35 protein-coding genes and 1 pseudogene (2 of these 36 cut by a window edge) are annotated in these 57671 nt (G+C 57.2%); 6 read left to right on the top strand and 30 right to left on the bottom strand.

What is annotated here, in order from left to right; translation table 11 throughout:
- A protein-coding gene (locus LIX91_RS05600; protein ID WP_226488104.1) for a LysR family transcriptional regulator crosses the window boundary here: on the bottom strand, positions 1-494 show its 5' portion. Its footprint begins 415 nt before the window's first position; 494 of the gene's 909 nt are visible here — the first part of the coding sequence; the start codon lies at positions 492-494; its stop codon lies beyond the left edge, outside the window.
- A gap of 112 nt (positions 495-606) precedes the next feature.
- Between LIX91_RS05600 and LIX91_RS05595 the strand changes: the two genes are divergently transcribed.
- Positions 607-1443 carry a pirin family protein gene (locus LIX91_RS05595; protein ID WP_226488103.1) on the top strand — a complete coding sequence of 279 codons (837 nt, stop codon included), beginning with the start codon at positions 607-609 and terminating at the stop codon, positions 1441-1443.
- Positions 1444-1463: 20 nt separating this feature from the next.
- On the opposite strand, the gene LIX91_RS05590 is transcribed toward LIX91_RS05595, so the two are convergent.
- Positions 1464-2327, bottom strand: coding sequence for an aldo/keto reductase family oxidoreductase (locus LIX91_RS05590; protein ID WP_003417432.1), 864 nt, complete (start codon positions 2325-2327; stop codon positions 1464-1466).
- Positions 2328-2455: 128 nt separating this feature from the next.
- Here LIX91_RS05590 and LIX91_RS05585 point away from each other — a divergent pair, with 128 nt between their 5' ends.
- On the top strand, positions 2456-3364 hold the full coding sequence (locus tag LIX91_RS05585; protein ID WP_226488102.1) for a LysR family transcriptional regulator: 909 nt from the start codon (positions 2456-2458) through the stop codon (positions 3362-3364).
- Here the strand turns inward: LIX91_RS05585 and LIX91_RS05580 are convergent.
- The 8 genes from LIX91_RS05580 to LIX91_RS05545 form a co-directional block, all read right to left on the bottom strand.
- Positions 3354-4883, bottom strand: a complete 1530-nt coding sequence (locus LIX91_RS05580) for a sodium:solute symporter (RefSeq protein ID WP_226488101.1) — start codon at positions 4881-4883, stop codon at positions 3354-3356. The two genes, LIX91_RS05585 and LIX91_RS05580, sit on opposite strands and share 11 nt — an antisense overlap.
- Entirely contained in the window at positions 4880-5140 is a 261-nt protein-coding gene (locus LIX91_RS05575) for a hypothetical protein (protein ID WP_003315392.1), read from the bottom strand. The genes LIX91_RS05580 and LIX91_RS05575 overlap by 4 nt, the downstream gene beginning before the upstream one ends.
- A gap of 146 nt (positions 5141-5286) precedes the next feature.
- Positions 5287-6222, bottom strand: a complete 936-nt coding sequence (locus tag LIX91_RS05570; protein ID WP_003411386.1) for a choline kinase family protein — start codon at positions 6220-6222, stop codon at positions 5287-5289.
- Positions 6219-7172 (bottom strand): aminoglycoside phosphotransferase family protein, encoded by a 954-nt coding sequence (locus tag LIX91_RS05565; RefSeq protein ID WP_226488100.1) that lies wholly within the window; start codon positions 7170-7172, stop codon positions 6219-6221. The genes LIX91_RS05570 and LIX91_RS05565 overlap by 4 nt, the downstream gene beginning before the upstream one ends.
- A 10-nt stretch (positions 7173-7182) precedes the next feature.
- Entirely contained in the window at positions 7183-8463 is a 1281-nt protein-coding gene (locus tag LIX91_RS05560) for a Zn-dependent hydrolase (RefSeq protein WP_003417441.1), read from the bottom strand.
- On the bottom strand, positions 8441-9199 hold the full coding sequence (locus tag LIX91_RS05555) for a DeoR/GlpR family DNA-binding transcription regulator (RefSeq protein WP_003417444.1): 759 nt from the start codon (positions 9197-9199) through the stop codon (positions 8441-8443). Before LIX91_RS05555 ends, LIX91_RS05560 begins: the two co-directional genes overlap by 23 nt.
- Before the next feature lie 80 nt (positions 9200-9279).
- Positions 9280-10683, bottom strand: a complete 1404-nt coding sequence (locus LIX91_RS05550) for an amidase (RefSeq protein WP_103695603.1) — start codon at positions 10681-10683, stop codon at positions 9280-9282.
- 311 nt (positions 10684-10994) lie between these two features.
- Entirely contained in the window at positions 10995-12602 is a 1608-nt protein-coding gene (locus tag LIX91_RS05545; RefSeq protein WP_226488099.1) for a M10 family metallopeptidase, read from the bottom strand.
- Positions 12603-13066: 464 nt separating this feature from the next.
- Between LIX91_RS05545 and LIX91_RS05540 the strand changes: the two genes are divergently transcribed.
- Entirely contained in the window at positions 13067-14395 is a 1329-nt protein-coding gene (locus LIX91_RS05540; protein ID WP_003411400.1) for a sensor histidine kinase, read from the top strand.
- A gap of 129 nt (positions 14396-14524) precedes the next feature.
- Here LIX91_RS05540 and LIX91_RS05535 read toward each other — a convergent pair whose 3' ends face one another.
- Entirely contained in the window at positions 14525-15151 is a 627-nt protein-coding gene (locus LIX91_RS05535) for a glutathione S-transferase (RefSeq protein WP_226488098.1), read from the bottom strand.
- A gap of 42 nt (positions 15152-15193) precedes the next feature.
- Complete coding sequence (locus LIX91_RS05530; protein ID WP_226488097.1) at positions 15194-16090, bottom strand: LysR family transcriptional regulator; 897 nt, start codon at positions 16088-16090, stop codon at positions 15194-15196.
- A gap of 157 nt (positions 16091-16247) precedes the next feature.
- Here LIX91_RS05530 and LIX91_RS05525 point away from each other — a divergent pair, with 157 nt between their 5' ends.
- From LIX91_RS05525 to LIX91_RS05515, 3 genes are all read left to right on the top strand, one after another.
- Entirely contained in the window at positions 16248-17813 is a 1566-nt protein-coding gene (locus LIX91_RS05525) for an MFS transporter (RefSeq protein ID WP_226488096.1), read from the top strand.
- The gene (locus tag LIX91_RS05520) at positions 17810-18787 is read left to right on the top strand and encodes an LLM class oxidoreductase (protein ID WP_003422992.1); all 978 of its coding nucleotides are present in this window, start codon (positions 17810-17812) and stop codon (positions 18785-18787) included. Before LIX91_RS05525 ends, LIX91_RS05520 begins: the two co-directional genes overlap by 4 nt.
- 82 nt (positions 18788-18869) lie before the next feature.
- Positions 18870-20048, top strand: coding sequence for an LLM class flavin-dependent oxidoreductase (locus tag LIX91_RS05515; protein WP_024650416.1), 1179 nt, complete (start codon positions 18870-18872; stop codon positions 20046-20048).
- A gap of 50 nt (positions 20049-20098) precedes the next feature.
- On the opposite strand, the gene LIX91_RS05510 is transcribed toward LIX91_RS05515, so the two are convergent.
- The 18 genes and pseudogenes from LIX91_RS05510 to LIX91_RS05425 form a co-directional block, all read right to left on the bottom strand.
- Positions 20099-20956 carry a DUF6282 family protein gene (locus tag LIX91_RS05510; protein WP_226488095.1) on the bottom strand — a complete coding sequence of 286 codons (858 nt, stop codon included), beginning with the start codon at positions 20954-20956 and terminating at the stop codon, positions 20099-20101.
- On the bottom strand, positions 20953-21732 hold the full coding sequence (locus LIX91_RS05505; protein WP_226488094.1) for a hypothetical protein: 780 nt from the start codon (positions 21730-21732) through the stop codon (positions 20953-20955). Before LIX91_RS05505 ends, LIX91_RS05510 begins: the two co-directional genes overlap by 4 nt.
- 86 nt (positions 21733-21818) lie before the next feature.
- Positions 21819-22790, bottom strand: coding sequence for an NAD(P)H-dependent flavin oxidoreductase (locus LIX91_RS05500; protein ID WP_226488093.1), 972 nt, complete (start codon positions 22788-22790; stop codon positions 21819-21821).
- A gap of 76 nt (positions 22791-22866) precedes the next feature.
- Positions 22867-23229: an antibiotic biosynthesis monooxygenase gene (locus LIX91_RS05495; RefSeq protein WP_226488092.1), complete on the bottom strand. Its 363-nt coding sequence runs from the start codon at positions 23227-23229 to the stop codon at positions 22867-22869.
- 34 nt (positions 23230-23263) lie between these two features.
- Positions 23264-23983 (bottom strand): RraA family protein, encoded by a 720-nt coding sequence (locus LIX91_RS05490; RefSeq protein ID WP_003417467.1) that lies wholly within the window; start codon positions 23981-23983, stop codon positions 23264-23266.
- Positions 23967-25157 carry an isocitrate/isopropylmalate dehydrogenase family protein gene (locus tag LIX91_RS05485; protein ID WP_226488091.1) on the bottom strand — a complete coding sequence of 397 codons (1191 nt, stop codon included), beginning with the start codon at positions 25155-25157 and terminating at the stop codon, positions 23967-23969. The genes LIX91_RS05490 and LIX91_RS05485 overlap by 17 nt, the downstream gene beginning before the upstream one ends.
- Positions 25154-26176 carry a nucleoid-structuring protein H-NS gene (locus LIX91_RS05480; protein WP_003411427.1) on the bottom strand — a complete coding sequence of 341 codons (1023 nt, stop codon included), beginning with the start codon at positions 26174-26176 and terminating at the stop codon, positions 25154-25156. The genes LIX91_RS05485 and LIX91_RS05480 overlap by 4 nt, the downstream gene beginning before the upstream one ends.
- Before the next feature lie 278 nt (positions 26177-26454).
- Positions 26455-27366, bottom strand: a complete 912-nt coding sequence (locus tag LIX91_RS05475; protein WP_226488090.1) for a LysR family transcriptional regulator — start codon at positions 27364-27366, stop codon at positions 26455-26457.
- Positions 27367-30198: 2832 nt separating this feature from the next.
- On the bottom strand, positions 30199-30603 hold the full coding sequence (locus LIX91_RS05470) for a DUF6911 family protein (RefSeq protein WP_226488089.1): 405 nt from the start codon (positions 30601-30603) through the stop codon (positions 30199-30201).
- A complete protein-coding gene (locus tag LIX91_RS05465; protein ID WP_226488199.1) occupies positions 30600-33686 on the bottom strand; it encodes a DUF637 domain-containing protein in 3087 nt (1028 codons plus the stop codon). Before LIX91_RS05465 ends, LIX91_RS05470 begins: the two co-directional genes overlap by 4 nt.
- 835 nt (positions 33687-34521) lie before the next feature.
- The gene (locus tag LIX91_RS05460; RefSeq protein WP_226488088.1) at positions 34522-34806 is read right to left on the bottom strand and encodes a hypothetical protein; all 285 of its coding nucleotides are present in this window, start codon (positions 34804-34806) and stop codon (positions 34522-34524) included.
- Positions 34806-35006 carry a hypothetical protein gene (locus LIX91_RS05455; RefSeq protein ID WP_024647991.1) on the bottom strand — a complete coding sequence of 67 codons (201 nt, stop codon included), beginning with the start codon at positions 35004-35006 and terminating at the stop codon, positions 34806-34808. The genes LIX91_RS05460 and LIX91_RS05455 overlap by 1 nt, the downstream gene beginning before the upstream one ends.
- 239 nt (positions 35007-35245) lie before the next feature.
- On the bottom strand, positions 35246-35452 hold the full coding sequence (locus LIX91_RS05450; protein WP_183131395.1) for a hypothetical protein: 207 nt from the start codon (positions 35450-35452) through the stop codon (positions 35246-35248).
- Between the two features lie 23 nt (positions 35453-35475).
- Positions 35476-36774 (bottom strand): annotated as a pseudogene (locus LIX91_RS05445) (hypothetical protein); the annotation flags it as partial.
- Position 36775: 1 nt separating this feature from the next.
- Entirely contained in the window at positions 36776-37873 is a 1098-nt protein-coding gene (gene xerC, locus LIX91_RS05440; RefSeq protein ID WP_226488086.1) for a site-specific tyrosine recombinase XerC, read from the bottom strand.
- Between the two features lie 12 nt (positions 37874-37885).
- Positions 37886-39079 (bottom strand): hypothetical protein, encoded by a 1194-nt coding sequence (locus LIX91_RS05435; protein WP_226488085.1) that lies wholly within the window; start codon positions 39077-39079, stop codon positions 37886-37888.
- Between the two features lie 551 nt (positions 39080-39630).
- Positions 39631-40107, bottom strand: a complete 477-nt coding sequence (locus LIX91_RS05430) for a lytic transglycosylase (RefSeq protein WP_226488084.1) — start codon at positions 40105-40107, stop codon at positions 39631-39633.
- Positions 40107-57671, bottom strand: the 3' portion of a protein-coding gene (locus LIX91_RS05425; RefSeq protein ID WP_226488083.1) for a hemagglutinin repeat-containing protein. Its footprint extends 816 nt past the window's final position; the window shows 17565 of its 18381 coding nt (coding positions 817-18381); the start codon falls outside the window, past its right edge; it ends in the stop codon at positions 40107-40109. Before LIX91_RS05425 ends, LIX91_RS05430 begins: the two co-directional genes overlap by 1 nt.

Raw genomic sequence — 57671 nt, 5'->3', positions numbered from 1 at the left:
TCATGGCCTTCATCAATCAGTTGCCGCCCTACGTACCCAGAGTCCTGCAAAGGACCACCCCGAAAGGCGATGTCCAGCCGGTCAGCGATCAGGTCGGCGTGATCATCACTGAGCACGAACTCCAGTTGAACACGCGGGTAACGGGCAAGAAAACCGGCCACCCAGTCCATCGAGAAAAAGTCGAAGAAATCAGCCATCGCTGCGATACGCACCAGGGCACTTGGCTCATCGCGCCCAGATGCAAGCTGCTCTGCGGCTTCCATTACCCCGTCGACCGCGCCCACGCATCGGTCGTAGAACTCCTCTCCAGCCTGAGTGAGCACCAGCTTGCGCGTCGATCGCTGCAACAGTCGCGTGTCCAGTTGCATTTCCAGTTGCTGAACCCTGCGGCTGATCGTATTGGACGGCATGCCCAAATGCCTTGCTGCCTGGGCAAAACTGCCGCTGCGCACCACCTGCACGAACAGCGCAACATCGTTGAGATCGAACGCCACGCCATGATTCCTCTTATTTATGGATCAGTCCAAGCCAACTATACCGGCTAATCAAGCAATGTATTGACGCTTATTCTTTGCGCTCAGGCATCAAGGCCCAGAGGAGAACGCCATGAACAGCATCGTCAGCATTCGGCCACGCGCCATCGTCCATCGCACTACCGGCAGAACCCGCGGGCCGATCACCCGACTGGTGAGCCCGGGCGATCTGGGTCAATTGTTGAAGCCTTTCGTGTTTCTCGATCGAATCGGCTTCACGTCCGAGCCGGAAAAAACGGGATTCGGCATGCACCCGCATTCGGGTATCGCGACGCTGACCTACATGATCGAAGGCGAACTCACCTATGAAGACACCACCGGCAAATCCGGAGTACTGCTCAGCGGCGGTGTGGAATGGATGAGCGCCGGCAATGGCGTCTGGCATGACGCCCAGCCAGTAAACGGTTCGGCTGTGAGGGGCTTTCAGCTATGGGTCGCACTGCCCGCCGCGCAGGAAAATGGCCCGGCACAAAGTGTGTACCTGTCGGCAGCGCAGGTTGCGCAACAAGGCCCGGCAAACGTGCTGCTGGGACGCTATGGCAGCGCAAAAAGCAGCCTGCCAGCACCGGAAGGCATGAATTATCTCGCAGTACAGCTCAAGGATGGCGAGCACTGGCGCTACACACCACCCGCAGGCCATAGCGTGGGCTGGCTGGCAGTCAACACCGGACAGCTCGACGCGGGCGGCCCGGTCGGCGCGGGTGAGCTGGTGATTTTCGAGGAATCGGATCGCCCCATCGACATCGTCGCCAAGGGTGATACCCACTTCGTGCTGGGATCGGCAGTCAAGCACCCGCACGACCTGGTCACAGGCTACTACTCGGTACACACCAGCAAGGCAGCGCTCATTCAGGGCGAGCTGGAGATAGAGCGAATCGGCGCATTGCTGCGCGAACAAGGCAGGCTCTGACTGCACAGCACGGCATTGCGCTACGCCACGCTATCAAGCTCGGCAAGCAGCTCAGGCGCGATGACCAGTTCACTGGCATTAAGGTTTTCGCGCAGATGAGCCAGCGAGGACGTACCGGGAATGAGCAGAATATTCGCTGCGCGCTGCAGCAACCACGCCAGGGCGACACACAGTGGCGAAGCATTCAGGCGACCAGCCACTCGGGTCAGGATTTGCGATTGCAGGGGTGAAAATCCGCCCATCGGGAAGAACGGTACATAGGCAATGCCCTGCTCGCCCAGCTCTGCAATCAGCGCTTCGTCAGTGCGGTGGGAAAGGTTGTAATGATTCTGTACACAAACAATGTCAGCGATTTCCTGCGCCTGTCTGACTTGTCTTGCAGTGACGTTACTCACCCCAAGGTGCCGGATCAAACCCTGGCGCTGCAAGTCGGCCAGCACGGTCAAGGGTTCTTCGATGGATCCTTCTGCCGGCGAGTGCTGGTCTCCCCATGCCCGAAAGTTGACGACATCAAGCACATCGAGGCCGAGGTTGTTCAGATTGTCATGCACCGCCCCGGTCAACTGCGCCGGGCTGAACGCAGGATTCCATGAAGCATCCGGGCCACGTACCGCGCCAACCTTGGTGACGATCAGCAGGTCCTGTGCATAAGGATGCAGTGCCTCACGAATCAGCTTATTGGTGACATGCGGGCCGTAGAAGTCTGCCGTATCGATATGGTTAACCCCCAGCGCGAGGGCTTCACGCAATACCGCAACGGCTGCCTGGGGGTCTTTCGCAGGGCCGAACACGCCAGGCCCTGCCAGTTGCATCGCCCCATAGCCCATGCGATTGACGCGATGGCTGCCCAACAGAAATGTACCCGCCTTGCTTGCATGACTCATTGTGTGCCCCTTGATCCCGATATGTGAACCTCACTATAGGCATTGAGCACTGCGCTGATAATCAGGTGTAATCGGCACAACCTGTACGGCTCACAGAACACTGAACAGGACGGAATGGGGAAGGAAGAATGACTACCGATATTCAGGACCTGCTGGCATTCGTCGCAGTGGTCAATGCCGGAGGGTTTCGCGAGGCAGCGCGGACCAGCGGCAAATCTGCATCGAGCCTGAGCGACGCCATACGCCGAATGGAGGCGCGGCTTGGGGTGAGGCTACTCAACCGCACCACCCGCAGCGTGGCCCCGACCGAGGCTGGTGCCAAGCTCATGGAGCGCATCGTGCCCGCGCTTGGCGCGGTGGAGTCGGCCCTGGATGTGGTCAACGACTTTCGTGATCGCCCGTCAGGAACGTTGAGATTGAACGTCCCCGTCAGCGCCGCCAGGCTGGTGCTGCCGTCGATCATCACGCCATTCCTGCAAACCTACCCCGACATTCGCCTGGAGGTGGTCACCGAGGAAAGCTTTGTCGATATGCTCGCCGCCTGCTGTGATGCGGGCATCCGCTACGATGAACGACTGGAGCAGGACATGATTGCCGTCCCCATCGGCCCGAGATTCCAGCGCTTTGCCACGGCCGCGTCACCCGCGTACCTGAACGCCAGAGGACGTCCTGTGCACCCGAAAGACTTGCTGGAGCACGCCTGCCTGCGAGGCAAATTCCCCAGCGGGGTAATACCGCTGTGGGAATACGAGCGCGGTGGTGAAACCGTCAAGGTCGACCCGGCAGGCCCGTTGACCGTCAGAATAGGCGGAGCCTTTGATCTGACGGTGCAGGCCGCCATCGACGGGCTGGGTGTTGTCCACCTGTTCGAGGACTGGTTACAGCCTCATCTGGACAGCGGCGCACTGGAACCGATACTTGAGCCCTGGTGGCAGCGCTTCACCGGGCCGTATCTGTACTATCCAGGACGCCGCTACCTGCCCTCGCCACTCAGGGCCTTCATCGACTTTATCAATGCCCGCGACATCAGCCCATAGCCGCAATCGGGCCTACGCCATGACGCGCCGGTGCTGCCATGGCGAACAACTCATCAACCCGTCTGGCCTCCTCCGCACTTGGCTTGATTGCAATGGCGCACGCGACAAAAATGCCCGCATTGAAGATCAGGCCGATGATGCCGCTGGTCAAAGAACCCAGAGCCGGAATGTCATCGGGGTAGATGGTGGTCAGCACAATCGCGATCACAATGCCCACCAGCATGCCGGCAATCGCGCCTTGCTTGTTGCCACGACGGCTGAAGACCCCGAAGAACAGCGGCACGGCCAGCTGGATGATGCCCTGATAGGAAATCTGCGCCAGCAATTGCAGGCGGGCGTAGTCGAAGGTCAGGTAGGCCAGCAATGAGGCCGCCGCAATGAACACCACCATGCCGACCTTGGCGAGAATGGTCTTCTCGCGATCACTGCGTGGCTTGCTCCAAGTCGCCAGGTCATTGGCAAACTGCGTACCGCACACCTGCACGCAGCCGTCGACATGGCCGATACTGGCCGCCAGTACGATCATGATTGCCACGCCAAGCAGCCATGGCCCGCCGATATCGAACAACGACAGGAACCAGCCGTGTTGCGGATGAGCCGCGACATTCGGGTCCTGGCTGATTGCTGCGGCGAAGAGCATCAGAATGCCGTAGAAGCCGCCGACCAGCAGGATGGTCAGCAGCGTGCCCTTCTTCACCGAGCGCACGCCGCTGGCGGTATAGATGCGTTGAAAGCTCATCGGCCAGCACATCGAGCCGATCACGCCGGTAAAGATCAGGCTGAACATGTACATCGGGCCATAGGTACTGCCTGCTCCGCCGGGGATTACCAGCATGCTGGCGGGCAGCTGCGACAGGTTGCTGAACGAGGCCTGCACGCCGAACAGCAGGAAGATGCACAGCGCAGCGCACAGTACATAGGCGATCAGCCCCTGATACATGTCGGTCATGATCAGGCCGCGCATGCCCATGCTCACCGTCCAGTACTGACGAATCAGGATCACCGCCACGCCGACCAACAGGCAGGTGGTCACGCCCCAACGACCGAAGCTGGCGAACTGGAAAAGCGTCGCGAGGGCCTGAATCCCCATCACCACCCAGGGGAATACCGAGATGATGCCGATGATCGAAGCAATGCGTTTGACCACGGGACTGTTGAAGCGCATGCCCAGCAAATCCGGTTGGGTGGTCAGGTTGAAGCGCTTGCCCCAGGTCCAGGCACGATTGGCCATCAGGTACATCGCGGTCACGCCCAGCGTGGCGTAAACCATGCCGTAAAAGCCCAGCGCGCCACCGACCGACAAGGCGAAAAACGCCGTGAACGTTGCGCCCGGCCACCAGGAGTTGGTGTAGCACATGGCGATGAACCACGGCCCGTAAGAGCGACCGCCCACCGCGTAATCGGAAAAGCTCTCGCTCTTGCGGTTCGTCGCGTACAGCACCGCAATCATGCCCGCCAGAAATACACCGATCAGGCCGAAGGTGATGTAAAGATCCGAAACCATAGTCGTACTGATCATTGCCCGTCCCCCTCTTGTGGAATTTCACCCAGCAGCGACTCGACCACGTAGAGCATCCACAGGCCCAGCCCCATGAGCACCGCGATCAGAATCCAGTAGAAGATCGGCAGCGGAATGCCCAGCACCAGCACGGCGCTGCCGCTGACCTTGAGGTAAAACGGCGGAAACAGCGCCATCATCAACAGCGCGAAGAAGTACAGGCCAAACACCAGATTCTTCAGGCGGCCGGGGGTAGAAAGGGACGGAACGTTACTCATGGAGTGCTCCTTGAATTTCAGGATCTGGCTATGGATAAGTGATCGGATAAAACTCAAGCAGTGAAAGAAACACGCGGTTACCCGCTACTTTTTTATTATTGAAGTACTTGTTTTACGTGTTCGAAGGCTCACAGGACGAGATCGACTCAGACCTGCCGCAGCCAGGTTTCCCATTGCGAATCATTGATGATGCTGCGCGCCCGCATGTGCTTCCAGGTGCCGTACTTGTAAAAGTCGAAGTCCAGTTGCGACACCGCGTGCTGCACCATCGCCCAGGTCGACCATTTGATGTCGGCCAAGGCTTTGTTGAGCTTGATCCGCGCGACCGTTTGCGCGCTGACCTGGCCGAAGTAATCCTCGATCAGCGCCAGCTCCATGTCGTCGCTGAAAAACATCTCGCCGAACCACAGCGCCAATTCATAATGGCGATCGTTGTTGGAGGCGTACTCGAAATCCACCAGACGAATCTGGCGATCCGCGTTGAGCATGAAGTTGCCTGCCAGCGTGTCGTTCATGCACGGCGCAAGATCGATCCCGGAAGCTTGCAGCGCAGCTTTTGCGCGCTGGTATTGCAGGCACAACCAATCGTCATCCTGAGGCTTGATGCCCTTCAGTTCCGCCACCTGGCTCTGATGCTCGGCGATCATGTCGAACACGGTCTTGGTCTGTTGCAGCAACGGTTGATCGTTGAATGCCTTGAGCCCGTGCAGGGCACTGTGGCGTATGTCGCGCTGCAGAAAGTCATGGTTGGACGACGCCCGCCAGCCCTCCATGAACTCGAACACCTCGACACCAAAGGCTTCGAGGAAGGCGAAAACCGGTGCGCCATAACCGGTTTGCGCAGCCTTCACACTGGCCTCGTGGGCGGTGTGACGGTCGATGAACATCTCTGTACCGACGCCTGGCACCTTGAAGAAGTACGCCGTGTCGGCGCCCTCGACCTCGACCCGCCAGTTGGTGTTGGAGATGCCGCCACTGACAGGCTCGTAGTCAACACGGCGCCCCTGCCAGCTGTCGATGCTGCGCACGGCGGCTTCCAGTTGTCGCTCCTGGGTACTGACCGACTGCCCTAACGTTTTCATGCTCTACCCTCCTGAACCTGACGCATCCAGCCTTCCAGCCGCGGGTCCTGAACGCATTGTCGGCAACGCAACAGCGTCCATTGCCCGACCTTGGAGAACTCCAGTGGCCGTGAGGACGTGGTGCCGGCCCAAAGCCCCCACAATGTCCAGTACCAGTCGTTGATCAACGCATACAGACGGCACACGGCGTAGTCGATTTCCAGGCATTGCCCGGCCCACGCGCTGATCCCTTCGCGCCACTGGCGCTCGAACGAATAAAGCTCATTGAGGGTCATCGCCACGTCGTACCACGGGTCCATGCAGCCACCGTAGTCAAAATCCACCAGACGCAACTGGCCTTCGCTGGACACCATGACGTTGCTCGACACACCGTCGCCGTGCAGCGGAGCCGCTTGCACGGAGCGGCTCTGCAGCGCCTGCCAGGCCATGTCGACGCAACGGTCGATCCATTGATGCTCGGCAGGCAGCGCAACGTTATCGTGCTCGCACAGTGTGTGCAGGCGCTGGATATCCGCCATCGGTGAACGCACCACATCAGGCACAGGTCCGGCATGCACCTGCCGCTTGAGTGCCCACAGCGCTTGAAGCCGGCCGGGTGCGAGCAGATCGTCGAGCCGCGCAGCTCGCCAGTCGACACCCAAGTCCTCGAAGATCAGCACGCCATTGGCCTGGTCTGCGCCAAGGAGCCGCGGTGCAGCAGCGCTACGGCCGGCACATTCGCTGGCCTGGGCTACGTTATCGAAATCGATCAGTGGCGCCATGTCGGCATGCAGAACCTTGACGTAGCAAGCGCCCTGCGCGCTGTTGACCCGAAAGCCGGCCCACTCGGTCGACAATCTCGAGGGCGAAGCCACGCCCTGGGTAACGTTCTCGATCTCGGCGTCTGCCGCGAACCCGCAGGATGTCAATGCGCTGCGCAGGCGTGTGGTCAAGTCGTCGGCATATGACATGGTCAGGCCCTCAACCAAATGACGCAGATGAGGTGCAAGCCCGATGCAACAGACCGGTCAGCATGCGCAAACCGTTGTGCATGTCCTGATCGCTGGTGTACTCGGCCTCGTTATGGGAAACGCCATTGCTGCTGGGGATGAACAGCAGGCACACGGGATAGCGCCTGTTCAGACTGATCGCATCATGACCGGCCACGGTCATGCTGTCGGTGGTCGACAAACCCAGCTCGGCGCCTACGTCATGCGCCAGTCCAGCGAACCCGTCATGCAGCCTGGCAGGTGAGCGCAACACGCTGCTTTCCACTTCAAACGATGTCATGGTCTTGTCAGCGATCGCGCTCAGCGTTGCATCCAGGCGTTCCGAGGCAGCGCTCAGCAGATCGACATCGCGGGAGCGGTACTCGATCAGCAGCGACACCCGCGAAGGCACCACGTTGGGCGAATTGGGGTAGACCTCGATACGCCCTACCGAACTGTGCATCTGCACGCCGTGCTGCAAGGCTTCGTCATGCACCGCAGTGATGGTGTGTGCGGCGGCCAGCAACGCATCCCGGCGCGCGGCCATGGGCGTGGGGCCGGTGTGATTCTGTTCGCCGTCGAAACGTACCCGCCTTTTCAGGGCAGCCCAGGTCTCGCGCACAACGCCGATGGCGGTCTGGCTGCTTTCCAGGCCAGCGCCCTGCTCGACATGAATTTCAACATACCCGGCAATGTTCAAATCAACCCGGTCGTTGCCCAGATAACCGATGGCCTGCAGGGCGTCCTTGAGCCGGATGCCGTCGCCATCGCGGCTTTCCCAGGCGTTATCCAGCGTCAAGGCACCGGTGAACACACCGCTGCCGATCAGGCTCGGCTGAAAGCGCGCGCCCTCCTCGTTGGTCCAGTTGACGACCGCCAGATTGCAGCGCGGGACATTGCCACGTTCACGCAATTGCCGCGCCAGACTGGACACCGCCACGGCACCGGCAAGCACGCCGTATACGCCATCGAAACGCCCGGCACTCGGCTGGCTGTCCAGGTGTGAACCGCAGAGCAGATAAGGCGCATCGGGATCAAAGGTCATGAGGCCGAACAGGTTGCCCACCGCATCGATGCGAACTTCGAAGCCGTGCTCTCCGAGCCAGCCCCGAAACAGGTCACGTACCTGACCGTCCTCAGCCGAGGCCGCCAGCCGATGCAGGCCACCGGCCGGTGTCGCACCGATGGCCGAGCTTTGCCGAAACAAGGCTTCGAACGCTGCCAGATCAGTTGCGCTCGGCTCGATCAGCTCAGGAATAGAGGGTGTCGACATGATCTTTCTCCAGGCGTGTCGCAAACTCGTCGGAAAGCGCGCGATTGGTGACCAGGGTCGTGATCGCGGCAAATGGCAGGGTGTTGATAAAGGTGCGATGACCGAACTTGCCATCGTCGGCCAGCACCACACTTCGCGTGCAATGCCTGACCAGCGTCCTGCGCAACATGGCTTCCGGCTCCTGGTAATCCATAAGGCCGAAGTCCAGGTCAATGCCACCGATGCCCATGAAGGCAATGTCGTAGTGAAACTGCCGGGCGAACTCCAGTGTATGGGGGCCTATCAAGGCGTTGTCGGTGCGCCGCACATCGCCGGGCGCAACCAGAACCTGATTGTCGCTCTGGTGCGATATCAGCTGAGCGATGTCAAGCGAGTTGGTGATGATCTTCAACTGACTGAACCGGGTCAGTTGCTGGGCCAGCGCCAGCGTCGAGGTACCGGTGTCGAGAAAGATCGCCATGCCTTCACTGACCAGCTGCGCAGCACGCACGGCGATGCTCGCCTTGGCGCGAGGCTTGAGCCTGCTGCGCTCCTGCAACGGCAATTCTTCGCTGGACCTGGGCAGAATGGCACCGCCGTGAATTCGCCTTAACCTGCCCTCCTCCTCCAGATGCTTGAAGTCGCGGCGGATGGTCTCTTCGGAGACGAACAGCAATTGTGCAAGGTCCGACGCCTTGACCCGCTGTTGTTGAACGAGCAGGCGCATGATTTCGTCCAGACGCGGCTGATTGAGCATGGGGGTGACATTCCGTTGCAAAGTGATGACTCCAGTGTCCGGGCCCTTGGGCCGCTGATCTGCGTGCAAGAGCGACATGTCTATTGCCCCGAAACCGGTGGCAGGTGCTGATCCCAGGGCGCAATGGCCTCTACCGCAGCACAGAACTGCAGCACCTGAGCATCGGCAAAGCGTGGGCCGACGACCTGCAGACCGATCGGCAGTCCTGCGCTGCTCCGCCCACAAGGCAGATTGGCCGCAGGGTTGCCGGTGATGTTGAAAGGGTAAGTGAACGGCGTCCAGCGCGCCCACGGCACAGCGCCGTCCTGCCCGGCATAGCCGACGGGCGCTACATCGTCTGCGGCAAACGGCAGGATCGGCAGGGTGGGCATGAGCAGCAGATCGTAATCGTCAAACAGCGCGTGCACCTGATTGGCGAAGGCCGCTCGCTGTTGCAGGGCCTGCAGATAATCACTCAGGCTGTACTGGGCAGAGCGCTTGATCAGATCGGCAAAGCCCGGATCGAGCTGCTCCAGTTTCTGCGCAAGCGCCTTGCCATAGGCAATACCGCGCCCGGCGACCCACAGGGTTTCGAAGGTTGCCAACGGGTCCTGCCAATCCGGCTTGAGCGTGCTGACTGTAACGGGCAGCGACCTGGCGATATTGCCCACGGCGGCGTCAACCGCTGCGGCGACTTGCGCATCGACCGGCGTGTCGAACAGCGTCGGGCAGAAACCGATGCGCAAGGGTTTCAGCGGCTGGTCGCACCGGGCCAGAAAGGATTCGTCGGGGGCTGGCAGCGCCTGATGATCGAGTGGATCGGGGCCTGACAGAATGTCGAACAGCAACGCGCTGTCGCGCACGCTTCGGGTGATCGGCCCGGCATGACTGAGCATTTCGGTGGCCGACCAGGGCCAGGTGGGAATACGCCCCAATGTGCCCTTGAGGGCAAATGCGCCACAGAACGAGCCCGGTATGCGTACCGAGCCGCCGCCGTCCGAGCCCAGGGCCGCAGGAACCATGCGCGCCGCCACGGCAATGGCCGAACCGGAGCTGGAGCCGCCGCTGGTGAGGCTCGGGTCCCAGGGGTTGCGCCCATTGCCGAACACCCGCGACGTACTGGCGCCCGTCCAGCCGAACTCGGTGGTCGCGGTCTTGCCGAGAATAATCGCGCCAGCGTTTTTGAGACGACGGATGATGGGTGCGTCCTGAACCGGCACCGACTCCAGCGCAGTCAACGACCCCCGCGTGGTGCGCAGCCCGGCAGTGGAAAAGAGATCCTTGATGCCGAAGGGTATGCCGTGCAGCGGCCCGCGTATCTCACCGCGCTGCAGTTCGGCTGTCATCCCTGCGGCCTGTTCAAGCGCCGCCTCGGCATATACATCACCGAATGCATTCAGTGTGGAATTGTGGGTTTCAATCGCTGCCAGGCACAACTCGGTCAAACGTATCGGCGTCAGGCCCCCTTCGCGAACAAGCTTGGCAGCTTCAATCACGTTAGGCATGGAAGATGGCTTGGACTCAATCAAAGCAGATACCTCTCAGACACTTATGCGCAATGCACGGCACCAACGACTGTTGGGGCATTACATTCAGCAGCCCCTGATGAGTCAAGTGGGCTTTGTTGGATATATTGAATTTGTGGTTTTAAATTTTGTAACAGCACCGTCACGGTGCCAAAAAACGCGCAAAAAGACGCGTCGCACAATTGCGGTGCGCGATTAAAACCAGAAAAGAAAGGGGGAAGTCGGCGAGAAAAGACTGCGCCTGTCAGCGGCGCAGTCCTGTCATTGTGATCGGTCTTTCAGGTCAGCGATCAGACCGCCAGATCGTGGGCATGAAACTCGCTGACGCCGACCAGCTGGATTTCAAAGTCCGCATGCAGGTCGCCATTGACGTTGCCGGACAGCACATGGTCAGCGAAACGCAGCTGGCCAGCGCCGGTGAACTCGCCGCTACCGATGAAGCTGAAAGCATCGAGGGCCTTGGTGTCCACGTTGGCATCCATCTTCAGGAAGCTCAGTTTGTCGCCTTGCTGGCTATTGAAGTCGGTAATCACGTCGCTGTTGTGGCCTTTGCCCATTTCCGACAGGTCGTTGAACACGAAACGGTCAGCGCCGCTACCGCCAGTCATGATATCGGCGCCCTGACCGCCCACCAGTTTGTCATTGCCGGCGCCGCCGAAAAGAACGTTGTCCGCGTCATTGCCGGTCAGGGTGTTGTTGCGATCATTGCCCAGCACGGTGAACGCACCCTCACCTTTGAGGTGGACATTCTCGAAGTTCGCCAACGTCCCGGCATTGAGGTTGATGACCTGGGCAATGGGCGAGGTATTGTCGTAGGTGATCTTCAGCGTATCGATGCCCTGATCGGCCTTTTCCTGAACCAGGTCCAGTTCGCCTGCCTGATCGATGACGTAGGTATCGTTGCCCAGCCCGCCGATCATGGTATCCAGACCGCCGCGGCCATTGAGCACGTTATCCAGTTCGTTGCCGATCAGCGTGTCATTGAAAGCGGAACCTATGGCGTTTTCGATGTGCGCCCCGTAGGCGATCGCCAGACCGGAATTCATCGACGTCGGTGCATCAGGGTTCGCGTTGTAATCGAGAAACGCCTTGCCGATGGTGCTGAACTCACCCTCGTTGAGGTTGACTTTCACCGATGCTTCCTGATTGCTGGCATCAATGGTGTCTTTGCCGCCAGCGTCCCAGATGGTCTCGAATACCGACTGCCCAGGTGCCCATTTATAGACGTCGTCGCCGGTATGATAGTGGGTGTTGGCACCGTATATAAACTGCATGGCCGCGATATCGAGCAACATCGGCGTGGTGGGCTTGAAGCTGTAATTGTTGGTGTAGCTCATGATGGTGTAACGCGCATCTTCGAATTTGGCATCCAGCAGAACATCGTTGTACTGCGAGGCTTCGAACGAATGCTTCAAGCCCAGTGCATGACCGGTTTCATGCATGAACGTGAGGTAATCATCCGTGCCCTTGGCAGGATCGGCCGCGTTGACGTTCGGCCCGATCCAGACATCGCCGGAGCGACCCAGCGTACCCGGCGCATAAGCCTGGCCAAACTCGGTGCCTTGCAGGCCCTTGAAGCCGCCGAACCGGATGTCTCCGACATTATCGGGGGTGTCCTGCACTTCGGTGAACTTGATATCCGCCACCGCACTCCAGGCATCCAGTGCGCTTTTTGCGGCTGCCGCCTGGGCGTCGGTCAGCGAATAGGCATCGCCCGGTTCCTGAGAGCGACTGTAGTCAGTGGCATAGACAGAGTCAGCCTTATGAAAACTGTAAGTCAAATGGGTGCCGGACGAATCCCCGAGCCAGAATGGCCCCCATAGCAGACTGGTGACTCGATCGTCGGGAGCTCCCTCGGGCAGAAGTTCGGCAGGACTTGATTCATTTGGGCCGGGCATTGGCGTTGCTCCAGAAGAATACGGACGTTATTAATGGGCTCACGATCTTTGCCAAGGCAAAAACCGGACGGCAGTTTATTACACAGCACGTACAATATGGACATAATAAGTTACAAATGCCGCATTCAGAAAGGTCAGCTCGTTACTCTCGACACCTGCAAACTTCTTATGACGAGCGAACTTTAATTTTTATTACGAGTGCCATTTAATATCACCTCGATATATAGGATTGAAAGAGTCGGCGCCAACAGTAAGAAGTGACTGTTGCGAGGGTATTCGAGCCCGATCATGACGCCCTGAGAACTGCGCCCGATTGCCTCACTTTATGCCGACCGAGTAGCCCGAATAAGGGGGACACCGCTCAAACCTGCGCACGCCGAGCTGATTTATGCGGTGTATACCTTGCTGCGCTCTATGGATCATAGGCATCATAAGACCTATTTCATCCGATCGCGGTGCGCCCCATGACCCACCACCCTGCGCCACTTCCCGCCAGCGAGGAAGAACGTGTCCTGTCCCTTGAGCATCTCAAGATACTGGACAGTGCTCCCGAGCAAGACTTCGACGACATTGTGCTGCTCGCCACAACACTGTGCGACGCGCCCATTGCGCTGGTCTCGCTGGTTGACCGAGAACGCCAGTGGTTCAAGGCCTGCATCGGCCTGGACGTGCAGGAGACGCATCGCGACCTGGCATTCTGCGCCCACGCCATCCTGCAGCCTTCCGATGTGCTGGTGGTTGAAGACGCGACCACCGATCCTCGCTTCAGAGAGAGCCCGCTGGTGCTCGGGCCTCCCTACATCCGCTTTTATGCGGGTGCGCCGATTCGTACCGAGGCCGGCCATGCACTGGGCACCGTCTGCGTGATCGATATCTGGCCGCGCGTACTGAGCGACCAGCAACGTCGTGCCCTGCTGGCACTGGCGCGACAAACCGCAGCCCTGATGCAATACCGCCTGGTTTCGGAGCAGCGTGACCAGCACGCCGCCGAACTGGCGCTGGGGCTCGAAAGCTCACAGAGCCAAAGCCTGGCGCTGGAGCGCAACCTGCGCCAGTCGCAACGGGTGTCGTCGCTGGGCATGCTCACCGCTAGCATCGCTCATGACTTCAACAACCTGCTCCAGGCACTGAGCGCCAGCCTGCAACTGATTCGCATGCGCTCACGCCGCCCGACCGACGTCGAGACGCTCAGCGATACCGGACTGCGAGCGGTGGATCACGGTCGCCAACTGGTGACTCGCCTGCTCAACAGCGTTCGCCAGGACGGTTCCGAACTGATCTGCATCGATGTCAGCGAACGGATCGATGCCGCGCGTGATCTTCTGTTGCGTTCGGCGGGCGACACGCTGGAGCTGTCATTCGACCTATCCGCCCGAGGCTGGGGCGTGTTGTGCGCCGAAGCGCAATTGCATACCACCTTGTTGAATCTGCTGAGCAATGCGCGTGATGCAATTTCAGGCCCCGGCAAGGTGCATATCTCGACCCGGCTGGAGTCCGTCAAGGACGACCCGCAATTCCCGGAAGGCGATTATCTGGTACTCAGCGTGAAAGATAACGGTCCTGGCATGACCGCCGAGCTCAAGGAGCAGATGTTCGAACCCTTCTTCACAACCCGAAGTTCGGACCCGGGTGCCGGGCTTGGCCTTGTTCAGGTGCAGGAGTTTGCGGTAAATGCCGGCGGAGGCGCACGCGTCGAAACAGCACTTGGAAGCGGCACTACCGTGCATCTCTACTTGAGAATACTGGGCCCGATCAGTGCAACGAACGCACCGGCTCATATAACCGAACAATAACAACGGCTCATCGCCAGCGAGGCGTGGTTACTTCAGATACCCGTTAAATACCCGTTAAATAGAAATGGCCGAACATTCACTGTTCGGCTTTTTTATTTTCTAACCTGCTTCATCCTGTCGCCGGGTGCCTCAAGGCCAATGGCGTCGTATGACCGCGTTGACCACTGGCTCAGCGTCAACCTTTAGCAACAGCGCATGAAAATCCGCCCGGGTGTTACGCAGGTGCTCGCGCGCGCCACTCCATCGCGTCACGACAGAGGCCAGAATCTCCACTGCGCCGGGCGCATCGCAACGCCAGATCCCGGCATCACCAAACAGGTCGGCAAACGTCTCCCAGTGTTCATGCAACCGCGTCCGGGCGCCCGCTTCGAGCAGCCTCTCCAGACCATCGTCGGAACTTGCCAGCCAGCGCTGCGGGTAATCAATGATCCCGATGGCGGCGTAGCAATTGGCTGCAATGTAAACCAGCGCGCGTAGCGCTTGAGCACGCTGCGCGGACTTGCCAGGCAGAAGTCCGGAGTCGGGGTGCTCCAGGCCCAGATGAATCAGGATCGCAGCACTTTCAGTGAGTACCGTGCCATCGGCCAGCAACAGCGTGGGGACCTGCATCAACGGGTTGACCCGCCTCAACGCCTCCTTGCCAGGCCCCTCTTCCCACCCACAGGCTTCGCTCAGGGTAAAAGGCACCGAGCAACGCCGAAGCGCTATCTCGATCGCAGCCGAACCCGAACCTTGCGTGCCGAAAAGCGTGTACATAGCAGTGCTCCTTGCCAGGTGCTGCAGGCTCGCTCCGCACAGTCATACTGACGGAGGAGCGAACAAATGGGCGTGCATGAAATCAATGAAGACTCGCAGGCGCAGCGAAAGATGCTTGCTGGACGGCCAGAGCAATCTGAACGTTCCGGTATGCACCGTGTAGTCATCCAGGACAGGTATCAGCTCGCCGTTGCGAATGGCCGATAAAATCATGAAGTCCGGCAGACAGGCAATTCCCAACCCGGCCCGCGTGACGTCCACCAGAATCTCGGTGGTATTACACACCATGGCCTGGGGTAACTCGAGATCGTCGACGCCTGCCTCACGGCGCAGCGGCCAGTGTTCAAACCTTCCAGTGGAAGGAAACTTGTGCAACAGGCACGCGTGCTGACTCAGGTCCCCAGGATGCCGGGGTATACCGTGCCGGGCAAAATAGTCCGGAGCGCCGACAACGCGCAATTGGAAACTGCCCATCCGCTTCGACATCAGCCCCGAGTCACCGGGATCGCCGGTGCGTAACACGATATCGAAGCCCTCCTCGATGATATCGACCATGCGGTCGGAGAAATCGATGTCCAGTTCGATATCGGGATAGGTACGCATGAAGTCGATGATCACCGGCATCACCAGTCCGCTGACCAATGGCAAACTGATCCGCAACCTGCCCTTGGGCAAGCCTCTGGCATTGCTCAACTCCATTTCCGCCGCTTCCAGCTCCGACAGAATCCGCCGGCAACGCTCCAGGAATATCGAGCCTTCCAGCGTCAGGGCGATACTGCGCGTACTGCGATGAAAAAGGCGGACGCCGAGGCTCTCCTCCAGACGGCCAATACTCTTGCCGATCCCCGACGAAGAGATGCCCAGGCGTTTTCCGGCCTGGGTAAAACTCCGCGTTTCAGCAACCAGAACGAACACGGCGATGCTTCCGAGCGATTCCAATACCCACTCCTATTCAGGACAACTCTGTCCTATACGTTCGGAACATAAGCCTGTTTTTGTTTGCGGGCGCAACCCCTAATCTCGCGGCAGGGCGATCGCTCTTGGATAAGCGCGTGCACCACGGCAAAACCGGGCACGCTTCACAGGGACATTGCACATGACCACAGCACGCCAGATTCCAACACAGCCCACTGCAGGACGATGGGGGCAACTGCTCGCCGCTTGCCTGACCGGCATTCTGATCCCGTTATGCTTCACGGGCCCTGCCGTGGTTCTGCCTTCGATAAACCAGGCACTGGGCGGATCAGCCGTCGAGCTGACCTGGGTCATCAACGCCTACATCCTGACCTACGGCAGCGCGATGATGGCCGCCGGGAGCCTGACGGATATCTACGGCAGAAAACGCGTCTGGCTGATCGGGCTGGCGATATTCGTGCTCTCCACCTTCGCCATTCCGGCAGCCTCCTCCGTCGTCCAGATCGACCTGCTCAGACTGGTTCAAGGCCTGGGCGGTGCAGCAGCGTTCGCCGGGGCGATGTCGTCGCTTGCCCAGACCTTTCATGGCGCCGAGCGCACCCGAGTCTTCAGCCTGCTGGGCACCACCTTCGGTATAGGTCTGGCCTTCGGCCCTCTCGCAGCCGGCTCGCTGGTGGATTCGGCAGGCTGGAAATGGTCATTCCATGCGACTGCACTCATCGGCGTCGCGGGGTTCCTGCTGGTGCTGTTCAGCGCCACCGAGTCGAAGGATCCCGACGCAACAGGTATGGACTGGCTGGGCGCAATCAGTTTTACCGCAGCATTGACCCTGTTCACTTATGCCATTCTGCTCGCCCCTGAAGAGGGTTGGACCGATCCATTGGTGATGGGTGGCATCATCGGCTCACTGCTGCTGTTCTGGGTATTCATTGCGGTGGAGCGGCGCGTCGCCCGTCCCATGCTGGATCTCTCGTTGTTCAAGAGCGCGCGCTTTGTCGGCGTGCAGATTCTTGCAGCCACTCCCGCATTTTTCTTCGTCGTGCTGATCATCATGCTGCCAGCGCGCTTCATTGGCATCGACGGCCTCAGCGCCCTGGAAACCGGGCAGATGATGACTGCGCTGGCCGCGCCCCTGCTGATCGTGCCCCTGCTTGCCGCGCAGCTGGCACGTCGTTTCACGTCAGGACTGCTGTCCGGCGTCGGGCTGCTGCTGGTGGCGGCCGGCCTGTTATGGCTGGCGCTGGCACTGGACAGTGGCGCGATCAGGACAGCGTTGCTGCCGATGGCCTTGATCGGTATCGGTATCGGCCTGCCCTGGGGGCTGATGGATGGCATGGCGATCAGTGTCGTCGAAAAGGAACGCGCCGGTATGGCCACCGGCATCTTCAATGCGGTACGCGTTTCGGCAGACGGGATCGCTATCGCAATCGCCGGCGCCCTGCTTGCAACGTTCATTCAATGGGGACTTTTCGACGCACTCAAGGGTGTCTCACCTGAGGTGGTCACCGAAGCGGCCAACCGCGCCGCCCTGGGCGACTTGCACAATGCGACCAGCCTGCTGTCCGGCCAGGCAGCGTTGCTGCATCAAGAGTACGTCAGTGCCTTCCGCAACCTGCTGTTCATTCTCAGCGCCGCCACCGTGCTGACGGCCGTGGTGGTCTTTGCGCTGCTTGGTCGCGTACGCGCTCATGAAGAACCACCCGTAGAGCCCTCCAACACGCTTGAACTGGCGGGCGAAACCAAGTGAGTCCCTATGAAATACCAGGCGCAAAGCGGCATCCCGCCTTTGCAAAGGTGTTCGCGCCGGGTCATCTCACGTTCGGGCTGATTGCGCCACTGGAGGGCTACCCCGACTCCGCAGCACCGACCATGAAAGACCATCTGGCCCTCGCCATTCAGGCCGACAAGGCCGGTTTCGCCGCGCTGTGGCTGCGCGACGTACCGCTTCTCGATCCGGGGTTCGGCGACGCCGGTCAAGTGTTCGACCCTTTTGTCTACGCCGCGCTGCTGTCTGCCGTCACCCGGCAAATCTGCATCGGCACGGCAGGTATCATATTGACGTTGCGCAATCCGCTGATGGTGGCCAAACAGGCGTGCAGCGTGGACGTGTTGCTTGAGGGACGCTTCCTGCTGGGTTTGTCTACAGGGGACAGGCCCGGTGAATATCCCGCGTTCGGCGAGCATTTCGACACCCGCGCGGAACGCTTCAGGGACGGCGTCGAACTGCTGCACGCGGTGACCGAGCAGTCTTTTCCAGTGTTCAGATCGCGCCATTACGGGCAACTCAATGGCGCGCTGGACCTACTGCCGAAACCGCTTTTCGGGCGGCTGCCGATGCTTGCCATCGGCCGCTGTCAGCAGGACATCAAATGGCTGGCCAATCACATGGATGGCTGGATATGGCATCAGAGCGGCTTCGACACCTTGCCTGAAGTGATCAATCATTGGCGCAGTGCCAATGAGCAAAGGCACTTCAAGCCCTACGGCTATGCGACGTTCTTCGATCTGGACGAGAACAAGGACGCGCCGATGAAAGTCGGCCGCGGAATCAGTACCGGGCGCAACGCCCTCATCGCCCTGTGGCAGCGTCAGCGGGAACAGGGGGTTTCGCATGTGGCGCTGAACCTCAAGCCCCTGAGGCGTCCGGCCACAGAAGTGTTGCAAGAGCTGGAAGAGTATGTGCTGCCGTACTTCCCGACCCGCCGGGGTGATCATGCCTGACCGGATACTTCATCGGCACGGCCACCGCAGGTTCAGGATGTAGCAAGGACGAACGATTCAACTACCGACCTGGGAGGTCACGATGCGCGCTGAAAAATCCTATCCGATAAAAACCAACCCGATGCGCAGCAGCCCGAACAAGATACAGCTGGGTGTTTTCTCCACCAATACCGAGGGTGGCTGCACCGTCACCAATGCGCCTGAACGCCTGCGGGGAGATGATTGGGCTGGCAACCTGGAAATCGCCCGGATTGCCGACGATGCGGGGTTTGAAGCCTTCATACCGGTAGGCCGCTGGAAAGGTTTCGGCGGTACCAACAATACTGGCGGTGTCTGTTTCGAAACCTATACCTGGGCTGCCGGGATTGCAGCCCTGACCAGTCAGATCGCGGTCTTCACCACCTCGCACTTGCCCACCGTACACCCGCTGTTCGCGGCCAAACAGGCGGTGACCATCGACCACATCAGCGGCGGGCGCTTCGGGCTGAATATCCTTTGCGGCTGGTATGGCGCGGAAATGCGCATGTTCAGCGGCCATATGATGGAGCACGACAAACGCTACGACTACGCGGAAGAGTGGCTGCACATTGCAAAAAATGCCTGGGAGCAGCAGACCCCGTTCGACTTCAAAGGCGAGTATTTCAACATCTGCGGCGCAATCTCGCAGCCACAGCCCCTGAATAAACCCTACCTGATCAACGCAGGAGGGTCGCCACGCGGCAAACTGTTCTGTGCAGAACATTGCGATGCCGCGTTCCTGATCGTCAAACATCTGGACGGCGAACAGGCCGTGCGTGAGCAGATTGCGTCCTACAAGGACCTGGCGAAACAGAAGTTCGGCCGTGACATAAAGATATGGTGTTATGGCTATGTGGTGCAGAAGGACACGCAAGAGGAAGCAGACGCTTACCTGGACTATTACGCCAATCAGGTGGGTGACGATGAGGGCTGCGACATCATCACCGGCGAGCTGGGTATCCAGACCGGCATTTTCACCCCCGAAGACGCCGTGCGTTTCCGTTTCCACTTCAAGGCCGGATTCGCCGGGGTACCACTGGTGGGCACACCCGAGAAGATCGTGGAGCTGTTCAGGAAATATTCTGACTGGGGAATCGACGGCATTGCCCTGACGTGGCTCGATTACCACGAGGGTATAAAGGACTTCGTGAGAGAAACACTGCCACTGATGGAAGACGCGGGCCTGCGTGAATCCAGAGGTGTGGAGGCGATTGCTTCGAAGGTGTCCGCAGAAGTAGCCTGATGGCCAGGCCGCCCTGGCAGTGCTGGCCAGGGCGGCTTTATCCGGACAGCTTAAAGGGCCAACATGCGCTGCGGATTCAACGGAGTCACCTCGATGCGGCGCTCGCCGCTCAAGCCGAACGCGTCGAACCACTGCCCGCTCAGCGACAGCCACTGGTGGACATCGATCTGACTGGTCTGCCCCAGGTCCGAGCTGTAGACCACATTGCCGACATGACTCAACACATCGCTGAAATCCTGCCGGTCCTGATAGCCCAGCAGGTACGTCAGTGCGGTCTGCTCGATGTAGACCGATGGCTCTGTGCCGATCAGCGCAAGCTCGGCCGCGTCTAGACCGGTCAACGGATTGGCAGGCTGATTAAGCATCAATCTCGGCACACCGATCCGCAGCGCTTCGTCGATCAGCGTCCTGACTTCATCGGCATCGGCATGCCCGGTCGAGATCACCAGCGGATAGTCGCGCGCCATTCTCAGAATATCCAGCGCCTGTGGTGTCAGGCGGCCGTTCTCCGATGTCACTCTGGCAGGCTTGATGGGCTTGTCCCGCAACAGCGGATGACTCAGGTTGCGGGCCAGCGTGCTGGCATGCGTCCTGCCGGTCACGGTTGGCAAGTGAACCAGGAAACGCCCGGGCTCATCGCCACGCAAACAGAGGCTGCGCTCGACCACACGGTAGTCGATGCCGCCGGCAATCTCGTTCAGCACCACCGAGCCGCTGACCGGAAAACCCTGATCGCGCGCTTCCCACGCCTGGGCTGCCGTACACCCCAGATGATTCTTCAGCACCACCCTGCCCTGTGCCCGCGCGTAGCACCTGCCCGCCTCGATCGCACCATGACGACGAATGAACGCGTCAGGATTGGCGTGGTAATGCACATCAATGAAGTTCAGCGCGTCGACCTGGCTCATTGCACACACTCCTGGCGGGTCATCAGGAACGTGTCGATGCTGTCCAGCACTTGCTGCAAGTCATCCGCCAGCGGACGCATCCCGCCACCCTCTACGCACAACGAGCGTTGCCTCTGGCCACTGGTACGCAGTACATGGCGTGCACCCACCAATTGCGACTTTTCGCCGAACACGCTCAACACGCGCCCCTGGTAATCGAGCAGGCATTCACTGACATCTACACCAGCCAGCAACCGAAAACCCACTTTCAGGCGCTGCCCCTGTATCGAAAGCGTCGCGTGACTCTCGTGGCCGGCCGGGTCCGTTCGTTCATGGGCCTGCCCGTCAGGCAGTACCAGATTGTCCAGCAGATGCCTGGCTTGCTCGACATGCCCCTGTTCGGCCAGGTCCGCCATATGTCCCAGCCTGGAATCGAGTAACCCGTCGGCCTTGGCCGGGGAAGACAGCAGCAGCAAGGCAGGTGTCGACTGCAGAAATGAAGTGCCTGCCAGTGCCTGCACCAATGCACCACCCAGGGCAACGCCGACCAGTACATCCGGCACACCCCACGGCTCGAGCGCGCGGGCCCAGCGCTCGGCAAATGCGCCAAAACCCTCACCCGGCACGACGGGCAGCGACAGGGAATCAAACACCGTGACCTGAAAACCGGCCGCGGTGAAATGCTCGATCAGCGGTTGGGCAAAACCACCCTCGTCCCAGACCGGCATCACCGGTGACAAAATAAAGACGCGCGAATGACCGACACCAAAGGTCCGACAGGTCATGCAATGACTCATGGTTTTTGCTCCTGCAAAAAGGACAAGACCCGCCTTGTCGAGCGGGTCCGGTCGTTGCTCCATCGTGAGGGCTCAATCGTGAAGGCTCAGCGGGGCGTGCGAAGGCGTTCGACACTGGCGGCATACCCGCGCAAGGTCGACTCGATGATCAGTTGCGCAGGCAGCACCTCCTTGATCAGGTCCGCGACTTCGCCTGCCCAGATGGCCCGGATACTGACATCGTCGGCTGCCAGCGCGGCTTCATAGTCCAGACGCAGTTGATCGGCTGAGGCAGCGAAAGCCTGCTCCTCACCCACCCAGCTAGCGGAAAAGTCATTGCCGATCACACGTCCGCTGTAGCCCTCGGGCCAATCGATGCCGCGTACCTGATCGAAGATCCGGGTTCGCACCGTATCGCTCGCGACCGCCTGCAGCAGTCGTTGTTTTACCCGTTCGGAAGGCAGTGCCTCCTGCGAAGCCAGAAAGCGCGTGCCCATCATCACGCCGTCCATGCCCAGCGCCAGCGCAGCAGCCATGCCACGCCCATCGGCGATCCCGCCAGCACCGATCAGCACGACATGCTCACCCACCGCGTCGCGGACCGCCGGGAACAGCGGCAATGAAGCGCGGCGCAAACTGTGACCACCCGCCTCGGCACCTTGCACGATCAGCGCATCGGCACCGGCGTCCAGCGCTTCAAGCGCCTGGTCGACGTCATGCACCTGAACGATGACTTTGGCATTGGCCTGATGGATGGGCCTGACGAAAGGACGTACATCACCAAACGACAGGGCAACCACCGCCGGACGATACTCCAGCGCCAGAAGAAGCAATTCGAACTGTTTGGCCACGGTAAACATGACCAGGCCGACGCCCCAGGGTTGCTGCACCTCTCGCATCATCTCCAGTTCACGCGCCATCCATTGCGGGTCGCCGTAACTGGCACCCACCAGGCCAAGGCCACCGGCACGGGAAACCGCAGCCGCCAGACGCCCGCCGGAAGCGCCGCCCATGGGCGCCAGAATCAGCGGGTGGTCAATGCCCAGAAGTGAGGTCAGTGCTGTATTGATCGTGGTCATCGCATAATCCCTGTGCAATCCGAGTGAATATCAGACGAAGGCGGCCTGTGCGCCGCCCTCTTCTGCCGGTCGTGGCTCAGCCAGCCTTTTGTAAGGCAATTTCAGGGGTGATGTACTCGGCCACGTTGTACAGGTGATATTCCCAAGTGCCGGTTTCTTTCAACCGGGAGTAGCGCGACAGAAACTCTGCGTCGGTAAACAGCGACTCGAACTGGCTGCGATCGCTCCATTGCGCCTGATTGATGACGGTCCTGCCGTCGATGCTTTTCATCAATCGGCTCCATTTGAAGGCACTGTAAGTGCGTGCCACATAACTGACCGTCTCTTCAAGAATCTGAATGGCCAGATCCTGAGCCCCCTCATTTACCTGTACGACATTGATCAGATAAACCGCGTGGTCATCGGTGACGGATTGAGCGTCGAACAATTCCATTTTCATCATCATTTCCATTCAAGTGGGAAGGCAGATCGGTTCACGCCTGCGAAGGCATCGCGACGCTGATTTTTTCAGCGTCAGTCAGCCAGGGCTGGTCGTAGCGATAGGTGCTGCGGGCTTTTTCCAGCGTCCAGCCGGCTGATATGGCTTCGATGATGCTGCGCTCCGTCTGCTCGACCGCCTGGGCACGGCGTACGACCTCGACAGCCAGTTGCTGGGGAATCACAACACAGCCGCTGCCATCACACACCAGAAGGTCGCCGGGCCGGACCGTCACGCCATCGATGAGCAGAGGCACTTGTACAGCCTGGAGTTGAGCGCGGTTCTTTGCCGACTGCATGAAACGCCCGCGACTGAACAATGGGTAGCTGCACTCGATGACCGTATCGATATCGCGCGCCACGCCATCGATCACGGTGCCCTTGATGCCATTGGCCAACGCGAAGTGGGTCATGATGTCGCCCCATACCGTGCAGTCCTGGCGTCCGTTGTTTGAGGAAACAATCACCGCACCGGCCGGTACATGATCGATATAGTTGGCAGCACCCTTGAAGACCGCAGATGCATCGACCGGCTCGTACTGCACGGTAAACGCGATGCCCACGCAACGAGTGCCAGGGACTTGCGAGGCAATACCCGAAAGCCCGCCGTCGATCCCCAGGCTGTCCAGCGCGTCAGACAAGGACGCAGTGTCGAGATGTTCACATGCCTCCAGCACGGCTTGCGCAATGGGTACAGCTTCAAAGTGCGCTGACATGACGTTCTCCCTGTGCTGCAACCTGTTCGTTGCCATACCCGAACGTGCGGGACTGCAACTCGATGCACTGCTGAACGATCGCTTCGCCCACTTGAGCCGTGGTATGGGAACCGCCAAGGTCATACGTGCGTGTGGATGTGCGAGAAACCAGGCTGACGGCCTGGCTGATACACGCCGACTCGGCCGGGAACCCCAAATGCTCCAGCATCAGCGCGATGGCCATGAACATCGCGCCGGGGTTGGCCTTGTTCAAACCCGCGTGGGCAGGCGCGCTGCCGTGTACCGGTTCGAAATAAGCCCCTGAATTGCCGAAGTTGCCACTGGGCGCAAACCCCAGACCTCCCATGACTCCGGCGCCGAGATCGGAAAGAATATCGCCGAACATGTTCTCGGCAACGATCACCCCGAAGCGCTCGGGACGCTGCACCATCCACAGGGCAACCGCATCGACATTCTCGATGACCCCGGTCACGTCCGGATACCGCTGAGCTGTTGCTTCGAAGATGCCCCGTGCAAAGGCGCTGCTGTGCCGCAGGACCATGGGTTTGTCGACAAACGTGACCCGCGTGAAATGGTTCTTGCGGGCATACTCGAAGGCGTATCCGAAAATACGCGTCAGGCCACTTCGCGTCTGCAGGCGCAACGTCACGGTTGCATCGTCCTGCCCTTCTCGCTGCCATGCCGCGCCGAGGGCTTCCCGCTCTTCGAGCAGCGGCACCAGTGCATCCGGGATACAACCGAAGTCCAGCCCCGCATAAAGCCCTTCGGTGTTTTCCCTGATCACGACAAAGCGAAATCTGTTTTCGCCAGTCATGTCAGTGACCGGGCGGACATTGGCGTACAGGTCGAGATTCTGCCTGAGCTGAATGACCGGACTGACATAGCGGCGGTTCTGGCCCTGAAGCGCCAGTGGCAACTCTGCTTCGGCCTCTGCCAGAGGTTTGCTGGTGATTGCGCCAAGCAATGTCGCATCGCAACTGGCCATGATCTCCCAGGTCCGGGCCGGAACGGTTTCCCCCTCGGCCCTCCAGCATTCCCAACCGATGTCCGCCGCAATCAGATCGAACGGCAGGTTCAACGCCGCAATCACCGGCAGCGCCGCCTCCATGACCTCAATGCCGATCCCGTCACCGGGCAAGACACAAATGCGCTTTCTGAGCACTTGAATGGTCATAGCGCGACTCCTTTTGCGCTGTTCGACAGGCCGCTGGTCGACAACACCGCTCGCGGTGCAAGACGCGCCACCTTGTCCTGCTGATGCATGACCTCGATCGCTCGGTACTCGGAGGTCAGCTGAAAGCGCTCGAGGGTGTCCCGCACGCGTTGACTGCTGTCATAGGGGAAGTTGTAAGTGCCCAGAATGACATCCATCAGCGGGCTGGGCATATTGTTGTGCGGTACCGCGCGGGCCGTGGCTTCCGACAGTTCCATCACTTTCACCAGGTCATAACCATGACTGACGCCCGTGCGCTCCAGGTAGGCAACCAGCATACTCAGGTGAAGATTGCCGGCCCCCTTGCCCATGCCGCATATGGACGTGTCGATGTATTCAGCGCCGGCTTCTATGGCGGCCGATGCATTCGCCAGCGCCAACGACAGATTGTTATGCGCGTGAAAGCCCAGCGGCACCAACAGCCGGCTTGAGAGACGACTGAACAGTCGGTCTACATCGGCTGGCAACATGTGGCCATTGGAATCCGCACAGCAAACGATATCTGCGCCGGCCCCCTCCGCGCGCACTGCCGTATCAAGCACGCTGCCTGGCGTCTGCGAGGTGACATGCGTCACATTGGCGCTGACACTGAAGCCGTAATCGCGAGCCAGCGACAAGGTCACAAGCCCCTCATCCAGTTGATCGCGCCTCAAACAGACGCGGATCATCGAAACGCCCTGCTCCTTGAGCATGGCGAAGTCATCCGTGGTGATGTTTCTGGGGTGAACCATGACGGCCAGTTCGATACGTCCGTTGGCCGCCTGCGCAATCTTTTCAATGAAGCCTGCGCCTACATCACTGGTCAGACCGTGCTCGCCTTTCGGGGCGAAGGATCCTTTGCAATAACCAATTTCGCAGAGGTCGACACCCGCACTGGCCAAGCCAGCGACCACTATCTGCGCCTGATCTTCTGTGAAGTTGAAGTTGTTCCGATAACCACCGTCACGCAAGGTAACGTCGAGAATTTTTACGTCGGCCATGAGAATCTCCGGCTGTCCTTAGGGTGTCATCAGGGTGCTTGAGATGATCTTGCCACTGCATGAGTTTTTATAATTATCCAACAGCGCGCCATCTAACAAACCTTGCCGAGCCGACACCTTAACGTCTCGGAGTTTCGAGTCATGAACTGCTCCACTCGACATTGATCCTCGTCAAAACAGCCGAACTTGTAAACTGTCGATATTTGATGAGGGGATGGGAATTTTTTCACCGCACGACTGTTTTGCCGACACCATAACCAGCGCGAAGTCAGGCCTGGCTAGCGATAACAGCTTTCCACATAATTCATGGCAGCCTGGATGGAAGCCACCGCGCGCAGGTCTTCATGCACGCCCAGCCAGACATCGACTTCCAACGGAGCCGACAACTCCACCCGGCACAGGCGATTATTGTCCTCTACGGCAAAACTGGGCAGTAACGCGATGCCCACACCGGTTTCCGCAGCACGAATTTGTAACTCCACTGTTTTGGCCTCCAGCACAAAGGGCCGTTCACCGACGATATCCCTCAGCCAACCATTCTGATTGTCACTCATCAGTTCATGGTCATAAGCAATAAACTCATAATGCTCCGGGAGGCGTTGCTCCAGATAAAAACGTGCGCAATAAAATGAAAAGGAAGCCGTGCCAATACGCCGCGCGACAATGCCGCTTTCAACAGGTTTGGAAAACCGTATACACAGGTCAGACTGGCAACTGGATAACGACGAATACTGGTGATCGCCCAACAAGCGCAACATAATGCCGGGATGCATCGCCCGAAATGCCCCCAATTGCGGCACCAGCTTCTCGACCGCCACCGACGGCGGCGCACTGATGGTCACCTCCACACCCTGCGCTACCTGAGCCGCAACCGCGAGACGGCCAACGGCCTGGGTCTGCGCCTCGATCTGTCGCCCGATCGCCGCCACACGCCGTCCCTCATCAGTCAGTTCATACAAACGCTTGCGACGGTCGACAAGCTTTACATTCAGAGACCTTTCCAGCGAAGCGATACGGCGCGAAACAGTGGCGTGCTCCACACCCAGCATCCTTGCAGCGCCACTCAGGGAACTGACCGTGGAAAACATTACGAAGTAACGCAGGTCCTCCCAGTCAAAACAGATCCTGGGTTTTCTGAACGGGTTGTTAACCTCGAAGGTAGCCGATCCATCCACTGGAGTCATTGTCATCCAAGCCTTATCCTTATGCGGTTCGTGCGAATAGGTAGTTCTGTTATGTTTTAAACCGAGCATTGGCAGGTGCGTAGAACGATAAGGATAAGGCTGACAACTTCCTCAGGCCCGGACAGCGAGCGGGTGCCGCTGGGTAGTTTAGTTTATTGAGGGGTGGGTATTGCGGAGTGGGGTTCGGATGATTTGGGACGGGGGTGTCCGGAGTGGGGGGTTTGCTAGGGTGACAGCTTTTAAACAGAAGCAAGGTAGAATTATTTTAGAATGGATAAGAAAATCAATCATGCTCTTAGTTCGAAGATACACGTTATCAAAACCTATCCATCAGCGAAATTATATTTAATAAAATACATTCTTTAATAAATCCAGCATCTGAAAGCATATCGATGCTTTCCCCATTGCCGCGAAGGCCGCTAGCAAGACCCCTCCCGCAAAACCTGACTCGCTCCAAAATGACTGCAACCGAACATGGCCAGCCACTCGCTTTTCGTTGTAATTAAGGTCTTTAGAAGCGAGTAACTATATCCTTTCGTTCGCCATTAAAAGCGAACGAATTTAGAAGCGAGCCTAGCTTAGCAGAGCCGCTTTCGGCAGCCGAGCATTAATCACTACACGTATTCTCTCCAAGGGCCTTAACCATACCGGCTTTGCTATCGTTCAAGGCCTGATGCTTGTCTTGCAACCCACCACGGCATGCCAGTGGATCATAACTTGCACGATTCCGAACTAACTTCTTGATAAGGGCATCCACTTCTTCGTATGGGCTCTTCAATAAAATCGTTGGCAATGCTTACACTTGACGGGACTCAGCCAACACTAGCAGCAACTTTCTTCATCGCTTACGACCCTCTAACGCATGCCACTGCATGGATCTGAAACCGAAGCACCTAGCTCAGATAGAGCAAGTGAAACCTCATTAAAAACTTCCAATGACACACATTATGGTGAAATCGAGCCAAGAAACTTACTTACTTCCTCAAATCCTAATCTCACCATAGTATTAATCGCATCTTCAGCCATATCTAGATCATAGCAATCCCACAATGATATCAAACATCGTTCGACTCGCCCCTAAGCCCAACCTCTATAACGCTATAAGCATGCCATTGCCTATCACTTAGCTCTAATAAAGACCTTACAATAGCAGACCTATCTACAACGCCAGACTCAAGGCCTTCTAACAACTCTCTAAATTCAGAATCAAGGTCGCTATTAGTCATAGTCTCTGGCAGCGCAGCGTAGTAAGCAGACCCTTTCATATCTAAAAACCCACCGACACATGTGTTGAACTAGAAGGCTTTCTCGACGACAAACCATCTTACCCCAGCAGCTTACCTCCTATTATTATTTGCGTTGCCCGTCCACAACCTAAACTAGAACCAAGAATTTTTCACCAGCGCTTGCATGAGGCGCATGTCATCTTACTTCGACATTCCATTCTGTGACTCTATACTGAAATTTTACTACCAGTTGCAACCGTAACCGACGATTGGAAACTATTTGGGGTCCCGCGCGGTAGCAATTAGCACGATTATTCGAACCGCACTTTTCTGGATGTGCTCGACGCAAGCTCGGCTTGTGCAGGCACTGATAGCCATTGAACGATCGTTCAACATCTTCTCGTAGTCAGTAATGATCGAGCGGATGTTCTGCTCTGAGCAACCTCTCCGCTAAAAGATGATCAAAATTGCTCTACTGTCTGCGGCTTTCCGTCATCGAGTTATGTCCTATCCTTGTGACGACGGTCGACAAAATATACGTCTCGGAGATAATTCATTGCATCACAAAAGCCTTCACAGAAGCCCAACGCTTAACAGTCCAAAAAACCGCGAACAAAATAGTCAAAGGCCCGCCAACTACATAACACACCCAAGCCGAGTCGGTCTTGAATAAAACCGAGAAAAAAGCGGAGATCATAACTGAAAAAAACATACTTACACCTAAAACCATGCTTAACAAGGCAAAAGACATAAACAAAAAATATAGATACTTATTTCTTTTCATCAGAAACCTCTTTATAGCTCCTCTGAATCGGAAAAACTTTGCTCGGAACGCCAGTATCAGATGCAGCAAGCAATCGTATATTGTCCAAGCTGTAAATCGCTCCATCCTTCTCAACCATCCGAAATAGAAGGCTAGTCATCTGGAAATCTCCGCTCTAATTTCAACCCCTCAATTGTTGACTGGAGAGCTTGATCATACTCGAAGGCGCTCGAAACTCTATCTTGCATAAACTAAATACCTTTCGAGCCCGCATAAAAATTCAAGTTATCAGATAGCACAGATGATAGCCCTGCCTGTGGCTGCTACTCCTATTGCACCAGCTAATCAAGCGAAAATCGTGAGAAGCAAAACGACAATTTTTTATCCTCGATACCACTCAATTGATAACACATCCTATCGAAGCCAGAATCCAGCTTATTAACGTTCACGTGCATCAACTGAGTTAATCCGCAGCCAAAATCACGAGACGTAAATTGGCTAATATCTATGATATCTGATACTAACGACATCAGCCCCCACCTTTTCAGAGGCCGAAATCGATAGAAATAAATCATATCCCATCCCGTCAATATTTAACTCGATACCAATTACGTGCAAGTAATTACGAGCAAAAAGAAGCTCATTCAATTCTGGAAGACTAATAATTATTTATTCTCGTCTCTTTTAGATACATGGCCTGGACCATAAGCCGACTTTTAAATTACTAAGGCCTGTCCCACTTTGCAGGTTTGACGCTAAACTTAAGCCACTAGTAGCTAGACTATCTACCTTTCCGGCAGCGCCACGAATTGCTTTTTCACCAACTGGTCAGACGACATTGGATTGAGCTTACGCCATGGTATCTTTGGATACATTTCCTGTACGAGCAAACTCTATAAAAACAGTGTAAACAAGTTCTAAATCACGGGTGACCGACCTAACAGAATACATATCACCTAAAATACTGACAAATTCGTTTTTCGAGTTGAGAGCAGTTAAAGTTCTCACATCATGTTCACCCTCGCTACCATATTCGCTAAGCATCAGTAAAAAATTTCCACTCTCGACATACAACACCAACTCATAGGGCTGACCTTCGCACTCTAACTGACGGCGCATGGTGATAACCCCTGAACGCTCACTGATAAAACTTAACACATCCCGAACAACAAACTCCTCAGGATCCACGACAACTTCTAGCTGATGGCGACCGCTATTAGAGTCAATAATATGCCCTCCAAAAATCATACTCATGGCACCTCCTTAATCGACCGCATTCCCGGCACCCAATTATATTTTTTGGGTAGTCCAGTTACGTCATCCATCGCTTGAACAGTTAAAGATTTCAATCCGGCTTTTTCTGCCGCCGCTGCTATATCACCTTTGCAAAAACCACACACGTCTTTACCTGCAACGTTCATGGCCATATCAGCCCCCTGAGTCTTGCCAGCATTATATGCCTGCTGTATGACTCCAATTTCTGCATGAGCGTCGGCCATATTTCCGTTCGGCAATGGTTTTCCTGTTGCTTCAATCTTGGTCGCTACTCGGTCAGCTATCAGGGTTGGCTCCTCTGGATTTGCCTGAGCGATTGGGCGAGCGGTTTGGTTTACATCAGTAAATGCTGCATCCCCAATTTTACCCTCGGCAGTGACAACCGGAGAAATGCCTTTTTCACCTGCAGCAAAAAACGAACCAGCCTTGCCTAGTATAGCGCCTAAACCTAAGCCAAAAAGCTCCCCCGCCACGAACTCGCCCCACGCCTTTACGAACTCGGTCGCAGGCTGAACACCCTCAAATCCTTCACCTCGCGCGAGCGCCCTTCCGGCCTCAGCCATCTGCTCAGGTGAGGCTCCCTGGTTTTGCATGTACTCCATTTGGGTAGTCGCCGCTTGCCCATAGGCGGCCAAACCTGGTGGCAGATGATCACCGAAATTGTACTGGGTAGCATTCTCCGCCACCCATGAAGCTGTTTTCAGGCTCTCACCATCGGCTCCGCTCTGCGTGGATGCGGCGAGTAAACCCACCAACTTCGAGCTCATGCTCAGTAGATTCGGATCGGCTTTCACGAGCTTATTGAGATCTGCCACCAAGGCCTCGTTAGCACCCGCTGCTAAAGCACCAGTTTTGAAGTCACCTCCACTGACTTGGGCCAATAACCCGCCGACCATGGCGTGGACCACGGTCTTCTGCAGACTGCCGTCGGCAGCTGGAACGTAATCCCCAACAGCATGGAAGCTGGCTGCCGCCAAGGTATTGAACAATGTGCTTTGCAGCGCATCACCCAAATCACCGCCTTGGCCCATGATCTTGCTCAGTGCCGTTGACGTGCCGTTCTGTAAGCCTTGGTTTGCCGCGAACTGACCAATCCCTTTCCAGGTACTAAGGTTGGTAGTGACTTTGCCAGTCAAAGGGTCCGTCGTGGTGCCAGTCCAATCATCGAAATAGCCCGCAGTCAGGCCCGCCGTGACGCCAGAAATGGCATACCCCTTGAGGGCGTCACTAGAGGTCATATCTTTGACGACGGCACCGAGATTGCCCTTATTATTAATCGTACTGACTGCAGCACCACTGGCGGCGGAGGTCACCACGGCCGTCAGCGCGACATTGCCCCACCCAGCGGCAGTTGCCGCTCCGGCGGCGGAGGTGCCAGCGGCGGCCATCGCGGTACCTGAACCTGCTGTAGCCCCGGCCGCCGAACCCAATGCAGCACTCGCTGCGCCCGCTGTTAAAGCAGTCACGATGATCATGATGGCCAACACAGCGCCCGCGCCTAGACCCGAGTGGCTATATTTAAAGCTTTCGTGTACCTCTTGGACCTTACGCCAGTCGACATCCCCACGAGCCTCAGCGTCCTTCAACCACACCAGGCTCGGATCGGCTTGCACCATGCTATCGATGGTCTCGCTCACTGACTTCTGGTCGATCTGCTTGAGATCAATCTTCAAGCCATCGGCAGCTTTGATCGCTAATTCGCCTTTGGCCACCAGCTCACTCTGGCGCAAGGTTTCGTCGGTATTGCCCTTGCCTTTACTCGAATTCCAGGCAAGGTCACTTTTGCTCTTCTCATGACTCTCCTGATGCAGGTCCTTAACGCCCTCAAACGTAACCGCACCACCACTTTCAATCGTCAGGTCCTTGCCACTCTCCAGCTTCGCAGCTTGGTACTTCTGATCTCCCCCACTCGACAGCAGCAAATCACCACCAGTGGTAATTTCACTGCCGATGTTTTTCACATCAGTGATTTCGTCACGCTTGGTTTTCTTCGCCCCAAAACTCCCCTTCTTCTTTTTGTCATACAGCGAATAATCACTGTCCTGCGCAGCCAAGATGTCCAGGTTTTCACCGGCAACCAGGTACGCCTCTTTACCCGCTGTAATACGGCTGGAGATCACGGCGAGGTTCTGGCCAGCCTGCAAGGCAACGCTGCCTCCCGCTTCAAGATCGGCGGCAACCTGGCTGACGTGATCTTCCTGGCGGGTCAGTTTCTTGCTTTTCGACAGGGAGTGTTCTTCGTCTGCCGCAGAGCTGATGGTGAGGTTTTCGGTCGCGGCCATGGCGATGTCGCGCTTGGCGTCGATCTGGCTGGCGATGACGGAGATGTCGCGTCCGGCCTGAACGGTCAGGTCGCGCCCGGAACTGGCGGTGGAGCCCAGTTGGGTGATGTCGCTGCTGTTGTGTTTGCTGTCCGAGAACAGGCTGTTGGTGACTTCGGTCGGGGCGATGGTGACGTCGCGTCCGGCCTGGATGCTCATGTCACGACCGCTTTCCAGCACGCTGCCTTTGTTGATGACGTCGCGGCCTGCCGAAATGCTCATGTCGTTGGCGGCTTCGATGCGCGCGGCGCTGTCGGCGAACTCGTTGTGGCGCTGACCACGTGCACTGTTGTCCATCGAGGTGACGCTGCGTTCGTTGATCACATCGCCATTGATCGAGGTCAGTGATACATCGCGACCTTTGATGATGCCGCCAGCGGTGTTGATCAGATCATTGCCCGCCAGCAGATCGAGCCGGTTGCCGGTCTCTATCAGGCCGGTGTTGATCAGGTTGTTGCCTGCGACTGCCGAGAGGTTGTTGGCGGCGTGCAAGGTCCCGACGTTGTCGAGGTTCTGACCAGCGATCAGTGAGACGTCGTTACCCGCAATCAATGCCCCGGTCGGACCAAGGCGATTGTCGGCCTGTGCCAGATACAACACCGGCACCAGCACTTTCTCGCCATTCACCTCGTGCTCTTCGAGCCAGACGATGTCGTGGGTCAGCGCTGCGACTTGTTGTGAACTCAGCGACACGCCCACAGCCAGGTTCAGTTTATCTTTGCTGGCAATGGCGTTGTTCATCAGGTACTTGAACTGAGCCTCGTTGGAGGTCTGTCCATCGATGAACGCCTGACCGGTTCTGGCCACAACGGCTTGTTGGACAAGGCGTTGTTCATACAGACCATCGCCCAGGCGCTTGGCGCTGACTTCGGGATCGTAGCCCAGACCTGCGAGCAGGTAATCCGAACTCATGAACTGCTTGAGTTCGGTGAGGACCGGGTTGGTTTCGATCAGGTATTTTTGCGGTTTGGAGACGAAATTGCTGCTTGGCAGGCCTTCTACTCGGGTAACGGTTTGTGCTCCCTGTCGCTTCAAAAATCAGCAATCATCTTAGACTGACTTTGGAGACACACTAACTGAACCCAAATATCTTTTTACACCAACTATATTTTAAGAGACACAGAAAATTCCGGCCCGAGCTCGCTCCTCAAATCCATAACTAATCGCTCCCCCTCGAGTTTAAAATCACGCTCCAACCCCTCACTCTTGAACCCGGAGTTTGGCGGATATTCAACGTCCAGTATTTCGTCATAAATTGCGACCCATTTCAACAGACTCTCCTGAAGATCTTTAGAAATCGGAAGCTCGCAAGGAGCCATATCCCCATACTCACCAGGGGACATATTCCAAATCGGATAACACTGATAATCCGCCATTAAGAAATTTGTTGCGCAGATGCTTGATGCTTTAATCGCTCAGGCCACGACCAAAGCGAGCAGCGAAGGAAGGAAGGGAGGTTTTGCAGTAAGCAGATAAAACAACACCGGCGCGAGGCCGGTGCAATTCCAATCACATTTACAGAAAATACCAGTGCGAGTCCTGCTATCGAGACCAAGCAAAATATCTACATATCAGGTTATGGATATATGCCGACCCGCTCAAGCTCAGAGAAAAAGAATTCCATACCTTCCCGTATGCTATCTGTGTCTTTTCTTATTATAACATCGTTACTTGTCGACACATTTAAAATAAAAGTATAAATATTACACTCTCTTTCACCATCTACCTTAAATATGAAAAAACCCTTATTTTTCATCGCCACCAACTCTAATATTTGAATAAACCCCTCTAGCCCAACGCTATCCATACTTGGCGAACCGAAACGGGCCGCATACTTTTCAGAAAGCTCATTAAAAGACATTAATCCAGCCCTCTTAATGCTTTTGAAATATCTTGGACATTAGTTAGCTTCCCCGTCGCAACCTTATCCACAACATTCCAAATAATTTGTTTTGGCGGGCCATCCACGCCGTTTTTTATAATCAACTGTTCAACCACTTCAACAGCAGTCCGTTTATTTCCATTATCAAACAGATGCCCGCCAGCAATATCCCTGATCATTGAGCCAGCCTTATTATAAAAACCATCATAATTGGCAGCATTTGCAATAGCCGTATCAACCTCTCTGAATGAAACTGAACCGCCAAACTGTGAATTTATAGCAGTGATGTCGTCTGCACTTAAGCCGACCTTGAAACCACCAAGACCTGTTCCACTTGGAAGGCTTGACGCTGAACTTAAGCCACTAGCAGCTAGATCATCTACCTTTCCGGCAGCGCCACCAGTTGCTTTTGCACCATCTACATAGTTTTAATCTCTGAAATAAGAGCCAAAAACTCAGGTTCGGTTAACTCAAACTCCTCACCCTCGTCCATTGCCATCAATGTAAGTAGTGCGCGATCCATAGATGACGTAATTTCCAGACCATGATCTTGATAAATTTCGAACGCCAACTTAGAAACCCTGGCGACATCGAAACCTTTGACCAGTGTTCTTTCCAGGTCCATAGCTAGATCAGTTTGTGAATACATTATTTCCAGCTCTCCAATTCTGCACCTGTAGGAGGATAGTGCTGCGCGCTAATTGGCTGCCCATTAATGCTTTTAGGGTGAACTCGAATGACATTTCCTGAATGATCATAGCTTTCCATCCACTGCCTAGTGGAGCCAGTCGCAGGATTATACTCCGTGGCAAACGATGCGCCACGGGTAGCGCCTTCAGTTCGAGCAGGTACTTCCTGTGTGTAATAACGAATTCGTCCATCAGGGAGCGTCTTTGTGACAGCGGCTGTCTGTTGTGCTTTCTGCAACCCTGAAAGCTTTGCCCTCAAAGCAGCTTGAGCATTAATACTTGCTGCCTCACTTGATATTGCTGCGGTTTCTTTTGCCCCTTGTCCTAACGGCTCGCTCCTTTGCCCACCTACCGCAGCTTTTGCACTCAGCCCCCCCATCACTTCGAGGGAACCGACCACCATGTTGCCTACCGCATTCCACGTATCGCCATCGACCGCCTGCCCTGCGCCATATTTGAATTGCGCAGCGCCATTGATCGCAGCAATGCCCCGGATTCCAATTCCCAGCGGCCCTGACAAGGCATATATAGCAGGACCGCCAATATTCGCCAACCCTTGCTGCTCATTGTTGACCAGCAGAGTGCCTTTTGCGTTAGCGTAAATCTGCTCCTCGGCAGTCTTGGTCCGGAACCAGCTCAACTGGGCGAATACGCCATCAAGCTCAGCTCGTGCAGCGTCGCTGTAGGCGTTTTTGGCTTCGGTCGTGCCTGCGTAGGAAAAGCCCTGAGTTGCAGGCGTGGTGCTTTGCAGGAGATTGGTCAGCCTAGCCTGTGCTTGCTCTTGGCCGACACTTTTCGTCAATTCGTAAGCGTATACCTGAAGGTAGGCTTGCAGCTCCGAAAGATCGGCCTTGGTCAAAGACTCGGGGTTGGTTTTGTAAGCGTCCAGCAGATTATTGCTGCGCTGATCCGACTTCTCGAGTGATACCAGTTTTCTCGCAGCGTCAATCCCCTGATCTTTTTCGTAAGCCTCTCGTGCGCTTTTTCTTTCCTTGGTGTCATGGTCATTCAAGAAATTGTATTGCGTTGAGTTTTTGGCTATCCAGCTACCCTTGTCAATCGAGTTTGCATCAGCGTCTCTCTGAGTGGCAGCGGCCAGGGCGCCTACTATCTGAGAACTCATGGTCAGTAAGTTTTCATTACCATTGACCAGGCTATTCAGGTGTACAACCAAGGCTTCGTTAGCACCTGCAGCCAACGCACCAGTCCTGAAATCTCCTCCGGTGGCCTTTGACAGCAGACCTCCCACCATCGCATTGTCAGGCCTGCTCACTCTCTTCATCCGCTTCGGAGTCCAGAGCGGTTAACAGAGCCTCAACGGGGTCGTCAGGAAGGGGTTCAGCCATGGTTTGGCTGGCTGTGTTCTGACGCTGCAAACGTGCCGGATGGGTCGAGGTATGAATTTCCTTGAGCGCCCGGATACTGACCTGGGTGTAAATCTGCGTGGTGTTCAGGCTGACATGCCCGAGCATGGCCTGGATGAAACGAATATCGGCACCGTTCTCCAGCATCAGTGTGGCCATGGTGTGGCGGAACAAATGGCAACTGCCACGCTTACCAATGTTGGCTTTTTCGATGTGTTCGCGCACCAGTTGCGTCAGCCGATTGGGGCTGAATCCTTCGCCCTGCTGGGTCAAAAACAACGTGCCATCGTCCTGGCCCAAAACAAAATGGGGCCGGACGTCGTCGCGGTATTTGGTGATCCAAGCCAGAGCCCGTTCACCGATGGGAATCATGCGGTCTTTTTTGCCCTTGCCCTGGCGAATCATCACCGTACCGCGCTCGTAATCGATGGCGCTCCAACTCAGACCAATCAGCTCCATACGGCGCATGCCGGTGCTGTAGAGGGTTTCCAGCATGGCCCGGTCGCGGATGCCGGTCGGGGTTTGGGTGTCCGGCACATTGAGGATGCGTTCGGCTTCGTCGCTGCTGAGGATGTGTTTCGGCAAACGCTGTTCCATCCTCGGTAGATCGAGGTCAGAAGCCGGGTTGTAAAGAATACGGTTGGTTTTGGTCAGCCACTTGAACAAGACTCGAATCGGCGTGATGCGCACAGTTTGACTACGAGCTGATAGCGCTTCGCCATCGGCTTTTCGATACAAAAAAAGATGACGTTGGTAGCGCTCTAAAATCGGTCGGGTAATTTCTTGTGGCCGGGTCAAACCTCGTTCATCACACCAGCGAATAAACGCAATCAGCAGGCTTTCGCGATTGCCGACGGTGCGTTCGGAATAACCACGTTCACGCTGGCATTGCAGGAACTGTTTCATCTGAAAATACAGGCTGCCGGGATCGCCCAGCGGGCCGATAATTTGTTCCGAAACTCGCTGCTTTTTGCTCTCGCCTTTTTTCGGCATAACCACCTCGACTTAGACGGCGCTGGACAACGCGGAGTGGTTTTTTTGTGGCGACAGGGTCAGTGGTTTTTCGTTCAGGCCGACCGCTTTCGGCTCAAGGCCAGAAACGGCGTGGCTTTGCGCGTGGTTCAGGGTGTCCGACTGACTACAGACCATGGCCCGACCTGAGCCCGACCGTTTTTCTGAATCCCCCGACCGAGCGGATGTGTTGTCGAGTTGGTCGGCATCGATCAAGCCCATCAGGTGCGGTTGGTTGCCACTTTTGCCGTCATACGTGAGGGTGTATTCATGGGCTAACCCCTTGCGGTGCAGCAGCAGGTATTCCAGTTCGGTCAGTCGGCCCAAGTGGATTTTCAACTGGGTATCCCCCCAGCCAGTGGCCTCGCGCACGTCCTTGCGACCGAACCGAAACTCTTTTTCTTTGAGTCCCTGCGCCTGACTCCGGGCCTCGACCCAGCCTTGCAAAAGCTCCAGCAACCGCCGCGTTTGCGGCGGTAGTTCGTCCAGGGTGCGCCCAAGAATGTCGTGGGCCAGCCGATTGGCCAACACGATGTCGCCCTTCGTGACCTCGATGTAAGCCAGGGATTTGCCGCGATGCTCGACGTGTTTGATCGGGCGTTGATGCTGATGCAGCAAGGCAATGCAGCGAATCAGCGTCAGGTACTTCATGTGGTCGCGCCGAGTGCGGGTTTTGTCCGAAAGAAACGTCAGTTGATCAGCAAACGGATTGACCACCGCCACGGTTTTGATCAGGCGCTGGGCGTTCTGATGCAGGCGAGTAATCGCCTGTTTTTCAGCGTCGGCCAGCAGGCCGTCGAGGGTTTGTTTTTTACGTTGGGCTGCGTGAATGGCTTCGGTTTGTTCGCGGCTTTCGTTGATGGTCAGCACCAAACAGCGGTTGAGCAGTTCTTCGTCCACGTCGATCGCCGTGGTGGTGAGCATCAGCATCACCGGGCCTTTGACCGTGTATTGTTTGGTGATCAAGTTGCCGGTGGCTTCGTCCTTACCGGTGCTGGCAATGGTCAGTTCGCCGTCCGATTGCAGCAGTTTCAAGGCATAAGCCGCTTGGCGTACACCCTCTTCTTCGGCGATGGCCAGGATCTTGTGCTGCAGATCCGTTTCGCCGAGATAAAACAAACTCTGGCCGGTCATGGCGCTGTATTGGATGCGTTCTTCTTCCGGCATCAGGTTTAGAACCGCGTCCATCAGCGAGCTTTTGCCTGCCGCGCTTGGATGGGATGATTCTCAAGTACCAGGCATCAAAAATCATGGGGGCGGATAACAGGAGCCGACCACCCAGTGCGTAACCAGAAAAAAGGGCCGATCTGAAAGAATAAACCGGCCCCCCCATGCTTCGCAGCTGCGTATAGCAAAAGCTATACGCCATACGTCAGTGTTTATTGGGTGAAACCTGCATTTCGTATTACAAGTGTATAGCAGCACCTAGAAGACAGAAACCGGATAACTAATTGATACATATAGAAAATATCCACCTCGCGAGAGGTGCGTGTTGTGTATTGAGATTTTGCTCCTGTTAAGGAGCGAAAAATCATGCTCAAAAAGGGCGTATTGAGCAGCTAGACCGTAGGTCGTCAGGGTGGGTGCAAAAGGGATGCAACTTGACTGCAGAAAGGATGCAAATAGGATGCAAGAAGGCGGCAAAAAGGGTGCAGACAGGGTGCAAAAACACCGGCGCAAGGCCGGTGCCATATCAACTCAGACCCCTTAAAATTTATAATGGAACTCACCTGCCTGTTTCATCTATCAGCTTTTGTTAAATTAGAGTAACAACCAAACTTGGGAATTTTTTCATAATTTCGAGACGGTTCGAAACTTGATCTAGCCTCTTCAATCTCATGAGGATTAAATTTTTCTCGCCTAATAACAAGACCGCCTTCCTCATTGAAAATATAGGACTCCCCACCTATGACCTCGTCTCCATCCCCTTCAAACTCACGATGAGTCGCCATAGTCAAAAATAAGTTATCCGAATCTGTTACTTTAAATTGGTAGGTCAGGTACTCACGACATTTTTTATCTAAAAAACCGACACCAACCATTCCTTTATCTATGGAGAACTCAACAAAGCAAGATGGCGCAGAGTCCGAGCCAATGAGAGCCGTATATGACTCACCCGAGAGATGCCTAGAATGTGCCAGAGATTCATCCATAGGCTCTATCGCAAACTTCTTCATCCGAAACCAAGTCTTACAATAATAAATAGGTAGCTCCATCAATACACCTTCCCATTAGTATCTCTAATTAAAACCCCTGCTTTATTGGCAGAGTCCAAGATGGCTTTTGGAATTACTCCATTCTGTGGAGGAACCTCCAGAATAACAGTACCTTGCAATTTTTGACCACCCAAAGACCCACTAGATGGAACTTTCGCAATGGTCGCACCAGAAGGGTATTTCGTAATGGCCTCATTTATGTAGCTCTTTGCTGTCGCCTCTGAAACCTCAGAAAGCTGTGTCAATTTACGAGAGACGATTTCGCCTTTTATGGGATTATACGAATCAACACGATAATAGCCATTCCCGTCAGGTCGCTGAATATAAACTTCGTTATTCGGGTAGTTTTTAGACTGTACCTTATTAAACTCATTACCCGCATCAAGCCGTTGCAACCATTCAGGTTTAGACGATGGAGCTACAACATCATCTACCTTTCCAGCAGCGCCACCAGTAGCTTTTGCACCCCCGACGATTACGTTCCTATCAACTAAAATCCCCGCTTCATTATCAGCTTGTCCCGCTAGTGAAACAGGGTCTTTAGCGACTGTCTCTTTGCTTATTACAGACGTGCCTCTGGGAAGATACGCCCCTGCAAGCACCGCTGTCAATGCTTGAGCCGTCATGGCGAAATTGTATCGGTTTTCGACTTCTTGGCGACTTAAACCTGACGCCTGCGTAATCGCCGTGATTGCCGTATCCCTAGTGATACTATCAGAATCAAGTCCATGCAAAATAGCATCTAAATTCTGCGAGTCTTGCGGATAGAGATCCTTGTAAAGCAGTGAATAACTGGCGCTTTCTCCATATCGCTCAGCCGCGCTTTTTGCAACAGTTATCAACTGACCGCATGCTGAGCCGCCTAGATTACCAGCCGTGCAGACTGCTTTAATTTCCGCATCTCGTTCTTTATCGACTTTATTCAGGGAAGCTAGCTCGGCGACCTCTTGGGCGGTGATGGTGCCGCTCGTGACCTTACGCTCCAGCACCTTTTTTCGTTCTGCTTCAGGTACGCGTAGAAAGTTGTTCTCAACTGCGTTTTTAGCTACGGATGCTCCGGCAACAGCATTAGCGGCATCCCCGCCCACCAGTCCGCCCGCCAAACCACCTGCCAGCGTCGACAGCGCCGAGATTGTCTGACGCTGCTCTTCGCTCAACTCCGACGTTTTCTTGCCCGGGTATAGCTGATTGGCTATATATTCCCCGACACTCGCACCCGCAGCACCCGCTAACGCGGAGTTACCCTGCGCCTGAGCAACCACCGCGCCCAAGACAGCATGTGCCATCAGGTTGGCGTCCTTGTTGCCTACGGTCATTTGCTTGATTTGCTCTGCGAGATACGGCGCGGCAGCTCCGGTCAACGCTTGCGCAATATTCCCACCCGCCAGCCCCTGCAACGCTGCAGTGACGGCTTGAGCAGCACGCTGGTAATCGCTACCCGTACCGTATTTCTGCATCACTGTGACGCTAATTTGCTCCGCGATTTGCTTGGCAGATGGGTCCGTGTTCCCTTCAGCGACCAGCTTTTCACGCGCCGCAGCAATCGCTACCGGATCTTTTTGTGCATTTGCGGCATCAATCGCGCCTTGCGTTCGGACGATGTCCATCGCTTGGCTGCCAATGTCTCCGATCAACTGAGCCTGACGTAGTCGGTTTTGCTCTTTTTCCTTATCGAAAATTGGACTGAGCGCGTTGCTGGCATGATCTACGTCGCGGCTCAGTGTAGAAATGTCTTGCTGCTGTCCTGAGACATCGCGAATAGTCAGACGCCCATCAGAGACTGCGGAGTACGTTGTGCTGCTATCGCTGCCACTGTGGTTGGCGCCGACAAGCGTGAGGCTACCCATATTCCCCATGAACTTGGAGCCGTCTTTACCGCTTGTACTCCCACTTGCGCTTTGATGCTGGGCAGTAAATTCCGCCTGATTTTTCAGGTTTGTCCAACCTAAAGTCTCCGTGCTGAGCATATTTCTGTCAGCGGCTGCGGTGCTGGCAATCACAGCGCCGTTCAGTTGGGTGTGGTCGCCCACTGTTACCTGATAACCGCCCTTACCAGCAAAGAGACCTGTTTGCTCTTGCACGCTTTCAAAGTTGGACTTGATCTTGTCCTGACTGACACTGAGCGATGCACTACCCGTCATGGTGCCTAAGCTGAAACTCGCACCGCCGCTGACATCGAGCTGATGAGAGTCGTATTTGTCGGTGTCCTGCAGACTGATCAAAGACAAATCCCGACCGACATTGGCTACGACTTGCTGAGCACTGGCTTGGGCCCCAACAAGAGTCGTATCACGACCGCTGACCAATGAGAGCTTATTACCAGCGTCGAGGTTGGTTTCAGTCCAGGTGGTACCGTTGCCTTTTTCGTTGCCTGTCCCGCTATTGGCATTAGCGAAGACGGTCAAACCACCACCGCCGCTGCCGACGCCGAGGCTAATACCAATCGCGCCGCCTCCGCTCTTGTTAGATCCGTCGACTTTTTGTGTATTAGCTGCAGCTAGCAGATTGATGTCACGATTAGCCGAAAGCAGCATGTCTTGGCCAGCTTGAAGCTTGCTGCCGGCGACGTTGATATCACCGTCCAAACCAGCACCTGCGCCACTGCCTGTAGCGACAATATTCAGATTATTTCCGGCAGTGATTGAGCTGCCTTGGCTTACATTCTGTTCCTGCACTTGCTTGGAGCTGGAACTTTGGGTGCCTAACGAAAGCGCAATGCCAAAAAAACTACCACTTGCAGCACCGGAGTCGATCGCTTGGGCAGCTTGGTAGGCCTGATAGCCACTCAGCCCAGCCTTAACACCTTGCAACGCCGCAAGACGGGAATCGTCCTCACCTTTAGCTGCTTGCGCGTTTTGCACCGTGGTATTTATTGCTTCTCCTACAGCACCCGAGAGAGCAAGCGTAAGGCCGCTTTTCTTGCTTTCCTGGTTCTGTGTGCTTGTGCTCCTGTTTTGCGCCTGAAGAATGCTGACATTTTGGCCAATCAGATTGACGTCATTCCCAGCAACAACATCAGAAGCCTTGACCGTCAGATCTTTACCGGCGGTGATATTCACGTCGCCCAGAACACTGCCTACAGTGCTGCCTTTCTGAGTCTGATTTTCTGAGTCTTGGGTAAACGCGTTTTTCGCTGTTCCTAAGGTGACACCGATGCCACCAGTGCTCATCAGGCCGGATTTTTTAGTCGACTGGCTGTGCTGGGCATTGAAGCTTTCAGTGCCACTGTCGATGACAACATTGTTGCCGGCTTGTAACGTCGTTTGCTCAGTGGAAATGACATTACTGGCCGAAACCACCAGATCATTCCCAGCCCGAACGAGTGTCGTGTTGCCGCTCAGCGTCGATGCAGATAATGAACTCTGGGTCGAAGCGTCACTCTTCATCTTGCTAGTGGTGGATAAACCGAACCCGCCAGACTTAGAAGTGGCGGTGGCGCTGTATTGGCTGTTCTGCGCCGCAGTCAGATTAACGTCATGCCCAGCCTGAACTGCGAGCACACCATTGTCACTGTTGGCTTTTGACCCCTCAAAATTGACATCATTGACCGCAACAATCGTGGCTTTTTGACCTGACTGAATGAGAGACCCGATAGCAACATCACTGTCGCTCTCAGTCATATTCGTACTCTTCTTGCCCCAAGACCCTTTCTTGGTTTTCGAGTAATACGAATAATCGGTATCCTGTGCGGCAAGCACGTTGACGTCATTACCCGCGTACAGATACGCCTCGTCTTTGGCATTAATTCTACTAGCGATCATGCTCAAGTCAGCGCCTGCACTCAGCGCCACGCTACCACCCGCCGTCACATTGCTCGACACCTGGCTGACATGGTCTTCCTGCTCGGTCACCTTCTTGCTTTTGCCGTAGGAATGCTGTTCATCAGCCGCCGAGGACAGGGTCAGGTTTTCCGTCGCGGCCATGGCGATGTCGCGCTTGGCGTCGATGCTGCTGGCGATGACGTTGATGTCGCGTCCGGCCTGGGCCGTCAGGTCGCGTCCGGCGCTGACCGTGGAGCTCAGTTGCGTGATGCTGGAGTTACTGGAGTTCGCACCGCGTGTCTGGCCTTTCTCGGTCTGGGCCGAGTCGATAGCGACGTCACGGCCCGCAGCGATGCTCAAGTCACGACCGGCCTGCAACACGCTGCCGGTGTTTTTCACGTCACGACCCGCTTGCAGGGACATGTCGTTGGCCGCTTCGATACGTGCCGCGCTGTCAGCGAAGTCCTGACGCCAGGTCGCGTCGCCTGACGCGCTCTGATGGCTGGTCACCGTGCGTTCGTTGATGACATCGCCGCGCAGGGCGGTCAATGTCACATCACGTCCGGCGATAATGCCCCCGGACTTGTTGATCAGGTCGTTACCTGCCAGCAGGTCCAGACGGTTGCCAGCTTCTATCAGGCCGCTGTTGACCAGATCATTTCCAGCAGCAGCCGACAGGTTATTGGCCGCTCGCAAGGTGCCGACGTTGTCGAGGTTTTGCCCCGCGATCAGCGAGACGTCGTTACCCGCAATCAATGCCCCGGTCGGGCCAAGGCGATTGTCGGCCTGAGCCATATACAGCACCGGCACCAGCACTTTTTCGCCATTCACTTCATGCTCTTCGAGCCAGACGATGTCATGGGTCAGCGCTGCGACTTGTTGTGAGTTCAGCGATACGCCGACCGCCAGGTTCAGCTGCTGCTTGCTGGCGATTGCGTTGTTCATCAGGTACTTGAACTGGGCCTCGTTGGAGGTTTGTCCATCGATGAACGCCTGACCGGTGCGGGCCACGACTGCTTGCTGGACGAGGCGTTGCTCATACAAGCCATCGCCCAGGCGCTTGGCACTGACTTCGGGGTCGTAGCCCAGGCCTGCGAGCAGGTAATCCGAACTCATGAACTGCTTGAGTTCAGTGAGGACCGGGTTGGTTTCGATCAGGTATTTTTGCGGTTTGGAAACGAAGTTGCTGCTGGGCAGGCCTTCCACTCGGGTCACCGTTTGCGCTGCCGCCGAAACGAGCGGCGTAATAGCGCTGGCCTGCGCCACTGTGGCGGGCTGAGTGATAGCGGTTGAAGCAGGCGTGGTCGTGACAGGGTTTAGAACAGCAGCAGTGACAGGACTGACCGGAGCAGCCACAGCGCTGCGAACCGGTGCAATGACCGTTCCGCCTTGAGCACTTACAACCACCTGGGTGACTGCAGCAGTCGCGCCTGACTGGGCACCGGTCGTAGCCTGATTGACAACGCTGACCAAGCTACCTTGCGTACCATTTACAATCTGACCGGCCTTGTTGACCTGAGTGCCCTGCACCATTCCAGCGTTTTCCGCGGCCGAGTTACCGGAAGAAATGGCGGTGATAGCCGCAACACCTGCCGTCGATCCTGCATTCTGGACAGGCAACAATACGCCGCTGCCCTGATTGCCCGTCGCAATGCCGGTCACGCTGCCGACGCTGGTGACACCTGCGGAATCAGAGGTATGGCTTGGCAGCACTAGCCCACCAATAGGTGCGGCACCTGGAGCGCTGGTATCAAAAGCAGTTGCATTGGCGCTTACGCCTGCGCTTTGCCGTGTGACGGAAGCAAGCTGGCGGGTGGCGTTGGATATCTGGCCCACCGAGCCAATCTGGATGGTGCTTGCCTGTGCGTCTGAAACGGTGTGCTCTCGTTGCGCGACGGACACCGCTGCGCTGCCCATTGTCCAGCTTTGCGGCAGGCCTACAGGTTGAGCGACAGTGGCTGCGGTGCCGGTCTGGCCACTCAGGCGGAACAGGCCGTTCTGCCCGGTCGGCAGGCTGAAGCCTGGCAGGCTCAAAGGATTGACTTGTTGTTGGGCCAGGTCTGGCGGCAGTTGCTGATTGACAGTAATGCGTGTGGAGAATTGACTGCCCGGAGCATTGGTGTCAGTGCGAGAACCGCCGCTCACGTAGCTGTAACCAGCGCGTACGACGTTGTTGCCGATGTTCTTGCTCGCGTTGACGTTTACCGCGCCGCCGGCCTGGATAATGGCGGCATAGCTCTGGTCGCCGGTTGACAGCTGAGTGACCTTGCGGAACTCAGGCATCTCTGTCTCGGTGATGGCGATGAAGTCCGCCATTGCCGGTTCCAGGCCGCTGAGGTTGTTGGCGTTATAACCGCTGCTGGTAAACCAGTACTTTTCAGTGAAGTCGCTTGCGGCGTTGGTCCAGGCCCCGGCGTTGCTAGTACGGGCGCTGCGGTACACGCGCACTGTTTCGGTGTCGCTGGCCTCTATGCCGGTATTGTTCAGGTTGTTCAGCGTAGCGTTGAGGTTACCGCTGGTGACGATGGTGCTGCTTTGGTTGAACAGATCACCGCCGTTGATGTTCAGATTACCGCCAGCGGTAATGCCGGACGCAGCACTGGCTGCGGTCACTTCAAGCTTTTCACGCTGGGTTATTTCCCAGGTATGAGTTGCTTTGCCACCGCCGCAGTCGTTGTTATAAAACTCGCGATTGCACGCCCCCTCATCAATCCTGGCGGTATAGATACCGCCATTGCTGGTCGTCAACAGGGCGCGGACGTTTTGTATTGTGCTCGCCGCGAGGCTCATGCTGCCGTCGCTTTGTATCGACGCAGAACTGTTGACGATGCTGTCGGCAAGCGCGCCTTGCCCGTTACGGTCAACCGTGAGATTGCCCAGGCTGTAGATGTTGGCGTAGCTGTTGTTCAGCGAACTGACACGCAGGCTCATGTTGTTGCCACTGAAGATCAGCCCACGGTCATTGACCAGCGAGCCGGTGGTCACAGTCAACGCCTGACCGCTGCCCAGCGTGCCTTGGTTGTTGATGCTCCCCGCGTTGATGGTCAGATTAGTCGCCGAGGTCAGGCGACCGGCATTGTTCAGTTGCCCCCCCATGGTCACCGAGGTTTCACCGCCGCCGGATATGGTCGAAGCGGCGCTCAGGTTCACTTGTGCCGCACTCAGTCCGAGCGTTCCTAGGCTGCTGAGACGGCCATTGCCGCCGTATGTACCGCCGAGGTTGAGGCTTAGCGAGCCGTCACTGGCGATCAATCCATCGTTATTCCAATTGCCACCATTACCCACAAGGCTGGTCGATGCCAGCAACTGGCCGCTGGCAGTCTGGCTGAAGTTATTGACGTTGACGGTGAGGCGCCCGGCCTGGATGACGTTAATGTTGGTCCAGCTATCAGCACTCAGTGTCAAACCACCACGGGTTACGATGCTGCCGCCAGCATTGGTGAGGTTGGCCGTAGAAATATCAAACGTGCCATTACCGGTATGCAGCAGCGACCCGCCGCCATTCAGAAAGCTGCCCGCATTGAGGATCAGGTCGCTGTTGGCGCTTTCCAGGGTGCCGTTGCGGTTGTCGAACAGGTTGCCGATCTGGAAGTTTGTGGCGCCACCACCGCCCAGCGCGCGCAGTTGCCCGGTCTGGTTGTCCAGGCTGGCAGCGGTCACGGCCAGGGTGCTGTCGCTTTCGATGATGCCGAAGCGGTTGTTCAGCGCGCCGCTCAGGTTCAGTTCGACCTGGCCGCCAGCGATCTGGCCGTCGTTATCGCCACTGTTGTCGAAGTTGCCACCGTTGACCCGCACCAGGCCTTTGGCGTACAGGCCGCCGTTGCGGTTGTCGAAGCCGGGGGTAGTGATCAGCGCTTCGCCGCCGCGCGCGGAGACTCGGCCGCCGTAGTTGTCGAAGCCGCCCAGCGCGGTCAGGTTGAGGCGCTGCGCCTGGATGACGCCACCCTGGCGGTTGGCGTCATAGCCATTTTTCAGCACACCGGCCAGTTTCGCGGTGAACAGACCTTGCAGGCTGGACAGCACTCCGCCTTGACTGTAGAGGTTGGCGCCGCTCAGGTTCAGGTCACCGTTCTGCGCGATGATCCGACCATTCTGGTTGTCGACGGTACCCGCGACATCGACGCTCAGTGCGCCGACGCTCTGTACCGCGCCGCGAACGTTGGACAGGCTCGCTGCATTCAAATGTGCATCGGCGCTCTGGCTATAGATCAAGCCATCGGCATCGTTGAAAACACTGCCGCCCGCGACGACTGTCAGTGTGTTGTTGGCAGCAACAGTGCCGCGGTTACGGTTGTCCAGTTGCCCAGACGTATTGAGGGTCATCAGGCTCTGGCTGATCAGTTGCCCGGCTTGGTTGTTGATCGCGGTACTGCGCCGCAACAGCAGGTTACCGCCGCTGGCCAGCTTGCCGCTGGTGTTGGTCAGGCTGCCCAGCAGGTCGAGTGTCATCTCGCCCTTGCTGCTCAGATTACCGGCGCTGTTGTCGAGGCTGCTGCCTTCGACGCTGAAACTCTGCTGGGCCGTCAGATTACCGACCGCGTTGTTCAGGGCATTGGCTTTGATGGTCATCCCGGCACCACTGTCGATCAGGCCGTTCTGGCTGTTGTTCAGCAGGCCGGCTACGGTCAGCGTCTGACCGGCGCCGCTGGAGAGGATGCCGCCGCTGTTGTCGAGGCTGTCAGCGGTTACGCTCAGTGTGTTCTGGCTGACCAACGCTCCGTTGCTGCCGTTGAGCAATTCACCGGTCAGGGTTGTAACAAGGTTGCCGTTGCGGCTGGACAAGGTGCCGTTGTTGCGGTTGTCGAGGCGGTTACCGGAGACGTTCAGACCCTGCCAGCCGGAAATCAGGCCGTTCTGATTGAGCAGGTTGGTCGCGTTGACTGTCAGCAAGTTGCTGCTGATCAGCTTGCCGCTGCTGTTGTCGAGGGTGCGGCCGTCGACTCTGAAACTCTGTGCGCTGGAGACCTCCCCAGACTGGTTATTCAGGTCGCGAATGCGGTTAAGGGTCAGCGAACCGTCTGCCGTGATCAAACCGCCGAGGTTGTTGAGGTCGTTGCCTTGCATGTCGATGGACAGACCGGCATCACCCATCACGCGTCCGCCGTTGAGCGACAGTGCATTGAGTACCAGGGTCATGTCACGCGTGGCCGACACTTCGCCGCCGTTGCCGGATTCCAGACTGCCAGCAGTCAGGTTCAGGGTGCCGGTGCTGTTGATCAGGCCCTTCGCGGTGTTGTTGATCGATGTAGCGTTGAGGATAAGGCTGGTGCCGCCCAACACCTGACCGCTCTGGTTATCGAGGCTGGCCGCGCCCACCTTGAGCACCTGAGCAGCGTTGATCAGTCCTTTGTCACGGTTGGTGAGCAGGCCGGTAACCGTCAGGTCCAGGTTGTTGCGGCTGGTCAGTGTACCGCCTGTGTTATCGAGGGTATTGGCGGTGGCATCGACACCGGCTGCGGCGATCATGCCTTTGACGTTGGTCAGCGCACGGGCGATGCGCAGGGTCAGCAATTGGTTGCTGAGCAGTTTGCCGCCGCTGTTATCCAGTTGTTGAGCGTTGAGGGTAAATGCCTGAGCGCTGGAGATTTCACCGTTCTGGTTCAGAACCTCGTTGACGTTTTTCAGCAGCAGTGCGCCCGGCGCGTTGATCAAACCGCCCTGGTTGTCCAGCTGGCCGTTGTTCAGGTCCAGGCTCAAGAAGGTGTTGCTGAACAGACTGCCGCCCTGCTGACTCAGGCGGCTGACACTGGCGGTCAGTGCCTGGCTGCTGCCGATGCTGCCGCCATCGCTGTTAGTCAGTCGTGCGGTCGTCAGGTCCAGGCGATTGCTACTGCTGACGCGACCGTTATGGCTGTTGTCGAAATCCCCGGTCCTTAGCGTCAGCAGGCCTTTGCCGCTGATATTGCCTTTCTGGCTGTTATCAAGACTGGCACTTTTCAGGTCCAGTACGCCGTCGGTCAAAAGCTTGCCGCCCTGGTTGCTGATTGCCCCGCTGCTGTCGAGGGTCAGTTTTCCAGCGCTGGAAATGCTGCCTGCGGTATTGGTCAGACTGCTGGTCTTTACCGTCAGGACATCTTCGTTGCTGATCAGGCCTTGAGTGTTATCGAGTGCTGCAGACAGGTCGATACCCAAGGCTTTGAGGGCACTGAGCGCACCACCGGTGTTGTCCAGGGTGCTACCGACCAGCGTCAAGCCGCCTTGGCTGGAGAGCAGACCGTTCGTTCGGTTGGTGATCTGCGCAACGTTCAGATTCAAGGCTTTCTGCGCCAGCACCTGACCGCTGTCGCTGTTGTTCAGTTGCTGGCCGGTCAGGGTCATCTCATCCTGACTGGACAGTTCACCGCCACGGTTATCGATGCTGGTGACATTGATATCGAGGGCTTGGGTTGCGCCGATGAAACCGTTCTGACGGTTGTCCAGCGCGTCGCCACGCAAGGTCAATGTGCCTTGGGCAAGCATCTGGCCGTTCTGCTGTAGAAGGCTGCCGATCCGTGCGTTGAGGTTCTGTTTGCTGGCGATCTGGCCGAGGCGGTTGTCCACGGTCGCGGCGTTCAGCGTCATGTCAGCGTCGCCGACCAGCGTGCCCTTGACGTTGGTCAGGGCGGTATTGACCATCAAGTCCAGAGCTGCGCGGCTGCTGATCAAGCCTTCGGTGTTGTCCAGGCTGTCGCTGCGAGTGTTCAGCGCGGCAGCGGAAATCGTACCTTTGACGTTGCTCAGCGCCTTGTTGACGATCAGCGTCAGGGCCTGACTGCTGAGCAGTTTGCCGCCACTGTTATCGAGGCTGTCGACGTTCAGGGTGAAGGCCTGCGTACTGGAAATTTCGCCGTTCTGGTTGGCCACGCCGTTGAGATTCTTCAGCAGCAACACGCCGGGGGCGTTGATCAAACCGCCCTGATTGTTCAACTGGCCGTTGTTCAGGTCGAGGCTCAGCGAGGTGTTGCTGAACAGCTCACCCCCCTGCTGGTCGAGGCTGGTCACGCTGGCCGTCAACGCCAGCGCACTGGCAATACGTCCGGCGCTCTGGTTAATGACCTTGCCTGCCGTCAATCGCAGGGTATCGCTGCTGGTCAGGCGACCGCCCTGGCTGTTGTCGAACGTGCCGGTGGTGACCTGCGTGGCGCCCTTGCCAGCCAGTTTGCCCGCCTGACTGTTGTTCAGGCTGGCGCTGGTCAGTGTCAGCGTGGCGTCGGTAGTAACGGCGCCCGCCTGGTTCTCCAGAGCGCCGGTGGTGGTGACGCTCAAGGCATCGGCACTGGACAGGCTGCCTGCTGCGTTTTGCAGCGAGGCGGCATTGATCGTCAACGCCGCTTCACTGCTGAGCAGACCAGCGCTGTTGTCCAGCGCACCGGACACATCAATGTTCATGTCCTTCTGGCTGGCCAGCGTACCGCCTGCGTTATCCAGCCGCGCACCGTCGAGACGCAGGGTGTTACCGAACAATAGGCCTTTGTTGAGGTTGATCACACGCGCCACTTTCAGCCCCAGCGCCGTACCGGCCAGGACCTTGCCGCCGTTGCTGTTGTCGAGCGTCTGACCAATGATGTCCACACCGATCTGGCTGGACAGTTCACCGGCCTTGTTGTCGATGTCGGCAACATCGATTTTCAGCGCTTTTGTAGAGCCCACCAGGCCGCCCGAACGGTTGTCGAGGGTTTTGCCGGTCAGGGTCAGATTGCCCTGCGCAACCAGCTCGCCGCCCTGCTGGGTAAGGCTGCCGATATTGGCAATCATGTCAGCCTGACTGGCGATACGACCGTTGCCGTTGACAACGCTGTCGACCTGCAACTGCATCAGGCCAGCGGCGTTGAGCAGGCCGTTCTGGTTGTCCAGACGCGTGCCGACCAGTTCAAGACCGGCATTGCTGTTGATCAGGCCTTTTTGCGTGGAGCTCAGACCCGTCTGGCTATTGTCGAGGGCATCGACGAACAGCTGCAGGCCTTTCTCGGCACGAATCGCACCGCCACGGTTATCGACGCTGTCGCTATGCACGATCAACAGGTTCTGCGCGGCAATACGGCCGCCACGGTTATCCAGCGTCTTGCCCGACAGGTCCATCAAGCCTTTGGCTTGCAGGCTGCCACCCGCGCGGTTGTCCAGTGCGCCGCTCAGTTTCAGAGTCAGTTGGCCATCTGTGACCAGTGCACCGGACTGGCGGTTGTCCAGACTCGCAGCACCGATGTCGATACCCTGCCCTGCGCCCAGCGTTCCGGCCTGATTATCGATGGTTTCAGTGATCACCAGTTTCAGGAACCGGTCAGCCATGACCTGGCCAGCGGCGTTATCGAGGCTCAGCGCATTCAGCGTCGTGTTACCAGCGCTGGTCAGCTCGCCGCTGCGGCTCGACAGCTGGCCAGTGACGTTTACCAGCAGGTCGGCATCGCTGCTCAGGCTGCCGCTGTTGTTATTCAGCTCATTGGCCGTCAGATCGATGCCGTTGCCAGATACCAGACCGCGCAGGTTGGTCAGCAGTTGGTCAACACGCACGATCAGCGCTTTGTCGCTGAGCACCGAGCCAGCGGTGTTGTCCAGCGACGTAGCGGCCAGGGTGAAGCCGTTGGCGCTGGAAATTTCACCGCTGCGGTTGCTGACTGCATTGAGATTTTTCAGCAGCAACTGGCCCGGTGCGGTAATCAGACCGCCGTCGTTGTTCAGCATGCCTTTGCTTAAATCGAGGCTGACATCGCTGTTGCTGTACAGACGGCCATCGTTGGTCTGGTTCAGGCCGGTGATCACGGCAGTCAGGGCCATGGCGCTGGCAATGCGCCCGGCTTCGCTGTTGTTCACCAGCGCTGCATCGAGCTGAAGGGTTCCGGTACTGGTCAGGCGGCCGCCTTGCTGGTTGTCAAAGGCACCGGTGACGAGCTTCACGCCCTTGCCGGCGATACGACCGTTCTGGCTGTTGTCCAGGCTGGCGCTGGTCAGCGTCAGGGTTGCATCACTTAGAATCTGCCCGCCACGGTTCACCACGGCACCATCGACCGTCAGGGACGAGTTGCCAGAGCTGGTGATACTACCGGCAGTATTGCCCAGAGAAGCGGCGCTCAACACCAGCGTGCCATCGCTGCGCAATGTCCCTTGATCGTTGCTGAGGACGCCCGTGTCTTTCAGACCCAGACTGTTTTTGGCGTAGACGCTGCCACCGCCCGTGTTGATCAGTTGCCCGACGTTCAACTGCACACTCTGCTGGCCGGAAACGGCACCTGCGCTCTGGTTGTTCAGGCTGTCGGCGTTGAGCAGCAACGCACCATTGGCCAGTAAACGGCCCTTGCCACTGTTATCGAACTGGCCAACGGTTGCGGTCAGCTCTCCAAGGCTAGAGAGCTCCGCGTTGCGGTTGTCCAGCGTCGCGGCACTCAGCTCGACACCGGTGGCAGAAATCAGGCCGCGCAGGTTGGTCAGCAACTGGGCGATGCGCACGATCAAGGCTTTGTCGCTGATGACCGAACCATCGGTGTTATCCAGCGAAGTGGCCACCAGCGAGAAACCGTTGGCACTGGAAATTTCGCCGTTCTGGTTGTTGACCGCCGTGAGGTTTTTCAGCAGCAACTGCCCCGGCGCATTGATCAAACCGCCTTGGTTGGTCAGCACGCCGTTGCTCAGGTCCAGGCTGACATCGCTGTTGCTGTACAGACGGCCATCGTTGGTCTGGTTCAGGCCAGTGACCACTGCAGTCAGAGCCTTGGCGCTGGCGATACGACCGGCGTCGCTGTTGTTGACCCGCCCGGCATTCAGTTGAAGCGCGCCGGTACTGGTCAGGCGGCCGTCCTGATGGTTGTCGAAAGCGCCAGTGGTGAGCACCACACCATTGCCGGCAATGCGACCGCTCTGGCTATTGTCCAGGCTGGCGCTGGAAAGCGTCAGACCCGCATCACTGATGATCTGCCCGCCCTGGTTGACGACGGCAGCATCGACTTTCAATGTGGCAGCACCGGCGCTGGTGACTCGACCGCCGGTGTTGGCCAGAGAAGCTGCTTTCAGGTCCAGCGTGCCGTCACTGCGCAGTACGCCCTGATCGTTATTCGATGCCCCGGTGAGAGTCAAACCCAGTGTGTTTTTTGCATAAACGCTGCCAGCGCCGGAGTTGTTCAGCTGTCCCAGATTCAGCTGAACGCCCTGCTGTCCGGAAACCACGCCGTTCTGGTTATTCAGGTTATCGGCTGTCAGCAGCATTGTGCCGTTGGCCAGCAGACGGCCTTTCGCGCTGTTGTCGAACTGGCCGATGTTGGCAGTCAGGGTGCTCAGACTAGAAATTTCCGCGCTGCGGTTGTCCAGCGTTGCAGCATTCAGATTGAGGCCATTGGCGGAAATCTTGCCGCGCAGGTTGGTCAGCAACTGATCGACACGCACGATCAGCGCTTTGTCGCTGAGCAGCGAACCCTCGGTGTTGTCCAACGAAGTGGCCGCCAGCGTGAAACCGTTGGCACTGGAGATTTCACCGCCTTGGTTGTTGACCACGTTCAGGTTTTTCAGCAGCAACTGGCCCGGCGCATTGATCAGGCCGCCCTGGTTAGTCAGCAAGCCGTTGCTCAGGTCGAGGCTGACATCGCTGTTGCCATACAGACGGCCATCGTTGGTCTGATTCAGGCCGGTGACCACAGCGCTCAGCGCCATGGCGCTGGCGATACGACCGGCATCGCTGTTGTTGACCAGCCCTACATTCAACTGGAGTGCGCCGGTACTGGTCAGGCGACCGTCTTGATGGTTGTCGAACGCGCCAGTGGTGAGTGTCAGACCATTACCGGCAATACGCCCGCTCTGGCTGTTATCGAGGCTGGCGCTGGTGAGTGTCAGTTGCGCGTCGCTGAGTATCTGCCCGCCCCGGTTGACGACTCCGTCATTGATAATGATCGACGCGACATCGGCGCTGCTGATACTGCCCGCGCTGTTGGCCAGCGAGGCTGCACTCCCGGTCAGTGAACCGTCGCTGCGCAGCACACCCTGATCATTGTTCAGTGCCCCGCTGATGGTCAGGCCAAGACTGCTTTTGGCAAAAACGCTGCCCCCACCGGTATTGTTCAGTTGGCCCAGGTTCAGTTGCACGCCCTGCTGCCCGGAAACGATCCCGTTCAGGTTATTCAAGCCGCCCGCGGTCAACAGCAGCGCGCCATTGGCCAGCAGGCGACCTTTTTCGCGATTATCGAACTGGCCTATGGTGGCCGTCAGGCTGCCCAGGCTGGACAGTTCGGCGTTGCGGTTATCCAACGCTACGGCGCTCAGGGTGACGCCGTTGGCGGAGATCTGCCCGCGCAGGTTGGTCAGCAGCTGAGCGATACGCACGATCAGCGCTTTGTCGCTGACCAGCGAGCCGTCAGTGTTGTCCAACGAAGTCGCTGCCAGCGTGAAATCGTTGGCGCTGGAGATCTTGCCGCGCTGGTTATTGACGACGTTCAGATTTCTCAGCAGCAGCTGACCGGGAGCGGTTATTTGCCCACTCTGGTTGTTCAGCAGGCCATTGCTCATATCCAGGCTGACGTCGCTGTTGCTGTACAAGCGCCCGTCATTGGTCTGATTGAGGCCCGTAACCACGGCAGTCAGAGCCATGGCGCTGGCAATACGACCGGCGCCACTGTTGTCGACCAGCCCGGCATTCAGTTGGAGTGCGCCGGTACTGGTCAGGCGGCCGTCCTGATGGTTGTCGAAGACTCCAGTACCGAGCACCAGACCTTTACCGGAAATACGACCGCTCCGGCTGTTATCGAGGCTGCCACTGGTGAGTGTCAGTTGTGCATCGCTGACTATCTGTCCACCCTGATTGACCACCGCACCGTTGAAATTGAGCGCACCTGTGCCGGCACTGCTCACACTGCCGTTGGTGTTGGCCAGACCGGCTGCTTTGAGGTCCATTGCGCCATCACTGCGCAATACGCCCTGATCGTTTTGCAACACACCGCCCAGCGTCAGGTTCAGCGCATCCTTAGCGTAAACGCTGCCCCCAGCGGTATTGTTCAATTGCCCCAGGTTCAGTTGCACGCCCTGCTGACCGGAAACGATCCCGTTCAGGTTGTTCAAGCCGTCCGCAGTCAACAGCAGCGCGCCACTGGCCAGCAGGCGGCCTTTTTCACGGTTATCGAACTGGCCAACGTTGGCCGTCAGACTGCCAAGGCTGGATATTTCGCCATTGCGGTTGTTCAGTGAGCCCGCTGTCAGATCAAGACCGGTCGCAGAAACCAGACCGCGAAGGTTGGTCAGCAACTGATCGATGCGCACAACGAGCGCTTTATCGCTGAGTATCGAACCGTCGGTGTTGTCCAGCGAAGTGGCTGCCAGCGTGAAGCTGTTGGCGCTGGAGATCTTGCCGCTCTGGTTATTGACCACTGTGAGGTTTTTCAGCAGCAACTGACCAGGTGCAGTGATCTGGCCGCCCTGGTTGGTCAACAGGCCATTGCTCAGGTCCAGGCTGACATCGCTGTTGCTGTACAGTCGGCCATCGTTGGTCTGATCAAGGCCGGTAACCACGGCAGTCAGCGCCATGGCGCTGGCGATGCGACCGGCGTCGCTGTTGTTGACCAGCCCGGCGTTCAGTTGAAGCGCGCCGGTACTGGTCAGGCGGCCGTCCTGATGGTTGTCAAAAGCGCCAGTGGTAAGCACCACGCCATTGCCGGCAATGCGACCACTCTGACTGTTATCCAAACTGCCGCTGGAAAGCGTCAGGCCCGCATCGCTCAGAATCTGTCCGCCACGGTTGGCGACTGCGCCCGTTGTGCTGACGGTAGCCGTGCCGGCACTGGTCACGCTGCCGCTATTGTTACTCAGAGAGGCCGCGCGCACGGCCAATGTGCCGTCGCTGCGCAGCACGCCCTGATCGTTGCCCAAAGCGCCGTTGACGGCCACATTCAGGTTGCTTTTGCCGTAGACACTGCCGTTGCCGGTGTTGGTCAGTTGCCCCAGATTCAGCTGTACGCCTTGCTGTCCGGCGACCGAGCCGTTCTGGTTGTTCAGGTGGTCAGAGGTCAGTTGCAGCGCGCCGTTGGCCAGCAGACGGCCTTTTTCGCGGTTGTCGAACTGGCTGACGGTCGAGGTCAGACTGCCGAGACTGGAGATTTCCGCGCTGCGGTTGTCCACGCTTGCCGCGTTGAGCAGCAGATCGCCATTGGCGCTGATAAGCCCCAACTGGTTGAGCAACGGCCCGGAAATACGGGCGGACAAAGCGCTGCTGCTGAACAGCTTGCCTTGCTGGCTGTTGTCCAGCGAACCCGCAGTGATCGTCATAGTGCCATTGCTGCTGATCAGCCCGCTCTGGCTGTTGAGCACCTGAGACGCGTTGATATCGACAGTGCCGCCCTGGCTCAAAATTCGGCCTGACTGACGATTGTCGATGGCAGTAGCTACGATGCGTGTGCTCGACTGACCGTTCAGTGTGGCCCCCTGATTGTTCAGGGTCTGGCTGATGCTGGCTTGCAGGGCGCGGCTGGCGGTGATGCTGCCGCTGTTGTTCAGACCGTTGGCAGACAGCGTCACATCGCCCGATGTGTTGCGGCTGTTGTCTGCATTGACTCCCGCCTCGATCACCGCGGTGTTATTGATCTGACCGCCTGCGGAAAGTGTCAGTGCATCGCGTGCGGCGACGTTCTGCCGGGTGATGAGATCACCTGCCGTGGTCATGCCCAGTGACGACCCAGCATAAACCGGCCCGTTGACCTCGGCACTGTTGGCCTTGACCGCCACAGCACCGCTGGCAGCGGTCTGCATCATGCTCAAGTGGCCGTTGGCATCAAGCTGGATATCTCCGCCACTGGCCGCCAGATCGCCAGCCAGCCTGACGCCGACACCCGCCTCGGTGCCCACCAGACGGATCGCGCC

Source organism: Pseudomonas sp. B20, from assembly GCF_020515755.1.
In the GTDB taxonomy this organism is placed as follows: Bacteria; Pseudomonadota; Gammaproteobacteria; order Pseudomonadales; family Pseudomonadaceae; genus Aquipseudomonas; species Aquipseudomonas syringae.
Note: the sequence above shows the minus strand (reverse complement) of the source record. Positions and strands in the feature narration are given on the sequence as shown.

What these genes read in the sequence shown, in the direction of transcription:
- LIX91_RS05505 (WP_226488094.1), bottom strand. Translation starts at nt 21,732, where the DNA reads ATGAGTCATTGCATGACCTGTCGGACCTTTGGTGTCGGTCATTCGCGC.
- LIX91_RS05430 (WP_226488084.1), bottom strand. Translation starts at nt 40,107, where the DNA reads ATGGAGCTACCTATTTATTATTGTAAGACTTGGTTTCGGATGAAGAAG.
- LIX91_RS05460 (WP_226488088.1), bottom strand. Translation starts at nt 34,806, where the DNA reads ATGTCTTTTAATGAGCTTTCTGAAAAGTATGCGGCCCGTTTCGGTTCG.
- LIX91_RS05555 (WP_003417444.1), bottom strand. Translation starts at nt 9,199, where the DNA reads ATGCTCAATCAGCCGCGTCTGGACGAAATCATGCGCCTGCTCGTTCAA.
- LIX91_RS05490 (WP_003417467.1), bottom strand. Translation starts at nt 23,983, where the DNA reads ATGTCAGCGCACTTTGAAGCTGTACCCATTGCGCAAGCCGTGCTGGAG.
- LIX91_RS05495 (WP_226488092.1), bottom strand. Translation starts at nt 23,229, where the DNA reads ATGAAAATGGAATTGTTCGACGCTCAATCCGTCACCGATGACCACGCG.
- LIX91_RS05590 (WP_003417432.1), bottom strand. Translation starts at nt 2,327, where the DNA reads ATGAGTCATGCAAGCAAGGCGGGTACATTTCTGTTGGGCAGCCATCGC.
- LIX91_RS05570 (WP_003411386.1), bottom strand. Translation starts at nt 6,222, where the DNA reads ATGAAAACGTTAGGGCAGTCGGTCAGTACCCAGGAGCGACAACTGGAA.
- LIX91_RS05550 (WP_103695603.1), bottom strand. Translation starts at nt 10,683, where the DNA reads ATGCCTAACGTGATTGAAGCTGCCAAGCTTGTTCGCGAAGGGGGCCTG.
- LIX91_RS05435 (WP_226488085.1), bottom strand. Translation starts at nt 39,079, where the DNA reads ATGGACGCGGTTCTAAACCTGATGCCGGAAGAAGAACGCATCCAATAC.
- xerC (WP_226488086.1), bottom strand. Translation starts at nt 37,873, where the DNA reads ATGCCGAAAAAAGGCGAGAGCAAAAAGCAGCGAGTTTCGGAACAAATT.
- LIX91_RS05475 (WP_226488090.1), bottom strand. Translation starts at nt 27,366, where the DNA reads ATGACAATGACTCCAGTGGATGGATCGGCTACCTTCGAGGTTAACAAC.
- LIX91_RS05510 (WP_226488095.1), bottom strand. Translation starts at nt 20,956, where the DNA reads ATGAGCCAGGTCGACGCGCTGAACTTCATTGATGTGCATTACCACGCC.
- LIX91_RS05485 (WP_226488091.1), bottom strand. Translation starts at nt 25,157, where the DNA reads ATGACCATTCAAGTGCTCAGAAAGCGCATTTGTGTCTTGCCCGGTGAC.
- LIX91_RS05560 (WP_003417441.1), bottom strand. Translation starts at nt 8,463, where the DNA reads ATGTCGACACCCTCTATTCCTGAGCTGATCGAGCCGAGCGCAACTGAT.
- LIX91_RS05480 (WP_003411427.1), bottom strand. Translation starts at nt 26,176, where the DNA reads ATGGCCGACGTAAAAATTCTCGACGTTACCTTGCGTGACGGTGGTTAT.
- LIX91_RS05575 (WP_003315392.1), bottom strand. Translation starts at nt 5,140, where the DNA reads ATGAGTAACGTTCCGTCCCTTTCTACCCCCGGCCGCCTGAAGAATCTG.
- LIX91_RS05540 (WP_003411400.1), top strand. Translation starts at nt 13,067, where the DNA reads ATGACCCACCACCCTGCGCCACTTCCCGCCAGCGAGGAAGAACGTGTC.
- LIX91_RS05595 (WP_226488103.1), top strand. Translation starts at nt 607, where the DNA reads ATGAACAGCATCGTCAGCATTCGGCCACGCGCCATCGTCCATCGCACT.
- LIX91_RS05580 (WP_226488101.1), bottom strand. Translation starts at nt 4,883, where the DNA reads ATGATCAGTACGACTATGGTTTCGGATCTTTACATCACCTTCGGCCTG.
- LIX91_RS05450 (WP_183131395.1), bottom strand. Translation starts at nt 35,452, where the DNA reads ATGGACCTGGAAAGAACACTGGTCAAAGGTTTCGATGTCGCCAGGGTT.
- LIX91_RS05470 (WP_226488089.1), bottom strand. Translation starts at nt 30,603, where the DNA reads ATGAGTATGATTTTTGGAGGGCATATTATTGACTCTAATAGCGGTCGC.
- LIX91_RS05500 (WP_226488093.1), bottom strand. Translation starts at nt 22,790, where the DNA reads ATGACCACGATCAATACAGCACTGACCTCACTTCTGGGCATTGACCAC.
- LIX91_RS05585 (WP_226488102.1), top strand. Translation starts at nt 2,456, where the DNA reads ATGACTACCGATATTCAGGACCTGCTGGCATTCGTCGCAGTGGTCAAT.
- LIX91_RS05515 (WP_024650416.1), top strand. Translation starts at nt 18,870, where the DNA reads ATGCGCGCTGAAAAATCCTATCCGATAAAAACCAACCCGATGCGCAGC.
- LIX91_RS05565 (WP_226488100.1), bottom strand. Translation starts at nt 7,172, where the DNA reads ATGTCATATGCCGACGACTTGACCACACGCCTGCGCAGCGCATTGACA.
- LIX91_RS05545 (WP_226488099.1), bottom strand. Translation starts at nt 12,602, where the DNA reads ATGCCCGGCCCAAATGAATCAAGTCCTGCCGAACTTCTGCCCGAGGGA.
- LIX91_RS05535 (WP_226488098.1), bottom strand. Translation starts at nt 15,151, where the DNA reads ATGTACACGCTTTTCGGCACGCAAGGTTCGGGTTCGGCTGCGATCGAG.
- LIX91_RS05525 (WP_226488096.1), top strand. Translation starts at nt 16,248, where the DNA reads ATGACCACAGCACGCCAGATTCCAACACAGCCCACTGCAGGACGATGG.
- LIX91_RS05465 (WP_226488199.1), bottom strand. Translation starts at nt 33,686, where the DNA reads ATGAACAACGCCATTGCCAGCAAAGATAAACTGAACCTGGCTGTGGGC.
- LIX91_RS05455 (WP_024647991.1), bottom strand. Translation starts at nt 35,006, where the DNA reads ATGATCAGGGATATTGCTGGCGGGCATCTGTTTGATAATGGAAATAAA.